53 protein-coding genes, 1 tRNA gene and 1 pseudogene are annotated in these 54,991 nt (G+C 67.5%); 27 read left to right on the forward strand and 28 right to left on the reverse strand.

Annotated features, from left to right (window positions below):
* Positions 1-180 precede the first annotated feature (180 nt).
* Together AC1Q6E_RS27140 and AC1Q6E_RS27145 are read left to right on the forward strand one after the other, a co-directional pair.
* Complete coding sequence (locus tag AC1Q6E_RS27140; RefSeq protein WP_152794847.1) at positions 181-1,083, forward strand: helix-turn-helix transcriptional regulator; 903 nt, start codon at positions 181-183, stop codon at positions 1,081-1,083.
* Between the two features lie 102 nt (positions 1,084-1,185).
* On the forward strand, positions 1,186-2,841 hold the full coding sequence (locus tag AC1Q6E_RS27145) for a tannase/feruloyl esterase family alpha/beta hydrolase (RefSeq protein ID WP_492573902.1): 1,656 nt from the start codon (positions 1,186-1,188) through the stop codon (positions 2,839-2,841).
* Between the two features lie 57 nt (positions 2,842-2,898).
* Here AC1Q6E_RS27145 and AC1Q6E_RS27150 read toward each other — a convergent pair whose 3' ends face one another.
* Positions 2,899-3,534 (reverse strand): LysE family translocator, encoded by a 636-nt coding sequence (locus tag AC1Q6E_RS27150; protein WP_296558154.1) that lies wholly within the window; start codon positions 3,532-3,534, stop codon positions 2,899-2,901.
* 19 nt (positions 3,535-3,553) lie between these two features.
* On the reverse strand, positions 3,554-4,105 hold the full coding sequence (locus tag AC1Q6E_RS27155; protein WP_152794853.1) for a LuxR C-terminal-related transcriptional regulator: 552 nt from the start codon (positions 4,103-4,105) through the stop codon (positions 3,554-3,556).
* 117 nt (positions 4,106-4,222) lie between these two features.
* Here AC1Q6E_RS27155 and AC1Q6E_RS27160 point away from each other — a divergent pair, with 117 nt between their 5' ends.
* The gene (locus AC1Q6E_RS27160; protein WP_296558156.1) at positions 4,223-4,927 is read left to right on the forward strand and encodes a CoA transferase subunit A; all 705 of its coding nucleotides are present in this window, start codon (positions 4,223-4,225) and stop codon (positions 4,925-4,927) included.
* Positions 4,928-4,929: 2 nt separating this feature from the next.
* Positions 4,930-5,574, forward strand: coding sequence for a 3-oxoacid CoA-transferase subunit B (locus tag AC1Q6E_RS27165; protein WP_152794856.1), 645 nt, complete (start codon positions 4,930-4,932; stop codon positions 5,572-5,574).
* Positions 5,575-5,622: 48 nt separating this feature from the next.
* On the opposite strand, the gene AC1Q6E_RS27170 is transcribed toward AC1Q6E_RS27165, so the two are convergent.
* From AC1Q6E_RS27170 to AC1Q6E_RS27180, 3 genes are read right to left on the reverse strand one after another with little or no spacing between them, the layout of a single operon-like run.
* Entirely contained in the window at positions 5,623-6,315 is a 693-nt protein-coding gene (locus tag AC1Q6E_RS27170) for a Crp/Fnr family transcriptional regulator (protein WP_492573903.1), read from the reverse strand.
* 56 nt (positions 6,316-6,371) lie between these two features.
* A complete protein-coding gene (locus AC1Q6E_RS27175; protein ID WP_492573904.1) occupies positions 6,372-7,361 on the reverse strand; it encodes a Bug family tripartite tricarboxylate transporter substrate binding protein in 990 nt (329 codons plus the stop codon).
* 45 nt (positions 7,362-7,406) lie between these two features.
* Positions 7,407-8,600 carry a Rieske 2Fe-2S domain-containing protein gene (locus tag AC1Q6E_RS27180; RefSeq protein WP_296558163.1) on the reverse strand — a complete coding sequence of 398 codons (1,194 nt, stop codon included), beginning with the start codon at positions 8,598-8,600 and terminating at the stop codon, positions 7,407-7,409.
* Between the two features lie 290 nt (positions 8,601-8,890).
* On the opposite strand from AC1Q6E_RS27180, the gene AC1Q6E_RS27185 reads away from it, so the two are divergent.
* The 5 genes from AC1Q6E_RS27185 to AC1Q6E_RS27205 all read left to right on the forward strand — a co-directional run bounded on the left by AC1Q6E_RS27185 (position 8,891) and on the right by AC1Q6E_RS27205 (position 14,786).
* Positions 8,891-10,231, forward strand: a complete 1,341-nt coding sequence (locus AC1Q6E_RS27185; protein ID WP_152794862.1) for a Rieske 2Fe-2S domain-containing protein — start codon at positions 8,891-8,893, stop codon at positions 10,229-10,231.
* Positions 10,224-11,576, forward strand: a complete 1,353-nt coding sequence (fahA, locus tag AC1Q6E_RS27190) for a fumarylacetoacetase (RefSeq protein WP_492573905.1) — start codon at positions 10,224-10,226, stop codon at positions 11,574-11,576. The genes AC1Q6E_RS27185 and fahA overlap by 8 nt, the downstream gene beginning before the upstream one ends.
* Positions 11,577-11,600: 24 nt before the next feature.
* On the forward strand, positions 11,601-12,578 hold the full coding sequence (locus AC1Q6E_RS27195; RefSeq protein WP_152794864.1) for a quinone oxidoreductase family protein: 978 nt from the start codon (positions 11,601-11,603) through the stop codon (positions 12,576-12,578).
* Positions 12,579-12,624: 46 nt separating this feature from the next.
* On the forward strand, positions 12,625-13,629 hold the full coding sequence (locus tag AC1Q6E_RS27200) for a Bug family tripartite tricarboxylate transporter substrate binding protein (protein ID WP_152794866.1): 1,005 nt from the start codon (positions 12,625-12,627) through the stop codon (positions 13,627-13,629).
* Positions 13,630-13,748: 119 nt separating this feature from the next.
* Positions 13,749-14,786, forward strand: a complete 1,038-nt coding sequence (locus tag AC1Q6E_RS27205) for a porin (RefSeq protein ID WP_152794868.1) — start codon at positions 13,749-13,751, stop codon at positions 14,784-14,786.
* On the opposite strand, the gene AC1Q6E_RS27210 is transcribed toward AC1Q6E_RS27205, so the two are convergent.
* From AC1Q6E_RS27210 to AC1Q6E_RS27220, 3 genes are read right to left on the reverse strand one after another with little or no spacing between them, the layout of a single operon-like run.
* Positions 14,783-15,481: a Crp/Fnr family transcriptional regulator gene (locus AC1Q6E_RS27210; RefSeq protein ID WP_152794870.1), complete on the reverse strand. Its 699-nt coding sequence runs from the start codon at positions 15,479-15,481 to the stop codon at positions 14,783-14,785. The genes AC1Q6E_RS27205 and AC1Q6E_RS27210 overlap by 4 nt on opposite strands.
* 42 nt (positions 15,482-15,523) lie before the next feature.
* Positions 15,524-16,873 carry a pyridoxamine 5'-phosphate oxidase family protein gene (locus AC1Q6E_RS27215; protein ID WP_492573906.1) on the reverse strand — a complete coding sequence of 450 codons (1,350 nt, stop codon included), beginning with the start codon at positions 16,871-16,873 and terminating at the stop codon, positions 15,524-15,526.
* Positions 16,870-17,325: a hypothetical protein gene (locus tag AC1Q6E_RS27220; RefSeq protein WP_152794874.1), complete on the reverse strand. Its 456-nt coding sequence runs from the start codon at positions 17,323-17,325 to the stop codon at positions 16,870-16,872. The genes AC1Q6E_RS27215 and AC1Q6E_RS27220 overlap by 4 nt, the downstream gene beginning before the upstream one ends.
* Before the next feature lie 128 nt (positions 17,326-17,453).
* Between AC1Q6E_RS27220 and AC1Q6E_RS27225 the strand changes: the two genes are divergently transcribed.
* From AC1Q6E_RS27225 to AC1Q6E_RS27240, 4 genes are all read left to right on the forward strand, one after another.
* Complete coding sequence (locus AC1Q6E_RS27225; protein WP_492573907.1) at positions 17,454-18,974, forward strand: flavin-containing monooxygenase; 1,521 nt, start codon at positions 17,454-17,456, stop codon at positions 18,972-18,974.
* Positions 18,975-19,008: 34 nt separating this feature from the next.
* Entirely contained in the window at positions 19,009-19,428 is a 420-nt protein-coding gene (locus tag AC1Q6E_RS27230) for a VOC family protein (protein ID WP_152794878.1), read from the forward strand.
* Between the two features lie 219 nt (positions 19,429-19,647).
* Entirely contained in the window at positions 19,648-20,811 is a 1,164-nt protein-coding gene (locus AC1Q6E_RS27235) for a GGDEF domain-containing protein (RefSeq protein ID WP_492573908.1), read from the forward strand.
* A 132-nt stretch (positions 20,812-20,943) separates the two neighbouring features.
* A complete protein-coding gene (locus AC1Q6E_RS27240; RefSeq protein WP_366059404.1) occupies positions 20,944-23,022 on the forward strand; it encodes a putative bifunctional diguanylate cyclase/phosphodiesterase in 2,079 nt (692 codons plus the stop codon).
* Here AC1Q6E_RS27240 and AC1Q6E_RS27245 read toward each other — a convergent pair.
* On the reverse strand, positions 22,978-23,805 hold the full coding sequence (locus AC1Q6E_RS27245) for an IclR family transcriptional regulator domain-containing protein (protein WP_296558178.1): 828 nt from the start codon (positions 23,803-23,805) through the stop codon (positions 22,978-22,980). The two genes, AC1Q6E_RS27240 and AC1Q6E_RS27245, sit on opposite strands and share 45 nt — an antisense overlap.
* Before the next feature lie 115 nt (positions 23,806-23,920).
* Here AC1Q6E_RS27245 and AC1Q6E_RS27250 point away from each other — a divergent pair, with 115 nt between their 5' ends.
* From AC1Q6E_RS27250 to AC1Q6E_RS27265, 4 genes are read left to right on the forward strand one after another with little or no spacing between them, the layout of a single operon-like run.
* Entirely contained in the window at positions 23,921-24,907 is a 987-nt protein-coding gene (locus AC1Q6E_RS27250) for a Bug family tripartite tricarboxylate transporter substrate binding protein (protein WP_492573909.1), read from the forward strand.
* Between the two features lie 18 nt (positions 24,908-24,925).
* Positions 24,926-26,683: an FAD-dependent monooxygenase gene (locus AC1Q6E_RS27255; RefSeq protein ID WP_492573910.1), complete on the forward strand. Its 1,758-nt coding sequence runs from the start codon at positions 24,926-24,928 to the stop codon at positions 26,681-26,683.
* 5 nt (positions 26,684-26,688) lie between these two features.
* A complete protein-coding gene (locus tag AC1Q6E_RS27260) occupies positions 26,689-27,657 on the forward strand; it encodes a 3-carboxyethylcatechol 2,3-dioxygenase (protein WP_296558184.1) in 969 nt (322 codons plus the stop codon).
* A gap of 41 nt (positions 27,658-27,698) precedes the next feature.
* Positions 27,699-28,568, forward strand: coding sequence for an alpha/beta fold hydrolase (locus tag AC1Q6E_RS27265; protein WP_492573911.1), 870 nt, complete (start codon positions 27,699-27,701; stop codon positions 28,566-28,568).
* 18 nt (positions 28,569-28,586) lie between these two features.
* On the opposite strand, the gene AC1Q6E_RS27270 is transcribed toward AC1Q6E_RS27265, so the two are convergent.
* The 5 genes from AC1Q6E_RS27270 to AC1Q6E_RS27290 form a co-directional block, all read right to left on the reverse strand.
* The gene (locus tag AC1Q6E_RS27270) at positions 28,587-29,267 is read right to left on the reverse strand and encodes an isochorismatase family protein (protein ID WP_152794890.1); all 681 of its coding nucleotides are present in this window, start codon (positions 29,265-29,267) and stop codon (positions 28,587-28,589) included.
* A gap of 136 nt (positions 29,268-29,403) precedes the next feature.
* The gene (locus AC1Q6E_RS27275) at positions 29,404-31,119 is read right to left on the reverse strand and encodes an alpha/beta fold hydrolase (RefSeq protein ID WP_492573912.1); all 1,716 of its coding nucleotides are present in this window, start codon (positions 31,117-31,119) and stop codon (positions 29,404-29,406) included.
* Between the two features lie 176 nt (positions 31,120-31,295).
* Positions 31,296-31,550 (reverse strand): GlsB/YeaQ/YmgE family stress response membrane protein, encoded by a 255-nt coding sequence (locus AC1Q6E_RS27280; RefSeq protein WP_152794894.1) that lies wholly within the window; start codon positions 31,548-31,550, stop codon positions 31,296-31,298.
* Positions 31,551-31,646: 96 nt separating this feature from the next.
* A complete protein-coding gene (locus tag AC1Q6E_RS27285) occupies positions 31,647-31,931 on the reverse strand; it encodes a hypothetical protein (RefSeq protein ID WP_152794896.1) in 285 nt (94 codons plus the stop codon).
* 104 nt (positions 31,932-32,035) lie between these two features.
* Positions 32,036-32,236, reverse strand: coding sequence for a hypothetical protein (locus AC1Q6E_RS27290; RefSeq protein WP_152794898.1), 201 nt, complete (start codon positions 32,234-32,236; stop codon positions 32,036-32,038).
* Between the two features lie 165 nt (positions 32,237-32,401).
* Here AC1Q6E_RS27290 and AC1Q6E_RS27295 point away from each other — a divergent pair, with 165 nt between their 5' ends.
* Positions 32,402-32,761, forward strand: coding sequence for a hypothetical protein (locus AC1Q6E_RS27295; RefSeq protein WP_492573913.1), 360 nt, complete (start codon positions 32,402-32,404; stop codon positions 32,759-32,761).
* Between the two features lie 44 nt (positions 32,762-32,805).
* Positions 32,806-33,186: a response regulator gene (locus tag AC1Q6E_RS27300; RefSeq protein WP_492573914.1), complete on the forward strand. Its 381-nt coding sequence runs from the start codon at positions 32,806-32,808 to the stop codon at positions 33,184-33,186.
* A gap of 22 nt (positions 33,187-33,208) precedes the next feature.
* Here AC1Q6E_RS27300 and AC1Q6E_RS27305 read toward each other — a convergent pair whose 3' ends face one another.
* The 5 genes from AC1Q6E_RS27305 to AC1Q6E_RS27325 all read right to left on the reverse strand — a co-directional run bounded on the left by AC1Q6E_RS27305 (position 33,209) and on the right by AC1Q6E_RS27325 (position 37,612).
* On the reverse strand, positions 33,209-34,411 hold the full coding sequence (locus tag AC1Q6E_RS27305) for an MFS transporter (protein ID WP_152794902.1): 1,203 nt from the start codon (positions 34,409-34,411) through the stop codon (positions 33,209-33,211).
* Entirely contained in the window at positions 34,408-34,854 is a 447-nt protein-coding gene (locus AC1Q6E_RS27310; protein WP_152794904.1) for a GNAT family N-acetyltransferase, read from the reverse strand. Before AC1Q6E_RS27310 ends, AC1Q6E_RS27305 begins: the two co-directional genes overlap by 4 nt.
* A gap of 290 nt (positions 34,855-35,144) precedes the next feature.
* Positions 35,145-36,125, reverse strand: a complete 981-nt coding sequence (locus AC1Q6E_RS27315; RefSeq protein WP_152794906.1) for a tripartite tricarboxylate transporter substrate binding protein — start codon at positions 36,123-36,125, stop codon at positions 35,145-35,147.
* A 28-nt stretch (positions 36,126-36,153) separates the two neighbouring features.
* Positions 36,154-37,161 (reverse strand): amidohydrolase family protein, encoded by a 1,008-nt coding sequence (locus AC1Q6E_RS27320; RefSeq protein ID WP_152794908.1) that lies wholly within the window; start codon positions 37,159-37,161, stop codon positions 36,154-36,156.
* 34 nt (positions 37,162-37,195) lie between these two features.
* Complete coding sequence (locus tag AC1Q6E_RS27325; RefSeq protein WP_087839401.1) at positions 37,196-37,612, reverse strand: RidA family protein; 417 nt, start codon at positions 37,610-37,612, stop codon at positions 37,196-37,198.
* Between the two features lie 237 nt (positions 37,613-37,849).
* On the opposite strand from AC1Q6E_RS27325, the gene AC1Q6E_RS27330 reads away from it, so the two are divergent.
* The 7 genes and pseudogenes from AC1Q6E_RS27330 to AC1Q6E_RS27360 all read left to right on the forward strand — a co-directional run.
* Positions 37,850-38,827: an NAD(P)H-quinone oxidoreductase gene (locus tag AC1Q6E_RS27330; RefSeq protein ID WP_152794910.1), complete on the forward strand. Its 978-nt coding sequence runs from the start codon at positions 37,850-37,852 to the stop codon at positions 38,825-38,827.
* A gap of 273 nt (positions 38,828-39,100) precedes the next feature.
* Entirely contained in the window at positions 39,101-39,880 is a 780-nt protein-coding gene (tpiA, locus tag AC1Q6E_RS27335; protein ID WP_152794912.1) for a triose-phosphate isomerase, read from the forward strand.
* On the forward strand, positions 39,881-40,297 hold the full coding sequence (gene secG / locus AC1Q6E_RS27340) for a preprotein translocase subunit SecG (RefSeq protein ID WP_152794914.1): 417 nt from the start codon (positions 39,881-39,883) through the stop codon (positions 40,295-40,297). It abuts the gene before it with no gap.
* A 53-nt stretch (positions 40,298-40,350) separates the two neighbouring features.
* Positions 40,351-40,435, forward strand: a tRNA-Leu gene (locus tag AC1Q6E_RS27345).
* Between the two features lie 222 nt (positions 40,436-40,657).
* A complete protein-coding gene (locus AC1Q6E_RS27350; RefSeq protein WP_492573915.1) occupies positions 40,658-41,545 on the forward strand; it encodes an NAD(P)-dependent oxidoreductase in 888 nt (295 codons plus the stop codon).
* A 64-nt stretch (positions 41,546-41,609) separates the two neighbouring features.
* Entirely contained in the window at positions 41,610-42,545 is a 936-nt protein-coding gene (locus AC1Q6E_RS27355) for a LysR substrate-binding domain-containing protein (RefSeq protein ID WP_492573916.1), read from the forward strand.
* Positions 42,538-43,521: pseudogene (locus AC1Q6E_RS27360) on the forward strand (AMP-binding protein); the annotation flags it as partial. The gene AC1Q6E_RS27355 and the pseudogene AC1Q6E_RS27360, both read left to right, overlap by 8 nt.
* A 406-nt stretch (positions 43,522-43,927) precedes the next feature.
* On the opposite strand, the gene AC1Q6E_RS27365 reads toward AC1Q6E_RS27360, so the two are convergent.
* From AC1Q6E_RS27365 to AC1Q6E_RS27405, 9 genes are read right to left on the reverse strand one after another with little or no spacing between them, the layout of a single operon-like run.
* Positions 43,928-44,305: a RidA family protein gene (locus AC1Q6E_RS27365; protein WP_152794931.1), complete on the reverse strand. Its 378-nt coding sequence runs from the start codon at positions 44,303-44,305 to the stop codon at positions 43,928-43,930.
* Positions 44,302-44,916: an SRPBCC family protein gene (locus AC1Q6E_RS27370; protein WP_296560268.1), complete on the reverse strand. Its 615-nt coding sequence runs from the start codon at positions 44,914-44,916 to the stop codon at positions 44,302-44,304. The genes AC1Q6E_RS27365 and AC1Q6E_RS27370 overlap by 4 nt, the downstream gene beginning before the upstream one ends.
* Positions 44,917-44,928: 12 nt before the next feature.
* Positions 44,929-45,405, reverse strand: coding sequence for a (2Fe-2S)-binding protein (locus AC1Q6E_RS27375; RefSeq protein ID WP_152794934.1), 477 nt, complete (start codon positions 45,403-45,405; stop codon positions 44,929-44,931).
* On the reverse strand, positions 45,402-47,687 hold the full coding sequence (locus AC1Q6E_RS27380; protein WP_296560272.1) for a xanthine dehydrogenase family protein molybdopterin-binding subunit: 2,286 nt from the start codon (positions 47,685-47,687) through the stop codon (positions 45,402-45,404). The genes AC1Q6E_RS27375 and AC1Q6E_RS27380 overlap by 4 nt, the downstream gene beginning before the upstream one ends.
* The gene (locus AC1Q6E_RS27385; RefSeq protein WP_492573917.1) at positions 47,684-48,562 is read right to left on the reverse strand and encodes an FAD binding domain-containing protein; all 879 of its coding nucleotides are present in this window, start codon (positions 48,560-48,562) and stop codon (positions 47,684-47,686) included. The genes AC1Q6E_RS27380 and AC1Q6E_RS27385 overlap by 4 nt, the downstream gene beginning before the upstream one ends.
* Positions 48,563-48,578: 16 nt before the next feature.
* On the reverse strand, positions 48,579-49,379 hold the full coding sequence (locus AC1Q6E_RS27390; protein WP_296560275.1) for an alpha/beta fold hydrolase: 801 nt from the start codon (positions 49,377-49,379) through the stop codon (positions 48,579-48,581).
* Positions 49,380-49,405: 26 nt separating this feature from the next.
* Positions 49,406-50,368 carry a tripartite tricarboxylate transporter substrate binding protein gene (locus AC1Q6E_RS27395; RefSeq protein ID WP_152794942.1) on the reverse strand — a complete coding sequence of 321 codons (963 nt, stop codon included), beginning with the start codon at positions 50,366-50,368 and terminating at the stop codon, positions 49,406-49,408.
* Positions 50,369-50,389: 21 nt separating this feature from the next.
* Positions 50,390-51,850 (reverse strand): UbiD family decarboxylase, encoded by a 1,461-nt coding sequence (locus AC1Q6E_RS27400; RefSeq protein ID WP_296560279.1) that lies wholly within the window; start codon positions 51,848-51,850, stop codon positions 50,390-50,392.
* Between the two features lie 43 nt (positions 51,851-51,893).
* Complete coding sequence (locus AC1Q6E_RS27405) at positions 51,894-52,856, reverse strand: Bug family tripartite tricarboxylate transporter substrate binding protein (RefSeq protein WP_296560280.1); 963 nt, start codon at positions 52,854-52,856, stop codon at positions 51,894-51,896.
* 277 nt (positions 52,857-53,133) lie between these two features.
* Here AC1Q6E_RS27405 and AC1Q6E_RS27410 point away from each other — a divergent pair, with 277 nt between their 5' ends.
* Positions 53,134-54,798 carry a methyl-accepting chemotaxis protein gene (locus AC1Q6E_RS27410; protein WP_152794947.1) on the forward strand — a complete coding sequence of 555 codons (1,665 nt, stop codon included), beginning with the start codon at positions 53,134-53,136 and terminating at the stop codon, positions 54,796-54,798.
* Positions 54,799-54,991: the final 193 nt, after the last annotated feature.

Raw genomic sequence — 54,991 nt, forward strand, 5'->3', positions numbered from 1 at the left:
GCAAGGTCGAACGCCGCGGCAACCACCTGTACAACATCGAGTTCTCCCATCTCGACGCCGTCAAGGATCCCGGCAAGGCGAAGTGAAACGGTAGTTGCGCGGCGGCAGCCGCGCACCCCGTACCGGGGACGGGTTCATGGTGTCGATCGCGCATCCCCAGGGTGCACACGAGGAGGCGACATGGGCAGGCACACTTATCCGTACGACGTCGACGCCGAGCCGACGCTTTACAACGAACGCAGCTTCCTCACGCGGGAGGCGCTCGACAGGTGGGCGGGATTTCCCCTGGGATACAACTTCGCCGACGGGACTTTGCACAATCCGGCCCGTTATCGCCGGCATCCCAGCGTGGCCTGCATCGCCTCCGGATGGGCCGAGGCCACCATGCTGTGCAACGGCAAGCCGTTCCAGTTGAAGACGGACCCCGGATCGATCGGGCTCTTTGCCCCCCATACGGAAATCGAGCGGTGCTGGTGGCGCTCTTCGAAGGCGGAGCGGGTCGTCATCGAGCTGGACATGTCCGAGCTGAATCCGGCCATGTCCCTGGACGACGAGGTGCTCGATGCGCCGCTGGACCTCGATCTGCAGTTCTACGACACGCCGTTGTTGCAGACCATGGTCGCCATTGCCAGGGAGGTGGGCGAGGGGTGTCCGAACGGTGCCCTGTATGCCCAGTCGCTGTGCCTGGGCCTGGCCTTGTATCTGCGCAGGCGCTTTGCTTCCCGGCCGCTGACCCGATCATTCGACAAAGGACGCCTCTCGTCGCGGCAACTGCGGGCGGTCGATGACTACATCCGGGAATCCATCGGCGCCGACATCACCGTCGACGCGCTGGCGGGGTTGGTCGGCCTGAGCAAGCCGCACTTCATGAAGCTCTTCCGGATGACCACCGACACGTCGCCGTACCAGTACGTGCTGCGAGCCCGCGTCGAGGCCGCGATTGTCCTGATGAAGCATGGAGAACCCCTGGCGAGCGTGGCCCGCAAGGCCGGTTTCTCCAGCCAGAGCCATTTCTCGGCGGCCTTTGCCAGGTACATGGGCATACCTCCCAAACGCTATCTGTCCGGGGTCTTGGAGAAATAGACCGGTCAGCTTTCAGAAGGCTTCACCGAGTGAGGAGAAATCGCCCACGGAAACGTTGTCGGTGAAGAACGCCAAGCAGCAACGGGTAACGAGGAGACCATGATGGGACTGCGTAGAAAGGCCGGCGCCATGCGCTGGGGAATGACCACGGTGGCGCTGGCCGCGCTCGCGGCGTGCGGCGGCGGAGATGGGGGCGCGGACAACCCCCCGCCTCCGCCTTCCGGGGGCAATCCAGGCATCGGCGATCTGGCGATTGCACCGGTGATGGATTGCTCGGCCGCGGGCATCGGCAAGGTCGCGCTGACGACCGACGATGCGCCGGCCAAGGGCTTGAAGGCGGCGATTCTGGATGTCAGTTCCGATACCGTGGATGGAGATCCGACCAGGCAGTACTGCCTGGTGAAGGTCAAGGTGGACCCGGAAATCAACATCTGGGTGGCGATGCCTTCCGACGGCACCTGGAATGGGCGGTTCCGTTCCGAAGGGGGCGGCGGCTATGCGGGATCGGTGAACGTTGCGGCCGATTCGGTCAAGCAGGGATTCGTCGGCGTGCAGACGGACACCGGCCACAAATCGGCGGTCGGGGGTTCGTTCGGCATGTTGTCGCCGGGCGTTCCGAATACCCAGCTACAGGAAGATTTCGCGTTCCGCAGCGAACACCTGATGTCCGTCATAGGCAAGCAACTCACCAAGAGCTACTACGGCCAGGATCCCGTGCGTTCCTATTGGTACGGGTGTTCCACCGGCGGGCGCCAGGGCCTGATGATGGCGCAGCGCTATCCGGGCGACTACGATGCGATCCTGGCGGGCGCGCCCGCGATCCATTGGGATCGCTTCCAGGCGTACCAGATATGGCCCCAGGTGGTGATGAACAACGATCTGGGAGCCGCGATCGGCCGCGACAAGCTCACGCTTGCCACGTCCAGCGCGGTGGCGGCCTGCGATGCGTCCGATGGCGTCGCCGACGGCGTGATCGACGATCCACGTTCATGCCGTTACGATCCTTCCACGGACAACCGGATCACGCGCGCCGATTGCGTGGATGGGTCGTGCCTGACGCCGGCCGAGGCCATCGCCATCAAGAAGATATGGGATGGCGCGCGCGACCTGTCCGGCAGCCTGCTGTGGCCGGGGCTGGAGCGCGGCGCCAATCTTGCGTCCCTGGCTGGGGCGGCGCCCTTCAGCATCGCGGTCGAGCAGCCCAGGTACTGGGTCTACCTCGACCCAGGCTGGGATTGGAAGACCTTGACCTATGCCAACTATGGGCAGTTCTTCGCCGATACCGTGCGCATGGTCAATCCGGTGATCGGGACGGACAATCCGGATCTGTCCGCGTTCAAGGCGCGGGGCGGAAAGCTGATCATGCACCATGGCTGGAGCGACAACCTCATCATGCCGCAGGGCACCATCCGGTACTACGACGCCGTCAAGGCAAAAATGGGAGCGGCTGCCGTCGACGAGTTCGCCACGCTGTACATGGTGCCGGGCATGGGCCACTGCGGCGGAGGAGACGGCCCCAACCTGTTCGGACAGGGCAGCAGCGGCACGGTGGCCAGGGACGCGCGGCATGACGTCTTCCGCGCGCTGATGGATTGGTCCGAGAAGGACACCAGGCCCGGGGCGATCGTTGCGACCAGGCTGGTCGACAACAAGGTGGCGCGCACCCGGCCGCTCTGCCAGTATCCGCAGGTCGCGCGATACCAGGGAACCGGAAGCACGGACGACGCGGCGAATTTCAGCTGCGTGGCCGCCGACTGAGGGCCTGGATGTGTGGCGGCTCCCCTGACGGCATCAAGGGGGCCGCCGGCCGGTCGTTCACGAACCGGCCCGCCGATAGCATGCCAGAGAGCCGGCAAGGACCAGCAGCGCGCCACCGCAGGCGCGGTCGAGCCAGAGCGCGCCGGACCTTCGCAGCATGCCGACTGCCCGTGCTCCCAGCAGGGCATAGCCGAACATGATCATGAAATCCATGCCCGCGAAAACAAGCGCGAGCACGGCGTATTGCTGCGCCTGGGGCGCCGCGGGATCGATGAACTGCGGCAGGAAAGCCGAAAAGAACAGATAGCCCTTGGGATTCGTGGCCGCCACGAGGAAGCTCTTCAGGAAGAGGGCCCGGGCCGATCCGGACTCGCGGCGGCCCGCCGGCCGAGGCGTCTCGTCGAGTGTTCCCCTGGAGCGCAGCAGCATGACGCCGAGGAAGGCGAGATAGCCGGCGCCGATCCACTTGACCACGCCGAACCAGAACTCGGAGGCCGCGAGCACGGCGCCCAGTCCAAGGGCCACGGCCCCGATCAGGACGAAATCGGACACGACGGCGCCCATCATGCCGGCGCTGGCGCGGCGAACCCCGAACCGCGAGCCGTTCGTCATGGCGAGCAGCACGGTCGGGCCAGGGGTCGCGATGCCTATGGCGGCGACCAGGGCGAACGCAAGAACTGTCATGGCTGTCATATCCGTACCCTCATGGCGCTCACGCCGACAACATCCGATGAATCAGATCCGCCGTATTCATCGCTGAAAACTTCCGCATCAGGCTCGCTCGGAATACCTCGACGGTGCGCGGGCTGATACCGAGTTCCCTGGCAATCACCTTCGACGTCTTGCCGTCCAGGAGCCGCGACGCGACTTCCCGTTCGCGCGGCGTCAAGGCCTCGGAGGTCTGGGGACGTTCGGCGCTGACATCCTCGAACGTCCAGATCCCGGCCTCGTGCGGTCGCTCCCGGTTGAACGCCCGGCCGGTCACGCGGCACCAGAAATGCTGTCCCGTGGCACGTTTCATGATACGCGTATCGGCGTACCGCCCATGTTTGTTCAGGATGGGCGCGATGCGTTTTCCCAGGCGTTCGAATTCTTCGGTCGTCGGGTACAGCTCGCGGAACGACGCGCCCAGCAGGATCTCCCGGGACGCATGGAAAACGTCGCACACGTAGCTGTTGCAATCGACGATGATCCGGTCCTTCGAGAGGACGAGGCCGATGGGCGCCATCTCGAAGGCCAGGCGATAGTCCGAGTCGGTCGACATCGGCGGTTCCTAAGCAAAACTACGTAGACAGGTACGTAGTATCTTTCAAAAACGCGCCGTCCGCCAGGTCCTGGCAGCGGGGGCGATGCGGTTGATCCAGTCCTTGGAGGAGGTGTCGTGAACAAGATTTATCCATCCGCTCTCGATGCGATGGCGGGCGTCGTGAAAGACGACCAGATGATCGCGGTGGGGGGCTTTGGCCTGTGTGGCATTCCGGAGGCGCTGATCGACGCGCTGCGCGCATCGGACGTCAAGCGCCTTACCGTGATCTCGAACAATGCCGGCGTGGACGGCTTCGGGCTCGGCAAGCTGCTGGAAAGCCGGCAGATCAGGAAGATGATTTCGTCCTACGTGGGCGAGAACAAGGAGTTCGAGCGGCAGTACCTGAGCGGAGAACTCGAACTGGAATTCACGCCGCAGGGCACGCTGGCCGAGAAGCTGCGCGCGGGCGGGGCCGGCATTCCGGCCTTTTTCACCAAGACCGGTGTCGGGACCCTGGTCGCCGAAGGCAAGGAACTCCGGGAGTTCGACGGGCAGACCTACGTGATGGAGCGGGCCCTGCTGCCGGACGTGGCCCTGATCAAGGCGCATGTCGCCGATCGCGCCGGCAACCTGAGGTTCCGCTATACGGCCCGCAATTTCAATCCGGCGGCGGCGACGGCGGGCCGGATCACGATTGCCGAAGTCGAGGAGATCGTGGAAGTCGGCGACCTGGCGCCCGATGATATCCATCTGCCGGGCATCTACATTCATCGCATCGTTCAGAACCGCAGTCCGGAAAAGCGGATCGAGCAGCGCACGACGACCAAGGCGGAGAGCTGATCATGGCATGGAACAAGGACCAGATGGCGGCGCGGGCCGCCCGGGAACTGCGCGACGGTTTCTACGTGAACCTCGGGATCGGCATCCCGACCCTGGTGGCCAACCATGTGCCGGGCGATATCGAGGTCTGGCTGCAGTCCGAGAACGGCATGCTGGGCATCGGCCCGTTCCCGACCGAGGACCAGGTGGATGCGGACCTCATCAACGCGGGCAAGCAGACCGTGACCACGTTGCCGGGGTCGTCGATCTTCGGCAGCGACCAGAGCTTCGCGATGATCCGCGGCGGCAAGATCAATCTGTCCATCCTCGGCGCCATGCAGGTCAGCGGGAAGGGCGACCTGGCCAACTGGATGATTCCCGGCAAGATGGTCAAGGGCATGGGGGGCGCGATGGACCTCGTGGCTGGCGTCGAGCGGGTGGTGATCCTGATGGAGCACGTGGCCAGGAAGAAAGATGGCGGCCATGAGCTGAAGATACTTCCCGAGTGCACGCTGCCCTTGACGGGCGTGGGTGTCGTGGACCGCATCATTACCGATCTGGGGGTGATCGATGTGACGGCGGACGGCCTGGTGCTGGTGGAACTGGCCGAGGGCGTCAGTGCCGGCGAGATCCAGTCCAAGACCGGTGTGCCCTTGAAGGGGCTGTAGGCCGAGGCCGGCGGGAGCCGGGGATTGCCGATGGTCCGGACGACCGGATCAGGGGGCGCCGCCCTGCGCGATCTGCTCCAGCTTCTGGAGGTCGTCGACCACGATGCGTCCGTAGCGGACGTGGATGGCGCCTTCGTCGGCCATTTCCCGCAGCGCGCGATTGATGACCTGCCGGCGGGTGCCGAGCATGGTGGCGATCTCGTCCTGCGAGAGGTGGACCTCCGGGCTTTCCTTGCCGCGCGGCTTGCTGGAGCCGAACGTTTTCAGCAGTTCTGCGACGCGAGAGCGGGTCGAGTTGACCGAGGCCGTCAGGTACAGGTTCGTGGCACGCAGGTGGCGGCGCTCCAGCGCGGCGAATAGCGGAAACGAGAGGCGGCCGTTGGCGGCCACCTGTTTGCGCAGGACTTCGGCGGGGATAAGGACCAGGGTGGTCCGATCCTTGCAGATGGACGTGTTGATGTGCGGAGTCTGCGCCAGGATGGGCCCCAGGCCGTGGAAGTCTCCGGGGAGGTGGATGCCGTAGATGAAGGACCGGTCGCTTGCCGCGGCGCGTGTCAGGTGCATGGAGCCGGATACGAGCAGGTAAAGGAAACGGGCTTCGTCCCCCGACCGATGCACGCATTGCCCCGGCTCGATCGTGGCCAGGTCCGCCGCGTCGATGAGCTGGGCGACGGGATCGTCCGGCCAGCCGGCGAACAGTTCGGAATGGGTGATCGCCAGGCGAACGAGGGTGCTTTGCATGGCATGCCTTGGGTGAATGGCCCGCTTCCCATCATAGCGGCCGCGGGCCGGGGCGCCTATTTCAAGGAGATGCCGGCCGCGCCGATGACTTCCTTCCAGCGGGCGACTTCGCTTGCCATCATCTGCCTGGCCTCCTGGGGCGATTCGCCCAGCACGCGCGCGCCGCTTTCCTGGATTTGCCGGATGAACTGGGGATCCTGCAGCACCTTCTGGATCTCGGTGTTCAAGCGCGCGACGATGGATTCCGGCGTGCCGGCGGGAGCGACGACCATGCCCCACGATGCCACGGCATAGTCTGGCACGCCTTGTTCGGTGGCGGTCGGCACCTGGGGGAGAATCGGCGAGCGCTTGGCCGCGCCTATCGCCAGCGCGCGCAACTGGCCGTTGTTCATCATCGACAGGGTCGGCGCGACGAACTCGAAGGCAAGGTCGACATCCCCGGCCATGAGCGCCGTGGTCAGCATGGCGGCTGTCCGGAACGGGACGATGGTGAAATCGGTGCCGGTCCGCAGCTTGAACAGTTCGGCAGCCATGTGCTGGGTCGTTCCGAGCTGGGAGATGCCTACCATCAGCCCTTTCTTCTTCTCGCGCGCGGCCTGGATGAAGTCGTTGAGTTTCGTATAAGCGGACGTCGACTTGACCAGTAGGACGACGTCGTTGCCGCTGATGCTCGATACCGGCACGAAACTCTTGAGCATGTCATACGGCGGCGGCGTGAACAGTGCCTGGCTGATGGGCATGCCCGCGCCGGCCAGCAACAGGGTATAGCCGTCGGGGGGCGCCGCGGCCACCAGCTTGACAGCGCCCACGCCTCCCGCGCCAGGACGGTTCTCGATCACGATTTGCTGCCCGAGCGCCTGGCTGAGCGGCACCGCCAGGCGCCGGGTGTAAATGTCCGCGCCGTTGCCGGCGCTGAAGGGGAGAACCAGCGAGATGGTCCGGGACGGATAAGCGTCGGCGGCGTGCGCCGGCATGGCCATCCAGCCGGCCAGGAACGGCAGGATGCCGAAGCTTGATGCGGCGGCGATTTTCTTCAGTCCATTCATATGACACCTTTATGTGGGTGCTGCGGAATGATAGGGTCCGGTCGTTCAGGTGGTGGATTCGGCGTACTGGAACAGGGTCGGCACCTGTTCCTGCCGGGCCCAGGTCTTGGCCGCCGCTCCGGTGCGCAGGGCTTCCATCTCTCGCCACAGGATGCGGCGCAGCATGGATATGCCTCGGTCCGACGAGCCCAGGCATTCGGCGGCGCGATCGGCGACGGCTCCTTGTCCCACGAGAACGACGTAATCCTGGGCGCTGGTCAGCCGGACCAGCGGGTCGTCGGGGTAGCGGCCGGCGAAGAGCGCGTCGTGGTGGTCCGACGAATCGTAGGTCTCGCAATCCTCGAAATAGCGCTGCAGCTTCTCATCGGCCTCGGGCGTGGTGGACGGCACCGCGCGCAGCGACACCCGCAGGGTGTGGGTGGCATCCAGGGGCACCATCCAGTTCGCGCTTTCTATCCAGGGATCGTTGGCGGATACGCCGGGAAGCACGACGTGGTTGCCGTAGGGGAAGGTCCAGTCGCTGACCCGCACCTGGCTCTTGCCGTCGACCTGCCGCGTCGCGGTCTGGCGGATGCCTGAGGAGGTTTCCTCGTAGGCCAGTTCGGGAATGTCCGAGGTGATCGCATGTCCGAACGCCCCGATCTTGCCCATCTGGTGGGCGAAGCTGACGTGGACCGCGTCGAGCGAGTTTTCCGCATGCTGCAGCCAGTGACAGGGCCAGATCTCCTGGCGCTGGAAGAGCAGGACGCCGGCCTGTTCGAAGCGCGGTTTGCGCGGAAGATCGAAGGGCGGCGGCTCGCCGGGGCCGACGTAGGCGAAGATCAGCCCGCAGTATTCATGCACGGGATGCGCGGCAATGCGGATCTGGGCGTGCGTGCCGGGCCGTTCGGCGGGCCGCTCGACGCATTGTCCCGAGCCGTCGAATTTCCAGCCGTGGTACATGCAGCGCAACTGGTCGCCTTCCACCCAGCCGGTGTGCAGGTGCGTTCGGCGGTGGGCGCAACGGTTGGTCACCAGATGGGCCTGGCCGGACTGCCCGCGGTAGAGCGCGTATTGCTCGCCCATCAAGGTGACGGCGCGGGCGGTGCCGGGCGCCACGTTGCGAGAGATGGCGATGGGATGCCAGAACTGCCTCAGCAACTGGCCCATGGGCGTGTCCGGCGCCATGTCGGTCAATTGCCTGAAGCGGGCGGCCTGTTGTTCCCGGCGCGACGCCGGTATCGATTCCGTATCTTCCATGGGGTAACTCTGGCTGAGTGGATCTGGGGGCCATTCTGGATATCGGCGCAGGCGCGGGCGAGCGCAAAAGCGGCGCAATTGTCGCGTTTGTTCCGGTGTGCGCGATAAAGCGGACCATCCGTCGCCACCGCTCCGGAGGCGGCTTCCGGTCCGGATTTGAAACAAAGCGGACATTCTCGGGGGGGAGGCGGTCAACAAATCCCGGCGGGCGCACCAGAATCCGCATCACACCGTTTCCGGCTTCCGCGGTTCCCGGAGCGCGGGCACGGAGCGATTCTGGAGAATGACTCATGCTTTCCGCAGCAGACAATGCCCGTTATAACGACGTCGAGCCGGGTTCCATCCTGCACGACATGGCCCGCCGCTACTGGCTGCCCTACCTGAGATCCGAGGCGCTCGAGCCCAACGGTCCGCCGAAGAAGATCGAGTTGCTGGGGGAAAAGTTCGTGTCCTTCCGGGATGGACGCGGGAAGGTCGGTTTTCTCGAAGAACAATGTCCGCACCGGGGCGCTTCGCTGTCGCTGGGCCGCACCGGCGACAACGCGCTGACCTGCATTTTCCACGGCTGGAAGTTCGATACGTCGGGCGCCTGCATCGCTTCCCCGTCGGAATCCAATCCGCGCTTCTGTTCGACCGTCAAGGTCCCGGCCTTTCCGGTCAAGGAAGCGGGCGGCGCGCTGTGGGTCTACCTCGGGCCGGGCGAGCCGCCGGCGTTCCCGGAGTGGGAGTTCTGCCTCATGCCGCCGGAGCACCGGCGGGCGCGGGTCGGATACACGGATTCGAACTGGACGCAGAACCTCGAGACCCTGCTGGATTCCGCCCACATCGGGCTCCTGCATGCCCAGCCGGTCAAGAACGCCATCAACGATAGCGTCGTCGCCATCAAGGGCGTGCATGCGCCCAAGCTGTCGGTGGTCGATACGCCCTACGGCTTCCAGGCCTATTCCCGGCGCGAACGCGAGGATGGCCAGGTCTATCTGCGCGTGACGGAGTACCTGGCGCCCTTCACGGTCTCGAACGGCAGCATGCGCACCGATGAAGGGCGGGTGCTCTTCATGATCCCGATCAACAATCGGCGCACCGCGTTCTGGCGGTTCGAGTGGGACATGGCCCACACCCAGGAATGGTGGAAGCAGCAGTCGATCGAACGGGGCGCGCTGGACTTGAAATTCGTCGACCACGACGATTTCCTGCTCAATTCGCTGGATCGCACCAGGGAGGATTTCGGCCAGAACCGGGAGGCGATGAAACTCGGGCACTGGTCCGGTTTCAAGAACCTGCGGGCGGAAGACGCGGCGGTGGCCGAAAGCGTGCCCATCGTGGACCGCACGAAAGAGCACCTGGGCGCCAGCGACCTGGTGATCGCCAAGATGCGACAGCGTTTCTTCCAGGGATTGAACGAGTTCGAACGGGACGGCCGCGTCCTCGGGCTCGGGCCGCACGGCGATGGCAGCGGCATCGCCTACGCCGACCTGCGCGGCACGTCGGAGGTGATCGCGGCGGCGGCCGATCAGATCGCCTACCACAACGTTGAATTGCGCGAAGAGCGCAGGGCCAGGCGAGAAGCCTTCCTGGCATCGCACAAGCCGGATGCGTTGGCGCAGCCGGCCAAGGAGAAGAAACATGCATAGCGCCTCCTCGGCATCCGGCTCGGCGGATCCACGCCTGAACGAAACGCACGATCCGGCCCTGCGGTCGTTCGTGGCGTCGGCCAATCGGCCCGATGCCGATTTTCCGATCCAGAACCTGCCGCTGGCCGTTTTCAGGCCGGGAAGGGAGGGGGGCGATTTTCGCGTCGGCGCTGGTATCGGTGACTGCGTCCTGGACATCGCGGCGGCGGGTGCATGCCTCGACCCCGAGGCCCAGGCGGCGGTCCAGGCTTGCCGCGAAGCGTCGATGAAGGCGCTGATGGCGCTCGGCCCGCCGCATTGGGCGCGGCTGCGGCGGGGGCTGTCGCGGTTGCTGCGGGAAGGATCGCCGTTCCAGCGGCAGGCCGGGGCGCACCTCTATCCGATCGCCGACGCCGAATTCCTGCTGCCCCTGAAGATCGGCAACTTCTCGGACTACCTGGCCTCGATGCACCACATTTCCAAGGTGATACGGGTCAAGCGTCCCGATCATCCCGAATTGCCCCAGAGTTTCGCATGGAGCCCGATCGCCTATCACAGCCGGGCGTCGACGGTCAGGACCAGCGGATACGGGTTCACGCGGCCGCAGGGGCAGGCCGGGCGGTTCGAGAACGACCGGCCGCTGACGGATCCGACGCGCATGCTCGACTATGAGGTCGAGCTCGGCATCTATGTGGGCACCTCCAACGCGCAGGGCGAGCCGTTGGGCGTGGATGCCGCCGATGCGGCGATCTTCGGCTACTCGGCGCTGAATGATTGGACGGCGCGCGACATGCAGGGCTGGGAGTCCCAGCCGCTGGGGCCGTTCCAGTCCAAGAGCTTCACGACGACGGTGTCGCCGTGGGTGGTGACGGCGGAGGCATTGGAACCCTACCGCGTCGGGGTATCCCGGCAGGACGGCCAACCCATGCCGCCCGCCTGCCTGGACTCGGACCGGAATCGGGAGCGGGGCATGCCGGACGTGCGCATGGAGGTGCTGCTCTTGACCGGGCAATTGCATGCGGCGGGAGCGCGCCCGGTGCTGCTGGGGGCGAGCAGGCTGACGGACGCCTATTGGACGCCGGGCCAGATGGTCGCCCATCACACGCTCAATGGCTGCGTGCTGGAGACCGGAGACCTGATCGGAACGGGCACGATATCCGGGCCGGGCGACGAGGCCTGCGGCTGCATGTTCGAACTGACGCGCGGGGGGCGCGAACCTTTCGCGCTGCCTAACGGTGAAGAACGGGCATTCGTCCAGGACGGGGATACGGTGATCGTGCGGGCGTATTGCCAGAAGCCGGGGTTTGCGAGGCTGGGATTCGGCGAGGCGGCCGCCACGGTCCTGCCGGCCCGGTCCGATGGCTGAGCCGGGACCGGACGAGGAGCGGCCATGGCAAGCGTGATCCGGTTTCACCGAACGGGCGGCCCCGAGGTCCTGAGATGCGAGGAGTACGACGTCGCGCCGCCGGGCTATGGCGAGGTCAGGATCCGGCACGCCGCGATAGGCGTCAACTTCAACGACATCTATTTCCGCTCGGGCCTGTATCCCGTCGCCTTGCCTTCGCCGCTGGGGCGGTCCGCCGCCGGCATCGTCGAAGAGCTGGGGGCGGGCGTGACGGATGTCCGGGTGGGCGACCGCGTGGCCTACGCCAGCAGTCCGCTGGGCGCCTACAGCAGCGAGCGCATCGTCGATACCGGGTATCTCGTTCCCGTTCCCGAGGGGGTGGGGCTGGACGTGGCCGCCGCCAGCACCATGCGCGGCATGACCGCGGCCTACCTGATGCGCCGCATCCACCCATGGCGGCCGGGCGATTCGCTGGTGCTGCACGCGGCGGCGGGGGGGATCGGCCTGATCGTCGGCCAATGGGCCCGGCACCTCGGGCTGCGAGTGATCGGGACCGTGTCGGATCCGGACAAGGCCGGGATCGCGCTGGCCCACGGCTGCGAACACGTGATCGTGCGCGGCAGCACCGGGGAAGTGGTGGAAAAGGTGATGGCATTGACGGGAGGCCGCGGCGTGCCCGTGGTGCTGGACGGCGTGGGCAGGAGCACCTTCGACGTTTCGTTGAGGGTCCTGTCCCGGCGGGGGCTGTTCGTCAGTTTCGGCGCGGCTTCCGGTCCGGTGCCTCCCATCGATGCCATCGAGCTGGGGCGCCGTGGATCGCCGTTCTTCACCCGGCCCGCACTGGCCGACTATGCCTCCACGAGGAGGGAAAGGGGGGAACTGGCGGGCGAGTTCTTCCAACTCGTCGAATCGGGGGCGATACGCGTCCACGTCAACCAGAGGCTGGCGCTGGCCGACTGCGCGCAAGCCCATCGGGCGCTGGAGTCGGGCCGCTCGGTGGGGGTGTCGGTGCTCGTGCCATAGCGGTCGGGCGGGAAGTCGGACGTTGGGTACAACAACAGGAGACACCATGAAGAAAAAATCGAGAAACTTCCGGACGGCGCTGCCACGGGCAGCCTGTCTGGCATTGATGGCGTATGCGGCCGCGGCTCCGGCCGCGGATGGCTATCCGTCCCGGCCGATATCACTGGTCGTCCAGGCGGCGCCGGGAGGCTCATCCGACATCACCGCTCGTGTCCTGGCCCAGAAGCTTTCCCTGGCCATGAACACTCAGGTGATCGTGATCAATGAACCATCGGCCGGCGGCATCGTCGCGATGCAGCGAGTCAAGCGTGCCGAACCGGACGGCTACACGTTGATGATCCTGGGCACGAAGGCGGCGATCGGCGATGCGATCTTCGCCGCCAAGAACATCGACGTGCTGCGCGATTTCGAGCCCGTCGCCCAGATCAGTACTGGCCAGGTCGCGGTGGTCGTCAAGCGCGATTCGCCGCTCAAGACCATGGAGGACTTGATCCGGGACATCAAGGCGAAGCCGGGTCGGGTCACCGTGGCGACGGGGGACGTGGCCGGGGGCATCCAGTATCTGGGCGCCGCGCTCGTGCGCGAGGAACTCAAGGGGGATTTCGTCATCGTTCCCTACGGCACGGCCGCCAAGCTGACGACGGCCGTGCGGGCCGGCGAGGTCGATGCGGCCTTCGAGCTGGTGCCGGGAATCGTCGGTTCGCTGCGCGACGGCGAGGCCCGCGCCCTGGCCGTCAGCGGGACGAATCAGTTGCAGGATCTGCCCGGAATGAAAGGCGTGCCCACGATGAAGGAGGTGGGCCTGCCAGCGAGCGACGTGACAACTTCCACGTTCGTGGTCGTGCCGGCGGGAACCCCCGCGGGGATCGTGAAGACCTTGAATGCCGAGATCCTGCGCGCGCTGGCCCAACCCGATCTGCAACAGGCCTCGCGCTCGCGCGGGTCGGGCATCCCCGATCCGTATTCCGCGGAGGAGACCCGGACGCAACTGGCCAGGGAAATCGCACGCTGGCAGGGCATCGTCAAGCAGGCGAACGTGAAGTCGCAGTAACGCAGCCGCCCGCCGGGCCGCATCGCGGCCCGTGCGCGTCATATCGCCAGGGAAGTGCCTGCAGCGGGCCGCGGGCGAGGTCCCTGGCACCTCATCGAATCAAAACCAAAGGAGGGGGAATGAAGACGACCACCATCGTCGGGGGCATGATTTGCCTGGGAGCATTGAACTGCGCTGGCGCACAGACGCAGGTGACCATCTACGGGATCGTGGATTCAGGTTTCGTCCACCAGTCCGATCCGATCGCGCCCGCCCAGGGAAGCGTGTCGTCGCTGACGGGGGGAGGACAGTCCGGGTCGCGCTTCGGGCTGCGAGGCGTGGAGGATCTGGGCAATGGATGGAAAGCCACGTTCGACCTGGAGGCCGGGATCAACACGGACACCGGGACGTCGACATTGGGCGCGCTATTCGGGCGCAAGGCCCATGTCGGACTGGATACGCCCCTGGGGAACATCAAGCTGGGCAGGCAGTACTCCCTGTTCTACCTCGATACGATATTGCCCGCGGATCCGTTCGGCATGGGACTGATGGGGAGGATGAACAATGTCTTCAGCACGCACTCCCGTGTCAATAACTCGGTCTCCTACGCGACGCCGAGGTGGCGGGGGTGGGCCGCGGGTTTCCTGTATGGCTTTGGCGAAGTCGCCGGAAACAGCTCGGCCGCGCGTTCCTACAGCGGGGCGCTGAGCTACGAGGAGGGTCCGGCCCGCGTGGCGCTCGGCTACTACAATCAGCGCAACGCGGCGGACACGGCAACCAGTCATGCCATCGCGCTGACGGGACGTTACCGGGCCGGCCCGGTAACGGTGTATTCCGCGTTCCAGGCCATCCGTTCCACCTTGAACGGCACGCCGGGGGCGACGATCGCGGATACGAACGTCAACGTCTACATGGTGGGCCTGCAATGGTCCGGGGGGCCGCATACGGTGCTGGGGGGCGTCACCCACGTCCGCGATCAGCGCCGGATCGCCGTGGCCGACGCCAGGTCCACCTTGTACGCCGTGGGCTATACCTATGCCTTGTCCAAGAGGACGAACCTGTACACCTCGTTCGGCATCTTCGACAATCGCGGCGGCGCCGCCTACGCGATAGGCGACGCCACGACGCCCGTGTACGGCCAGAAGGGATTCGACATCGGCATCCGGCACCGTTTCTAGGGTAGCGGCGCGGGCGTTGGCAGTATCGCCAGCTCCTGCAAGGCGGTCTTGTCGGCGATGACGATACGGCCGTATTCCAGGGCGAGTACGCCGAGCTTCTCCAGCGCCCGCAGTTCACGGTTGACCGCCTGTCTGCGGGTGGCCAGCAGTTCGGCCAGCTCGTCCTGGAGGATTTCAATTTCGTTGGCGGCGTGTCCCGAGGCGGCGGCGATGAGGCCCAGCAGCGAGGCGAGCCGCGCGCGCAGGGATCCCGTCGACGCGTCGGCATACAGAGCGATCATGTTCCGATGCCGCCGGTTGAACCCCGCGAACATGGCAACGGCCAGGCGGCCGTTGCGCACCAGCATGTTCTTCAGAAAAGGGCCGGGAATCCTGACCAGATGGGTCTGGCCCCGGCACACGGTGGTGTAGACGAATGCTTCGCCGGACAGCAGCGGGCCCAGTCCCAGGAAGTCGCCGGCAAAGCGCAGGCGGAAGGCGAATTCCCGGTTGGACGCCGTGCGCAGCGACATGCGCAGCGAGCCGGACGCGATCAGGTACAGGAAGGGAACGATTTCGCCCGGGCCATGGAGCAGGGCGCCGGATTCGAGCCGCAGGACATCCGAGACCTCGACCAGCCGGGCGATGTCCGCTTCGGACCACTCACGGAAAAGTTCCGACTGCGATATGGCGACTCGGGCCAGCGTGGAGTTCATCGTTGCGCTCGGGCGGCCGATCAGGGATGAAGTCCGGCCATCCTAGCATGGGAGGCCACGAGCCGGGCCGCTTTGGGCCAGCGTGGGCTGGCCATCGATCTCAAGCCGGACGCAGCCGCGCCGGCTGTGGACCAGCCGGACGGGCGAGGCCCGTTCGTCCAGCCGGCGCCTGAGCAGCAGGAGGCGCGTTTCCAGGTTGTCCTTCAGTTCCGGTAGCCGCAGGGTCGTGGCCAGGCGGATCTCCCGGTTGGTGAATTCGCTGCGGCCTTCCGCCAGATATCGCTCCAGCATGTACACCAGCAGGCGGCCGGCCACGCCCTTGATGACGTAGGCGTCGTCGATGAAGATGCTGTCGTCGTACTCGTGGTGCACGATGCGGACGCGTCGTCCGCCATCCTGTCCGGCCCGCCGCGCCTCGGGCCGGGGCTGGCTCCTGGCCGCCAGTGTCTCGCACAGCGCCAGGGCCAGCCCGCTCTGGCTGGCGGCGATCTCGATCGCCTTTTCCTGTGCCTTGCCGAAGGCAAGCCGCACCGGGCTTTCGACGAACAATACGCCGCGCAGCGTCGCGTGCACGAGGATGGGAACGGCCATCTGGCTCATGGCCTGCGGCGCGCTGGGCAGGGCGATGGTGCGCGTGCGGTTTTCATCCACGGTGCCGATGGCCTCGATCGCCGCGCCCATGCGTCGGACGCGGCTCATGTCGTTGACCTTGAGGGGCAGGCGGCTGGCGGCGGCCATGCCGATCAGGCCTTCGCCGACGGGCGTTTCCGAGCCGATGCCGGAGGTTTCGTAGCCCCGGCTGGCGACCGTGGTCAGCATCGTGCCGTCGCCTTCATCGAGCAGCACGAGGGCCTGAGCGGCGCCGAACCCGATACAGGCGTCCAGGGTCGCGTTGAGCACGCCTTCGGCATCCTGCGCCAGGGCGATGGCCTGCATCGAGAGGTTGACCCGTGCCAGATCGGGGGCCGGCGGCGCGGCGTCCGCCTCCATTTGCCTGGGGGCGTTCACCGGCACGATGGCTTCGACGCGGAAAACGTCGATGGCCTTCAGCCGCATGACCCCGGCCATGCCCACCTGCGCGCTGCTGGCCCGCAGTTCGTTCGCCATGCGGTCGAACAGCGTGCCCTGGTCGTGCGATGCGGTCCACGTCAGCGCGAGCTGGAACTGCGCGCCGGTGCGCCCGCTGACCAGCATCAACGAGGCGCGTGGATTGGCGCGGATGTTCGCCGTGGTCTTGGCGAAGAACTGGTTGGAGATCGCGACATGCCGTTCGTCCACGCGCACGACGTGCGAGAGGTAGGAGATGTTGGGCGTGCCGTCGATCGCCGTGGTGGCGATGACCGAGGGAATCACGCCCTCGAAGCAGTCCTCGAGCGCGTCGAGCCGGATCATAGGGCGGTTCCCGCCTTGGGGCCGGGCGTCTGGATGTAGCGCTCCTGGACGCGCAGCCGGACCACATGCAGATCTTCTTCGCAGCACCACGGCCGGACCAGGTTTTCCGGCACGCCCAGCGCGGCGAACATGGCAATCATCCGGTCTGTGTACGAGCGTGCGAGTCCGGCGTCGGCCTGGTCGGCGGTCCGCGATCGCGCGCTGCCTTTCAGTTGGTAGGAGACGTAATCGCGCGGCCGCGAGAACGTGATGGCGGCGCAGGGGCTGGCCTGGATGTTGGCGATCGTTTCCGCCCATTGCCAGCCGGACACGAGGACTTCCACTGTGTCGCCGCCGCTGGCGCGGACGCCGACGCCGCGCGCGATCGAGGCCCGGTTCGTTGCGTCCCGGGTGCCGATGATGATCATGACATCGCCCAGGATGAATTGCCGGATGTCGTCGGAAAGACGCATGCACGCCCCCCATTTGCCCGCTTAGGAAACTCTTAGGAATGGTGGCATTGTACTTAGGAACCATTTAGCAACACGCGCCGCGGCCGGTCTCTATAAAGGGCGGACCAATCCATGAAAGGAGGTTCACCATGCAGAGCAGCGACAAGACGATCGCCATCATCGGCGCCGGTCCGGCGGGGCTGGTATGCGCGCGCTGGCTCCGGCAGCACGGCTATGCGCCGGTGCTGCTGGAGGCCTGCGCCGGCCTGGGCGGGCAGTGGAACGCCGCCAATCCGGCCAGCGCCACCTGGCCGGGCATGCGCACCAACACCAGCCGGATCATGTCCGCGTTTTCCGATCTCGACCACGGGGCGGAGGTTCCTACCTACCCGTCCCGGGAGCAGATGCTTGCCTATCTCGAACGCTATGCCGCGCGGTTCGACCTGGTCCGCGGCATACGGTTCGGTACGCGCGTCGAACGCCTGGAGGAGGCCGGCGGCGGCGCCTGGCGCGTGCATACGCGTGGCGGGGGCACGGCGAGGGCAGAGACGTTCCGCCATGTGATCGTTGCCACCGGGGCGCAAGCCGCGCCCGCCGTGCCGCGGGTTGCCGGGCTGCATGGTTTCGCCGGGCAGCTCGGCGTGGCGCATACCTCACAGTACGACGGTGCCGCGCGCTACCGCGGACGCTCGGTCCTGGTCGCGGGCTGCTCGATCAGCGCGCTGGAGATCGCGGCCGACCTGGCGTCGGGCGGCGCCGAGGTCATCGCGGCCTACCGGCGCCAGCGCTACATCCTGCCCAAGTTGATCGCCGGCGTGCCGGCCGAGCATGCGATGTTCAACCGGGCGGCGGCGCTGGCCGGCGAGGTCCTGCCCGTGGACGCGCTGGCGGCGGGTCTGAAGGCGGCCGTGGTCCGGGCGGGCGGCCGTCCCGACCAGTTCGGGGCCCTGGCGCCCGATGCCGATATCTTCGCCGCGGGCGTCTCGCAGTCGCAGGGCTTCCTGCCGGCGGTGGCCGAAGGCCGGATCGTGGTGAAACCATGGATCGATCGTATCGAGGGCCGGGAAGTCATCTTCCAAGACGGCACCCGCGCCGCGCCGGACGCCATTCTGTTCGGAACCGGTTATGGTCTTTCCCTGCCTTGGCTGGACAAGAAGCATGCGGAGATTCTCCAGTTCGACGGCAGCGGCATCGATCTTTATGCCCGGACGTTCCATCCGGATCTGCCCGGGCTGGCCTTCATGGGCCTGTACAACCTGGTCGGCCCCTATCTGCCGGTGCTGGAGTTGCAGGCGCGCCTGATCGCCTACACCCTGACGGGGCAGGCCACCCTGCCGGAACGCGAGCGGATGGAGGCGGCGATCGCCGCCAGCCGGACGATGCGCGCCCGTGGGCAGCAGCCGGTGCTGCACGACCTGGCCATCATGCTGGCCAGGGCAGCGGGGGTGGAGCCCACGCTATCGCGCTGGCCGCGGATGGAGCGCGCGCTGTTGTTCGGCCCGCTGTCGCCGGTCTCGTTCCGCCTGGAAGGCCCCGACAGACTGGAGGACGCGGCGGCGCGCACCCTGGGTGCCGCGCGTGCCTTCGGCGCCATCGGCTGCGACGAATTCACGCAGGAGGAGCGGCAATTGCGCGCGCTCGTCACCACGTCGGCATCCATTGCGGCATGATGGGGGGATCGGGTAGGAAAAAAGGAGAGCAGGCATGAAGCCGCGCATCAGCGTGATCACGATCGGCGTGGACGATCTGGAGGCCTCGGTGGCCTTCTACCGCGATGGCCTGGGGCTGCCGACGGAAGGCATCATCGGCAAGGAGTTCGAACATGGCGCGGTGGCCTTCTTCGAACTCCAGGCGGGCCTCAGGCTGGCGCTGTTCGCCCGTGCGGACATCGCGCACGATGCCGGGGTCGAACAGAGCGGGCGCAGTCCGACCGAGTTCACGCTCGGCCACAATGTGGCGTCCCGGGAAGAGGTCGACGCGGTGATGGCCCGTGCGGCCGCCGCGGGCGCGCGTCTGGTCAAGCCGGCGCAGCCGACTTTCTGGGGTGGGTACGCCGGCTATTTCCAGGACCTCGACGGCCATCTATGGGAAGCCGTCCACAACCCGGCCTGGCTTCCCGGGTAAGCTGGAGGCAGTGAACGGGAGGCCGCCGTTCGTCCCTCGCGGGGTTCCAGTCGTGGTTTCCCCGGTGTTGCGCGCGGGGTACTGTCGAGACGTGGCCCCCCGGTATCGCTATGATGTCTCCCGAGGAGGCCGGTTGTCGGCAATGGGCGCCGATCCGGCCATGCTTGCGGGAGGCCGGCGCGGGCCGTCCGGCGGCCGTCCCATACCGAGTGCGGCACCATGAACGACAACGAAACCCTGCTTGCGCTCGCCCATCCCCTGATCGCGCTACTGCTGGCCGCCATGTTCTACGGCGCGTGGCGCCACGCGCACCGTCAGGCGCAATTCCTGTTTTTCTCCGTGGCCTTCTCCTGCTACGCGAGCGGCATCTTCATGCAGGTCCTGCTGTGGCCGCCCTGGCGCCTGGCCAATATCGGGCTGACGGGGGTGGCCTACGCATGCGCCATCTTCTGCTTCGCGCGGGGCCTGGCGGCGCTGGAGGGCAGGCGGCTGCCCTGGGTGCCGGCCGTGCTGGTCCTGGCGGCCATGCTGGCCGTCCGCATGGCCAGCGCGCATGACGAGACGCTGTTCCGGCTGCGGGTGGCGACGACGCACGTCGCCGCCGCCCTGGTATTCCTGCTGGCGCTGTGGCAAGTCCGCCATCTGGCGCGAGGAACCGCCCTGGAGCGCCTCCTGTTCTGGTGTGTCGCCGCCTGCACGCTGAGCCTGTTCCCTCGGGCCATGCTGGCCACGCGGCCGCCCGACCAGTACGGCTACGAACACTTGCTCTACTGGGAGGTCATGCAGACGAGTTTTTATTTCTTCGGGATAGGCGTGGCATTCCTGATGCTCATCCTGACGTCGCTGCGGACCATCGCCAGCCTGGGCCAGGCCAGCCGCCGCGATCCGCTGACGGGGATGAACAACCGGTCCGGGCTGGACGAATTCCTGGCGGCATGCCTGCCGCGATGCGCGCGTTATGGCCTGATCATGGTGGATGTCGACCATTTCAAGCAGATCAACGACCGGTACGGCCATCCCGTGGGAGACATGGTGCTGAAGCGGTTGGCGACGGTCATGGAGCAGGGCATACGGACGGACGACGCGGTGGGCAGGTTCGGCGGGGAGGAATTCATGGTCATCCTCCCCGACGCGTCGGACGACGAAGCGAAGCAGGTGGCCGAGCGGCTGCGCGCCGCGGCGGCGGCCCAGGATTTCTCGGACGTCGCGCCGGAACTGCGATGCACCGTGAGCCTGGGCGTGGGAAGCTTCGAGCAGGCCATCCCGTTCGAGCGGGCCTACTCAACCGTGGACGAGCGGCTGGCCAGGGCGAAACGCCTGGGCAGGAACCGCGTGGTGGGGAAAGAGCCCGGCTGGGCGGTCCGGCGCAGCTCGGGGGCCTGATTTCCCCGACCGGGCGTGGCTGGCGGGGGGATGTTTTGCTATAAGGAGAGCGGATTCTCCTGTTCCTCCTGACAACGAGACAGATGCGCATCCGGGAAGACTGCCGTGCATGGTGTCTATAACCCTTTGTTGGTGTTTCTCTCCCTGGTGGTCGCCTCGCTGGCCGCCTATACGGCACTGGAGCTGACGAGCCGCATTGCATCGCTGCCCGGATGGAAGCGGCGGCTGCCGTGGGTCATGGGCGGCGCGGTCGCGATGGGCGTGGGCATCTGGTCGATGCATTTCATCGGGATGATGGCGTTTTCCCTGCCCATCCCCCTGGGATACGAGTTCGGACCCACGGCGCTGTCCCTGTTGATCGCGATCCTGGTGTCGGGTTTCGCCCTGGCGGTGTCGGCCAGCGGACGTTTCCGCGCCCGCCGCTGCCTGGCGGGCGGAGTGGCGATGGGGCTGGGGATCGCCGGCATGCACTATATGGGAATGGCCGCGCTGGATATGTCGCCAGCGCCGAGCTATGTGCCATGGATCGTGCTGGCCTCCGTCGGCGTGGCCATCGCGGCCTCGGTCGTGGCGCTGTGGCTGGGATTTGCGCTGCGAGGTTCGGACGAACCCTATATCGCCTTCAAGCGCCTGGGCGCGTCGCTGGTGTTGGGCATCGCCATCACCGGCATGCACTATACCGGCATGAGTGCGGTGCAACTGGCTCCTGGCAGCGTCTGCCTGTCGGCCAGCGAGCTGGATCCCAACTGGCTGGCGATGATGGTGTCGGGTACGTCGCTGGCCGTGTTGCTGGGCACGCTGCTGGTACTGGGCTGGCGGGCGAACAGCCTGGCCGATTCGCTGAGGCGGGCCAACCGGCAGTTGCAGCACCTCAGCATGCACGATGCGTTGACCGGACTGCCGAACCGATTGATGCTGGTCGAGCAGGTGAGCGAAGCGATCCTGGCCGCCGGGCACGACAAGACGGCATTCGCGGTCTTTTTCCTGGACCTGGATGGTTTCAAGACGGTCAACGATTCGCTCGGCCATGCGGCGGGGGACGATCTGCTCAAGGGGTGCGCCCGGCTCCTGTTGTCGCACGTGCGCAAGGACGACCTGGTCGCGCGCATAGGCGGCGACGAGTTCGTCATGCTGTTGCGGGGCATATCCGCGCCTGGCGACGCGGCTTCCGTGGCCAAGAAGCTGTTGCGGGTGCTGCGCGAAGAGATGGTGGGCTGCCAGGCCCGCCTGCGGATCAGCGCAAGCATGGGTATCGCCATGTATCCGGGAGACGCGGGGGATAGCGAGGCGCTGCTGGACTGCGCCGATGCCGCCATGTACAGCGCCAAGCAGGCGGGGCGCAACACCTATTGTTTTTTCGAGCCGGGCATGCATGCCAATGCAGCCCGGACGCTGATGCTGCAGCAGGATCTGCGGACGGCGCTCGAAGGCGGGCAGTTCAGCCTGGTGTTCCAGCCCAAGTTCAGCGTGGCCACGCGCGCCATCTGTGGAGCGGAAGCGCTGATACGGTGGCATCACCCGATTTTCGGCAGCGTGGCGCCCATGGAGTTCATCACCATCGCCGAACGTTCGGGGCAGATCGTCCAGATCGGCGAGTGGGTGATCCGCGAGGTCTGCCGCTGCATGGACGGCTGGCGCCGGCGCGGGCTGGCGCCGGTCCAGGTCTCGATCAACCTGTCGCCCATCCAGTTCAATGTGCCGGATCTGATCGGCCGCGTCGAGGATATCCTGGACGAAATGGAAGTGCCGCGCCGTCTCGTGATGTTCGAGATCACCGAAACCGTGGCCATGCTGAACGCGGGGCGCACGGCCGAGATCGTGAACCGTTTCCGGGCCCGTGGCTTCGACATCGCGATCGACGATTTCGGCGCGGGCTATTCGAGCCTGGCCTATCTGCACCGGTTCAAGGTCAAGCAGATCAAGGTCGACCGGCTGTTCACCTCGGAACTGGACCGGAACGAGGCGGAGGCCCGGGCGCTGCTGTCGGCCATCGTGACGCTGTCCCACGCGCTGCACATGGAGGTGGTGGCCGAGGGCGTGGAGAGCGAAACGCAGATGCGCTTCCTGACCGAACTGGGATGCGACGAGGCGCAGGGCTTCCTGCTGTCGCATCCGCTGTCCGAAGAGGCCTTCCGCAAGCTGTTGCAGCCGATGGCCTCGTGCGCGCTAAGGCGGATCGCCGCGCTGGGACAGCCGCGTCGCGCCGACTGATATCTCCTCGGCCAGGACGCGCAACAGCGGCACGTAGCGAGCCGATATTTCCCGGTCCGGCACGACATTGCGCTGAAGCACGAGATTGATGGCGCCGATGGCGTGGCCGCTCAGGCGTATGGGAAACGCGATCGCGGCGACGCTTTCCTCGTTCGCCAATTCTCCCTTGTTGACCGCATGGCCGCGCCGCCGGGTCTCGCGCAGCACACGGCCGACATACGCCTTGTCGCGGGCGATGGCGCCGATGGCATCGTCGCGCTCTCGCAGCAGCGACAGGGTTGCTTCCCTTTCCTCGTCCGAGCAATAGGCCAGCCAGGCCCGCCCGATGGCCGACGTCAGCATCGCGATGCGGGTGCCGATGGTGGCCCGGTGCTGGGACAAGAGGCTGGCGCGGTGCGTCGACTCCCGCACGATCATGAAACCGCCGTCGGGCGTGGCGAGGTCGCTGGGCCAGGACAGGGCGCTCAGGTGCGCGCCCATGGCGGGCGAGGCGACCCGGTCGATCCAGTCCGCGCCCACGTAGCCCTCGGCCAGCCGCCGCACCTCGAAGCTGAGCACGTACAGCGCGCCGTCGTCCTTGTGGTGGACCAGGCCTTCCTGCCTGAGCGTTTCCAGCAGGCGCTTGACGGTCGTGCGGTGCAGGCCGGTCAGCCGGCCCAGCTCGACCACACCGCCCATGCCTCCCGGCATGCCGTTCAGCGCCCGCAATACCGCGAGCCCCCGGCTCAGTCCGCGGACTTCCTTGTAGACCGGGTCCTCGGGTTTTCCCGCAAGCAGATACATGGATTTCCGCATGATGGTGCACTCAGTGCACCTACTATACAGGGGTATGGGGTGGCATCAGACTTCCTCCCGCATTCGACGCGGCGGTATCGCCGGCTAGAACCAAGGAGACGACATGAATGCCATTCGACGTGCGTTCTGCACGATGGCGGCGCTGGCCGCCGCGACCCTCACGCCCGCGTCCGCGCAGGAATGGCCGGCCAGGCCGATCCGCATCGTGGTGCCGTATCCGGCGGGAGGCAATGCGGACTCGGCGGCCCGCGCGCTGGCCGAGGTGGTATCCGCCAGCCTCAGGCAGACGGTCATCGTCGACAACCGCCCCGGCGCCTCGACGATCATCGGGACGGATGCCGTCGCCCGCGCGCCGGCCGATGGCTACACGATCGGCCTGGTCACTGACTCGCATGCCATCAACGAGGCCATGGCCCACCTGCCGCATGCCAACGAAGTGCTGGGCGCCAAGGTGCCCTATGACGCGGTGAAGGACTTCATGCCGGTGTCGGGCGTGGCGCTGGTGCCCCTGGTGCTGGTGGTCAATCCCAGGGTGCCGGCGCGGTCGGTGAAGGAACTGGTGAGGCTGTCGACCGCGGGCAAGGGCGTCGATTTCGGCACCATGGGCCCGGGCAGCCCCTGGTTCGTGCACCTGCACCAGTTGCGCAAGCTGACCGGCGCTGATTTCGTGGACGTGCCCTACAAGGGACTCGCGCCGGCGAACACGGACCTGCTGGCCGGACAGATCCAGACGATGCTGATGCCCGTGCATTTCGCCCAGCCCTACATCAAGACGGGCAAGCTGGTGCCGCTCGCCACGCTGGGTGGCAAGCGCCATCCGCTGTTGCCGGACGTGCCCACGCTGGCGGAAAGCGGTTATCCCGGCCTGGAGATCACCAACTACTTCATGTTCGTCGTGCCGGCGGGTACGCCGCAGCCCGTGGTCGAGCGGCTGACCCACGAGTTCAACGCGGCGCTGCGCCAGCCGGCGATGAAAGAGAAGTTCGCGCTGACCGGCGACCCCTATCCGGCGGAACCGGCCGAACTCGCGGCCCGGCTGCGCCACGACATCAAGGCCTACGGCGACGTGCTGCAGGCCACTCTCAAATAGCCAGGAAGGGAAACGACAGTGAAGCAGGAAGCATTTCAGACCGACGTGCTCGTGGTCGGCTCCGGCCCCATGGGTGCCACCACGGCGCTGGCGCTGGCCACCTACGGCGTGCGTGTCCAGGTGGTGAACCGATACAACTGGACCGCCAACACGCCGCGCGCGCACATCACCAACCAGCGCGCGATGGAAGTGCTGCGCGACCTGGGCCTGGAGGGCGACGCGCGCCGCCAGGCCACGCCCTGGGAGTGGATGGGCGACACCTTGTTCACCACCAGCCTGGCCGGCCCCGAGATCGCGCGGCTGCGCACCTGGGGGACCGGCGACGAATGCATTGGCGACTATCTGCGGGCCAGTCCCTGCCCGATGCTGGACCTGCCGCAGAACAAGATGGAGCCCATGTTGGTCAGGCATGCCGCCGAGCGCGGCGCCGTCTTCTCGTTCAACACGGAGTACCTGGGGCATGAGCAGGACGCCGACGGCGTCACGGTCCACCTGCGGGACCTGCTCTCGGGCAGGGAATATGCCGTTCGCGCGCGCTATCTCGTGGGGGCTGACGGCGCCCGCTCCAGGGTCATGGACGATGCCGGGCTCGAACTGCGAGGGCAACTGGCGCGGGCGGCCACGGCCTACGTGCTGTTCCGGGCGGACCTGGCCCGCTACGCGGCCCACCGGCCCAGTATCCTGTACTGGATCGCCACGTCCGACGCGGCGTTCGGCGAAATCGGCCTGGGCCTGCTGCGCGCGATCGAACCGTGGAACCAGTGGATAGCCGGCTGGGGCTTCGACATGGAGAAGGGGGAGCCCGATTTCTCGCCCGAGGAAATCCGCAGGAAGGTCCGCATCCTGGTGGGCGATCCGGACCTGGAGATCGAGATCGACAACGCCTCGGTCTGGTACGTGAATCAGGCGCACGCGCCGGTCTATTCGAGGGGACGGGTTTTCTGCGGCGGGGATGCGGTGCATCGCCATCCACCCTCCAGCGGCCTGGGATCGAACACCTGCATGCAGGACGCTTTCAACCTGGCCTGGAAACTCGCATTCGTGGTGCGTGGCCATGCCGGGGTGGGCCTGCTGGATTCCTACTCGCCGGAACGCGCGCCGGTGGGAGCGCAGATCGTCGCCAGGGCGAACCAGTCCAGGCTGGACTACGGTCCGCTGAACCAGTGCTTCCGGGAGCCGGGCGCCGCCGATCCGGTCGCGGCCGGCCTGGCGCGGCTGGCGTCGCCCGATGCCGACGGCGTGGCGCGGCGCGCCGCCCTGGCCGAGGCGCTCAGGCTCAAGAACTACGAGTTCAACGCGCAAGGCGTGGAACTGAACCAGCGCTATGCATCGGCGGCGGTCATCGCCGATCCGGAGGTGGGCGAGGAAGCCTGGGCGCGCGATCCGCAACTGCATGCGCAGGCGAGCACGCGCCCGGGCGCCAAGCTGCCCCATGCCTGGCTGGTGGGGAGCGACGGGCGCAGGGTGTCGACGCTGGATGTCGTGGGCCGGGGCAAGTTCACCCTGGTCACCGGCCTGGCGGGCCAGGCGTGGAAAGCGGCGGCAGCCGCGATGGGCCTGCCTTTCCTGAGAACGGTCGTGATCGGCGAGCCGGGCGCGCTCGATTCCTACTGCGCGTGGCGGGCGCTGCGCGAGATCGAGGAGTCCGGGGCGCTGCTGGTGCGCCCGGATGGCATCGTCGCGTGGCGCCGGCACAGTGGGGACGAGCTGGACGCCGCGCGGGCGGGCGCCGTTCTCGACGCGGCCCTGGCGCGTCTCCTGGACCGCGCGCGGTGACGAGGATGAATGCCAAGGGCGACAGGGCCTTCCTGGGCATGTCGCATTCCCCGTTGATGGGGCTGAACCCGGTGCCGGAGCAGGCCGAAGCCGAGTTGCTGGCGGCGATCGCGCAGGTGCGCGACCGGGTGCTGGCCTATGCGCCGGACCTGGTCGTGCTGATCGCGCCCGACCACTACAACGGCTTTTTCAACCGGTTGATGCCGCCGTTCTGCATAGGCACGCAGGCCCGGGCCGTAGGCGACTACCTGTCTCCGGCGGGCCAGCTGCGGGTGGATGCGCCGTTGGCGCTGGAGATGGCCGATGCCCTGATGGACCGGGGGTTCGATGCGGCCGTCTCGCGGCGCATGGAGGTGGACCACGGTTTTGCCCAGCCGCTGCAATTGCTGTGGGGAGGGCTGGAGACGCCGCCCGTCGTGCCGGTGTTCGTCAATGCCGTCGCGCCGCCCGGCATTCCGCGCCTGTTCCGGTGCCGGGACCTGGGCCGGGCCATCGGCGATTTCCTGGACGGCGTGCCGCGGCGCGTGCTGCTGATCGGTTCGGGCGGACTGTCGCACGAGCCGCCGGTGCCGACGCTGGATCATCCCGATCCCGAGGTGCGCGAGCGGATCACCGTGCCGGGCGCGGCCGCGCCCGGCGAGCGCGAGGCCAAGCTCCGGCGCGTGATGGCGGCGGGGCAGGCATTGGCCGCGGGCGCGGGGACGGTCAAGCCCCTGGCGCCCGACTGGGACCGCCGCTGGATGGATGCGCTGGCCGGGCCGCCCGGCAGCCTGGACGAATTGTGCTCGTGGCCGGAGGACACCATCGCCCGCGAGGCGGGCGCGTCGGCGCATGAGTCCAAGACCTGGCTGGTCGCGCGCGCGGCGCTGACCGGGCGCGTCCAGGCGCCGGTTTTCCGGTACTACCGGGCCATTCCCGAATACATCGCCGGTTTCGGCCTGATGCTGATGACACAGCAGGGCCGGACGGGATGACAGGACCTTTCATTGCATTGCCCACGAACGAGAGACAAACCATGACGCAAACGATTTCCCCGCTGACCGAAGCCGCCACCAGCCGCTACGTGCGGATCACCGAGAACGGCCAGCCGCTGCGCCTGCACTACAACGACACGGGCGCGGGCGGCGAGGCCGTGATCATGCTGCACGGCTCGGGCCCCGGCGCCAGCGGCTGGGCCAATTTCCACCGCAACGTCCAGCCGTTCGCCGATGCCGGCCATCGGGTCATCCTGTTGGACTTCCCCGGCTGGAGCAAGAGCGACGCCATCGTCTGCGCCGGTTCGCGTTCGGACCTGAACGCCCGCGCGCTGGCCGGCCTGATGGATGCGATCGGGCTGGAGCGGGCGCATCTGGTCGGCAACTCCATGGGAGCCCACAGCGCCGTTGCCTTCGCCCTGGCGCATCCCGCGCGCGTGGGCCGGCTGGTCCTGATGGGAGGCGGGACGGGCGGGGTCAGCCCGGTCGTTCCCATGCCTACCGAAGGCATCAAGCTGATCGGCGCGTTGTACCGCGATCCGACCATCGAGAACCTGAAGCGGATGATGAACGTGTTCGTCCACGACGCCGCCAGCCTGACCGAGGAATTGTTCCAGGCCCGGCTGGACAACATGCTGTCGCGCCGCGACCATCTGGAGAATTTCGTCAAGAGCAGCCAGGCCCATCCCCGGCAGTTCCCCGACGTGGGCGCGAGCTTGGGCGAGGTCGCGGCCCGGACCCTGGTCATCTGGGGCCGCGACGACCGCTTCGTGCCGCTCGATACCGGGCTGCGCCTGCTGGCCGGCCTGCAGGACGCCGAACTGCACGTGTTCAGCCGTTGCGGCCATTGGGCGCAGTGGGAGCACGCACAGAAGTTCAACCGGATGGTGCTGGATTTCCTGGCGGCCTGAGACGGCCGCCAGGGGAGGCTACGCCCGTTGCGAGTCCAGCGCCTCGTTGTTCTTCACCACGTCCTGCGCTTTCGCGTAGCTTTCGATCAGCAATTGGTAGGCGGGGAAGATCCTGGTGTAGATCCCGGCCCACTGCTGGGCGTCGTCGCGATGCCAGGTCTTCTGGAGTTCCGAGGCCACCGCCGCCGTATCCATGGGCACCACGCCCGCCTGCACCACGCGCGCCAGCGTGATCTCCTGCGCCATCTTGCTGTAGGTGCCGGAGGCGTCGACCACCGCGAACACCTTGTAGCCGTCGGCGACCGCGCTGATGGCGGGGAAGGCCATGCACACGCTGGTGATGGTGCCGGCGATGATGAGGGTCTTGCGTCCGGTGGCCTTGACCGCGGCCACGAAGTCGGGATTGTCCCAGGCGTTGATCTCGCCCTTGCGCGCGACGTACCGGGCGTGCGGCGCGTTGGCGTGGATTTCCGGGATGAGCGGGCCGTTGGGCCCTTGCGGGACCGAGGCGGTGGTGATGACGGGCAGCTTGCTCAGGGTGGCCATGCTGGCCAGGGCCGCGGCGCGGGCGCGCAGCTCGGGCATGGGCATGTCGCCCACGGTCTGGAACAGGCCGCTCTGGTGATCGATCAGCAGCATGACGGCATCTGCGGGATCGATGACGGGACGTTGGCCCTGGAAATTGGCGGGGGTGCTCATGGTGCTCTCTCCTTGGTGGTCGGCGGGCAGCGGATGCTTATGCCGTGGGAAAGAGCATATCCATGATGCTAAAGAGTTTTTAGTAGGCGGGAATGGCATGCATCGTTCCTCTTATGGAACGATGCATGCTTCCGGGTCAGTGCCCCTTCTTGCCCGCGCCGCCCAGGATGTCCTGGATCCGGTCCAGCAGGGCGTCGGTGCGCGCCTGGTCGGGCGCCGCCATCCGCTTCAGGCTGCCCGGGGCCACCACGTCGCCGTAGAACGGCACCTGGTCGCAGTCGGTGCGGCGGGCGGGCAGCGCGTCGTCAAGGAAGAACGCCGTCACCCGATGGTCCACGCAGGTGCTCATGTAGGGGAACACGCCATGCGAGTACTCCCCCTTCACGTAGAGCAGCCGGGCCGTGGGCAGGGCATCGACGAAACGCAGCGCGTTCTCGGTCAGGGTCAGCGCGTCGAACTGGCTTTGCACGACCATCAGCGGTCCCGCCTTGGCGGTGTCCTGCACCGTGGGCTTGGCCGTGGTCGGGCCGCCCCAGTACAGGCAGGGTGCCTCGGTCATCGAGCCGCCGGTAACCGGATGGGTGACCGCCATTTCATTGCCGAGGTCGATCCAGTACCGGGGATCGGTCCGGGTCCCCACGTCATTGCAGACGACGGCGACGTAGGTGGCCTCTTCGGGCGGCATCAAAAGGGACCGCGGCTCGGGAAAGCGGATCGCGGCGAACTGGTCGAGCAGGCGTGTCGCCGCGCGCAGGGCCGCTTCGATGTCGAACGGGGCCTGGTCGCGGATCGCGGTGTCCACCGCGGTGCGCAGGTCGGCGTCGCTCATGCCGGGATCGGCGGCCAACTGGTCCCTGACGATGCCCGCCGCCAGCAGGACCAAGCCCGACGGCACGAGGCCGCGGCTCTTGTTGAACGCCAGCGTCGCGCCCACGGCCGCCTTCAGGGGCGAGGGCAGGGTGCCGAACAGCGCGCGGATCCGGCTTGCGTCGGCGCCGAGCCGGAACAGGTCCGGGTGGCGGGCGAAATAGGGGCTCATGACCTCGTCCAGCACGCGCTGCTTGCCGACGGACTGGCCGATCATGGCCTCGTCGAAGCCGGCGGTGAAGTCGACGGCGCTGTCCAGCATCAGGTGGCCGGCCTGCCCGGGAAAGCGGGCGGCATACCAGGCGCCCAGCCAGGTGCCGTACGAATAGCCGATGTAGTTGAGCTTGGCGTCGCCGATCAGGTGGCGGATCAGATCCAGGTCCCAGGCCGTCTGTTCGGTGTTGATATAAGGCGTGAGGGGGTTGTTCTGGCAAGCCTTGGTCGCCAGCCGCAGGTTGTACAGCATGGCCTCGATGTTGGCCGGGCTGCGGTCATCGGACGGGAAATTCACCTCGCGCGAGGGTTCGTTGGCCGTGCAGGTGAGCGTGGTGCCGGCACCGGTGCCGCGCGGCGAGAAGCCCACCATGTCATAGTGCCGCGCCAGGTCCTGCAGTGCCGCGCGCGTGGGCGAATCGCTGGGGGGCTGGGCGAACAGCGCGCCGAAGTTGGCCGCGAGCTCGAGCCCGTCGCCGCCCGGGCCGCCCGGATTGAAGACGATGGCGCCTTTGCGGACCTTGGGGTCGGCCGTGGCGACCTTCAGCAGCGCGACGCGGATGTCGCCGCGGTCCGTCCTCGCGTAGTCCAGCGGCGCGCGGATGGTCGCGCACGACACCTTGTCGCCCAGTTGCTGGATGAGGTCGCTGTTCGGCCCCAGGACGTGCGGGTCGCAGGGCGCCCATGCCACCGCCTGGGACTTGTAGGCGGCCAGCGGGTCGTCAGGGGCGGGAGCGTCGCCCCCGCCGCCGCAGGAAGCGAGAGCGGTCAATAGGACGGTGGCGCCGTATCGCCATGCCGATCGGCCGTGGATATGCATGTAAGCCCCCATTCTTGAGAATGTCTTTTATGGAGGCGCAAGCATAGCCGCATCCGTCACATGCGGACACGTCTTGTTACGGGAAACGGGGGCAGGGAGAGGGGGCGCCGGCGATGCCGGCGCGGAACTCAGGCGGACTTTTTCCTGATCATGCCGTAGATCAGCAGCAGCACGACGGCGCCGACCACCGAGGCGATCCATCCGGCCGGTTCGCCTGGCTGGTACCAGCCCATGGCACGGCCGGCATACCCCGCGATGAGCGAGCCGGCGATGCCGAGCACGATGGTCATGAGCCATCCCATGCTGTCGTCGCCGGGCTTGATGGCGCGCGCAAGCAGGCCGACGACGAGGCCCACCAGAAGAGTTCCGAGAAGAGACAGCATGGCGTACCTCCGGACATGGATTCCAGTACCCCCGGCGGGGCGTGCGCGCATCATGCCATATTTTCGAGGCAGCCGGACACGCCTTCCGGCAGGCTGTCAGCGCAGCGTGTAACCCTTGCCGCGCATGCAGTCGTTGGCCAGGCCCGACTGGCGCTCGGCGTTGGCCAAGCCATCGCCCACGCCGGAACCCCCGCCCGCGTTGATGCCGCGATACGAAGGCGTGCTGGTGCCCGGCGAATTGATGCGCGCCTGGCGCTCGCACTGGATGCGGTCGCGCTCGGCCTGGTCGGCAGACGAGGTCTCCCTGTACCAGGAGGTGGGGCCGGAGGCGCACGCGGTCAGCGCCAGCACGCAGAGCAGGGCGGCGGGATTCTTGTTCATGATGTTCTGTTCCGTTGGAGGCCCCTGGGGCGTGGTCCGTGTCGCGGGGAATACGTCGATTGTATGCAAACGCGCAGGCGCGCGGCACGGCGTGCCGTCGCTTTCTAGAGCTCGTCGTCGTACTCGAGTTCCGACAGCCGGCGCCGCAGCGCGCGGGCATCCACCTCGGTGGCGTGGTAGTTCAACGGCAACTGGCGCAGTTCGCCGTCGTAGGGATCGCTGTCCGCCGCGTCGCTCAGGGGCAGCTCGAACACGGCCAGGCGGCGCTGCCTGAGCTGGCGCATGTATTGAAGAATGTTTTTCATGATTGGATAGGTTGCGGTTCCGCGGACCGCCTGGACACGATGCGCTATGCTCCTTGCGTTATAGACGCTTTCGGCGGGACTGGCTAGCGTCGGGCCCGCGGCCATGGCGCGGCTTGCGCCGGGTATGCGACTTGCTGAGCCACCCACCCGGACAGGAGATGCCACATGTCTGCCATTCCTCACGACGGATCGGCCCCGCATCATGCCTATCGGCTGTATGTAGCGGGAAGCGGGCTGTATGCGCGGGACCGCGCCGGCAAGGCGGTGTGTCTGGGCGCGGTGTCCGAGGGGGACGGTGTTCTCGGCTACCGGCTGAAGATGGAAGATCTGCAGGGCGAGGGGTTCCTGACCTCGGAAAAGCTCCTGCAAGACGTGGCGGCCAAACTGGCCTATGCGTCGCTGCACCGATTCTTTGGGACGGCCCCGGCCGCGCCGGTCCAGGAGGGCGCGGCCGATTTGCCGTGCCTGCTGCTGGACAACGAGGAGCCCGGCGAGTATCCACCGGCTGGCAGCGCTGCCTGGTAGAAAGCCTGCGGCGCGCCCGTCCGCACGTACGTCAGGAGGACGGAGTGGGACAGATTACGTCTTGCCGGGTGCTGGTCGTGGACAACTACGTCAGCGCCGCCGAAGCGCTGGCCGAAGCCTGCGGCCGGTTTCACGAGGTCAGGTACGTCGACGGCGGTTCGGCGGCGATGGAAGTGGCGCTGGCGTGGCGGCCGGACGTCATGGTCCTGGACATCGATATGCCGCCGCCGAACGGATTGGAGGTCGCCACCATGATCCGCGATATCTCGCACCTGAAGCCCGTCACGCTGATCGCGGTGACCGGCCGCAGCGCGGCCTTTGGCCAGGAAGAGGCCATCGCGCATGGCTTCGACGACTACATGACCAAGCCGGTGGACATCGACAGGCTGTTGTCGCTGATCGCCGCGGCCCGCCGGCTGCATTAGGAATAGGATCCGCGCGCGGATCTTAATGCTCTCCCACGGTGCGCGAGCGGCCCGCGCCGTAGGCGACCCATGCCTGCGCGCCAGCCATCGCCACCATGAGGCCCAGCGCCGGCAGCCAACTGTCGGTCCAGTCGCGCAGGACGCCGCAGACCACCGGACCGGCCGCGCCGATCAGGTAGCCCAGGCTCTGCGCCATGCCCGACAGCGACGCGGCCTGCTGCGTGGTGGCGGCGCGCAGGCTGATATAGGCCAGCGACAGCATCAGGCTGCTGCCCAGTCCCGCGCCGGCCACGCAGATCCAGACGATGGTCCAGGCCGGAACCAGCGCCATGCCGGCGAAGCCCGCCACGCACAGCATCGAGATAGCCAGCCCGAGGAGCTTCTGGTCGCGCACGCGGCCCGACACCCAGGATGTCGCGATGTTGCCGAGCAGCGCCGCCAATTGCATCAGCGACACCATCCAGCCGGCCTCGCTCGGACTCATGCCGGTCTCGTGCAGCATGGAGGGCAGCCAGGCCACGAGTATGTAGAAATTGAAAGCCTGGATGCCGGTGAAGAGCGTGACCTGCCAGGCCAGCCACGAGCGCCAGACATTCGCGGTTTTCGTGGCGTGGGCGCGGGTGGATACGGGCGCCTCGGCCTGGTTGCGCGAACGTGCCAGCCAGACCAGGGCCGCGGGGACCGTGATGACCAGCACGCAGGCAAGCGAGCTGCGCCAGCCGCCGGGCAGGTTGTCGGCCAGTGGCACCGCCACGCCCGCCGCCGTGCCCGACACGAGCGTCATCACGACTGAATACAGTCCGGTGAGCGGGCCGATGCGCTGCGGGAATTCCCGCTTGACCAGTGCCGGCAGCATCACATTGCCGACGGCGATGGCGACGCCGCCGATCGCCGTGCCGATGAACAAAGGGGCGATGCCGGGCATCGACCGAACCGCGATGCCGACGCAAAGCGCGACCATGGCGGCGAACAACGCGCGTTCCAGCCCCAGTTGCCGGCCCAGGGCGGGTGCCAGCACCGAGAACAGGCCGAACGCGAGCAGCGGGAGCGTGTTGAGCAGCCCGGCGCTGCCCGCGTCCAGCCCCGTGGAGGCGCGGATATGGCCGAGCAGGGGGCCGACGCCGGTCAACGGCGCGCGCAGCGTCGCCGCCACCAGCAGGATGCCCAGCAGGGCCATGGCGGGCGTGACGGCGCGGGCAAGGCCCGGGCGGGTTTCGGGGGTCATGAAGCGGCGTTCTTCAGGCGGCGGCTCATCAGCACATGCGGGATGCCGGCCTCCATGAATTCGTCTCCTTCGGCCTCGAAGCCCCGCGTTTCGTAGAACGCCCGAGCGCGCGTCTGCGCGTGCAGCAGCAGCCGGTCGTGCCCGCGCCGGCGGGCTTCGTCGATCAAGGCGTCCAGGATGGCGCCGCCCACGCCCCGCCCGCGCCCATGGCGGTGGACCGCCATGCGGCCGATGTGCCCGTCCGGCAGGAGCCGGCCGGTACCCAGGGGCGTGCCGTCGGTGTCGTAGGCGACCGCGTGCAGCGAGACCGCGTCGGCATCGTCGTATTCGAGTTCCAGCGGGACCGACTGTTCGTGGACGAAGACGGCCTGGCGTATGGACGACGCGTCGTGCCTGAGGGTGTCCCATGAACCGACGGCGAGGTGGATGCCAAGCCTGGTCATGAGGGGCGGCGCGGGGCGCATGCCCGCGAGAATTGGGAGGGAGAAAGGAACGGGTGCGTTGCTTGTGGTGTCATGCCGGCAGAAGGCCGCAGCCAGTGCGGGTGCAAAGGCTCTAGCTTAGTCCATCTGTATCCTCATGTACGCCGGAAACCGGCCGGCGCCGCCCGCCTTGTAGTCGACCCATGCCTGCGCCAGCACTGCCATCAACGACAAGGCCGGCGCGACTCGCGGTCACATGAGGGGGAGGGGGCAGATCGCGCACCGGTTCTGACCGGTGCGCGGGACTCGCCTTAGTCGATGCGGACGTCGGCTTGCTTGATGATGGCGCTGTACTTTGCCGCTTCGGTCTTGACGAAGTCGGCGAAGGCCGTGCCATTCAGGTTCTTGGGCACCGCGCCCATGTTCCTGATGTTGGTCAACACTGCTTCGTTCTTGAGCGCCGTGGCCGCGGCGGCCTGGAGCCTGGCGATGACCGGGGCGGGCGTCTGCGCGGGAACGAACAGGCCGAACCAGGCCTCGGTGTTGTAGCCCTTCAGGCCCGACTCGTTCAGCGTCGGTACGTCGGGCAGCACGGGCGAGCGTTCCAGGCTGCTGACGGCCAGCGCACGGAGCTTGCCGGCCTGGATCTGCTGAGCCACCGTGGGGATGTTGATCATCAGCGCCGAGATCTCGCCACCCATGACGGCGGTCACGGCCGGCGCGGCACCCTTGTAGGGTACGTGCGGGATGTCGGTGCCCGCCATCGAGTTGAACAGGATGGCCGACAGGTGCGACAGGCTGCCGTTGCCGCCCGAGCCGACGTTCAGCTTGCCGGGATTGGCGCGCGCGTACGCGATGAATTCAGCGATGTTCTTGGCCGGCAGAGAGGGGTTGATGACCAGCACGTTGGGGGCGCTGGCCAGCAGCGTCACGGCGGCGAAGTCCTTGGCCGAGTTGTAGGGCAGCTTGCTGTAGAGGCCGGGGGTGACGGCGTGCGAGCTGGCGTTGCCCAGCAGCACGGTGTAGCCGTCCGGCGAGGCCTTGGCGACGATGTCCGAGGCGATGCTGCCGCCGGCGCCGGGCTTGTTCTCGACGACCAGGCTTTGGCCCAGGGCGTCGCCCATGGCCTTGCCCACGTTGCGGGCCAGTTGGTCGGAACCGTCGCCCGGGGGCGCGGGCACGACGAGGCGGATGGGGCGGTCGGGGTACTCGGCGTGCGCGGCCGGGCCGGCCAGGGTCAGGCCGAGCGCCATGGCGGCCGGCAGGTGCCGCAACTTGGGTGCGAAGGTCATGGGCATTTCCTTGTGGGGTGGGAGGAGGTCAGCGTACCAGGGCTTGCAGGCCGAAGAATTCGACCGCGTTGCCGGCGTAGATGGCTTGTTTGTCGGCGTCGCTGAAGCCGGGTTGCTCGGCCACCAGCTTGCCGATGGACTGCTCGCCCAGCGGGAAGGGGTAGTCCGAACCCAGCATGATGCGGTCGGTGCCCATCACGTCGGCCAGCAGGCGCAGCGCGCCCGGATCGAACACGGCCGAATCGACGTAGAAGCGCTTGACGTATTCCGAGGGCAGGCGCGGGCAGTCCTTGCGGATGATGTCGCGATGCTTCCAGGCGTTGTCCACGCGGCCCAGCATGAAGGCGAACGAGCCGCCGCCATGGGCGAAGCAGATCTTCAGCGATTCGGGGATGCGCTCGAAGGCGCCCGACAGGATCAGCGACAGGATGCCGAGCTGCGTTTCGGCGGGCATGGCCACCAGCCAGGGCAGCATCCATTGCTTCATGCGGTTGCCGCCCATCATGTCCCACGGGTGGACCAGCAGCGGGATGCCTTCAGTGGCGCAGTGCTGCAGGAAGGTGACCAGGCCCTCGTCGTCGAGGTCGCGGTCGCCCAGGTGGTTGCCGATCTGCACGCCGTGGTGGCCCGTGGCCTTGGCACGAGAGGCTTCGCGGCAGGCGGCGTCGATGTCCTGCAACGGCACCTGCGCCAGCGCCACCAGGCGCTTGGGCGCGGCGGCACAGAACTCCAGCGCCAGGTCGTTCATGCGCTGGGCCCAGGGCAGGACCTTCTCGGACGAGAATTCGTAGCCGAACATGATGGGCGTGGCGCAGGTGATCTGGATGTCCACGCCTTGGGCATCCATCTCGGCCAGGCGCGCCTGCGGATCCCATAGCGCGTCGTAGACGGGGCGGAAAGGCTTGTCGGCGCGCATGATGTCGCCGGTCTTGCCGTCCGGCGCGACCTGGAGCCAGGGCGCGCGCTCGACGCTCAGGGCGGCGGCTTCTTCCCGCGTGATGCGCGGGAAGTGGTGGGCGTGCATGTCGATTTTCATGATGGGCTTGATGTCTGGTGTTGTCGTCGCGGGATCAGAGGGGCTTGTAGGCGACCGCCTTGATCTCGATGCGCAGGTGCGGGTGGGGCAACTGGTGCACGGCTACCGTGGTGCGGGCCGGGCCGTCGTAGTCGAAGAATTCTCCGTAGACCTCGTTGTAGCCACCGAAATCGCTCATGTCGACCAGGAAGGTGCCGATCTCGACCACGTCGGACAACGAGGCGCCGGCGGTGCCCAGGATGTCGCGGATGTTCTCGAGCACCGCGCGGGTCTGGGCGCGGATGTCGAACTTGGTGGTGCCCATGGCGTCCACTTCCACGCCGGCCAGGGAGTTGTCGGAACGGCGCGAGCTGGTGCCCGAGACGAACAGGAAGTCGCCGGCGCGCTTGATGTGGGGGTACTTGCCGCGGGGGGTGGCCTTGCCTTCGACGACTTTGGCTTGTGTGCTCATGTCTACTCTCTAGTGGGGGTGCGCCCGGACGGGATGCGGGCGGAATGCTGACCGATGCAAGTCTAGGCAATCCGCCCTCGAAAAGAGAATGAATTTACGCGTCACTGGTATTCGATTTGGCTATGGCTGCGACAGGCAGGGCGCATGCCCCCTTCCTGTCATCAAGGCTCGGGTGGGAGGGGGGCGGAGCCGTATATGATGACCGCCTCCACGACCAGAAAAACGGGAAGCCGCGTCATGATCGCCATCGAAATCTCCCGCCCCGGCGGGCCCGAAGTCCTGCAGGCCGCCGAGCGTCCGACGCCGGTGCCCGGCGTGGGCGAAGTCCTGATCCAGGTCGCCGCCGCTGGCGTCAACCGGCCGGACGTGGCCCAGCGCCGCGGCACCTACCCGCCGCCCCCGGGCGCCTCCGACCTGCCCGGGCTGGAAGTGGCCGGCACCGTGGCCGCGCTGGGCGAGGGCGCCACCGGCCTCGCCGTGGGCGATGCGGTGTGCGCGCTGGTCAACGGCGGCGGCTATGCCGAATACTGCACCGTGCCGGCCACCCAGTGCCTGCCGGTGCCGAAGGGGCTGAGCATGGTCGAGGCCGCCGGCCTGCCCGAGACCTACTTCACCGTATGGAGCAACGTTTTCATGCGCGGCAAGTTGTCGGGCCAGGAAGCGCTGCTCGTGCACGGCGGCGCCAGCGGCATCGGCACCACGGCCGTCCAGCTGGCCAAGGCGCTGGGACACCGGGTGTACGCCACGGTGGGCAGCGACGAGCGCGTCGCCGCCGTCGAGAAACTCGGCGCCACCGCCGGCATCAACTACCGTACCCAGGATTTCGTGCAGGAGATCAAGCGCCTGACCGATGGCCGGGGCGTGGACGTGATCCTGGACATGGTGGCCGGCGACTACGTCGCCCGCGATGTCCATTGCCTGGCCGAAGACGGCCGCATCGTGCTGATCGCGCTGCTGGGCGGCGCGAAGGGCGAAATCGACTTTGCCCGGGTGCTCAGCCGGCGCCTGACCATCACCGGTTCCACCCTGCGCCCGCGCTCGGCCCAGTTCAAGGGCGAAGTCGCTGCCGCGCTGCGCCAGAACGTCTGGCCGTTGTTCGAGTCCGGACGGCTCAAGCCGGTGGTGTACGCCACCTTTCCGTTGCGCGAGGCGGCGCAGGCCCACGCCATGATGGAGTCGGGCGAGCACGTGGGGAAGATCGTCCTGACGGTTTAGGCCCCCTACGCGCTTCGCGCGCCCTGTATGGTGAGCCCCCAGCCGCTGGGCGGCAGCCCCCAAGGGGCCGGGACCCGCCTTGGGGCGGCCCGGCGCCGGGTGCCCGGGGCAGATGAGGGTGGACCGGCGGAGTCCGATCCACCGCATCCTGGGCCTGGGGGGCCACACGGCGGCCTTTTTTGCGACATTGGCTGCAGCGGTGCGCCGGAGTCGATACAATCGAGGTTTTGCCCGCATATTTTTGTCCACGCGGGCATTTTTCGATTCTTGTCGATGGCAACTAAACAGAATATCCGCCGCCTGGTGCTTGGCAACTGGAAGATGCACGGCGCGCTGGCCACCAACGGCCAGCTGCTCTCGGCCATACGCAGCGCCTGGAACCAATCCTCTGGCGCCGCCGCCTGCGACGTCGGCGTCTGCGTGCCGTTTCCGTACCTGGCCCAGGCCGAGTCCGCGCTGACGGATTCCGACGTTGCCTGGGGCGCCCAGGACATCAGCGTCCACCCGCAGGGCGCCTATACTGGCGAGGTGTCCGGCGCCATGCTGGCTGACTTCGGCTGCCGCTATGTGCTGGCTGGCCATTCCGAGCGCCGCAGCCTGCACGGTGAAACCAGCCAGCTCGTGGCCGACAAGGCCAGGGCGGCGCTGGCCGCCGGCCTGACCCCCGTCGTCTGCGTGGGCGAGACCCTGGCCGAGCGCGAAGCCGGCCGCACCCTGGCCGTCATCGACGAGCAGCTCGCGCCCGTGCTGGCCCTGGGCCGGGAAGCCGTGACCGCCATGGTCGTTGCCTACGAACCCGTCTGGGCGATCGGCACCGGCAAGACCGCCAGCCCCGAACAGGCCCAGGAAGTGCACGCCGCCATCCGGGCCGCGCTTCAGGGCATCGACTGCGCCGGCGTGCGCGTGTTGTACGGCGGCAGCGTCAAGGCGGCCAATGCCGCCGAACTGTTCGCCATGCCCGATATCGACGGCGGCCTGATAGGCGGCGCCTCGCTGGTGGCCGAAGACTTCCTGCGCATCGCCGAGGCGGGCGCCATAACCCGGAGTGCTTGAATGTCCGTAATGCTTACTGTCCTGCTGATCGTGCAGGTTGTCTCCGCCCTGACGATCATCGTCCTGGTCCTGCTTCAGCAGGGCAAGGGCGCCGACATGGGCTCCGCTTTCGGTGGCGGCTCCGCCGGCAGCCTGTTCGGCGCCGCTGGCGCGGCCAACTTCCTGTCGCGCACCACCAAGTGGGCGGCGGTCGTCTTCTTCATTTCCACCGCCGCGCTGGCCTACCTGGGCCGTCCGGCTCCCGCCGCTTCGCAAGGCGGGGTCATGGAAAGCCATCCCGCCGACCTGTCGGTACCCGCGGTCCCCGGCAGCACACCCGCGCCGGCCCCGGCGGCTCCCGACGCATCGGTCCCGTCGGTGCCCGCCACGCCGCCTGCGGCCCCTGCCCAGCCCGAGGCGCCCGCTCAGAAAAACTGAAGGGAATTCCGCTGACGGGCCGGCAAATGTTATATACTAGCGGGCTCACGCAAGCCGTCGTGGTGAAATTGGTAGACACGCTATCTTGAGGGGGTAGTGGCGAAAGCTGTGCGAGTTCGAGTCTCGCCGACGGCACCAGGATTTCCTCCAGAACACCTCTGGATCATCAAAAACCCGCGTATCTCATACGAGATCGCGGGTTTTTGTTTTGCGGAGCTCCGCACGGAACCGCCGCTCGATGCAGCGGCGTTCAGTAAGGTCTTGCGGCGTGACGGGCTGCTGTCTGCCCGCCGCGCCTGGCGGGGCGGGCTATCATGCCCGGCATGCGGCGCGGGCCGCCCCGGACTGGAGCATCGTTTCATGGACACCCCCCGGCACTTCGGCTTTCTCGGACTCGGCAACATGGGCCTGCCCATGGCGCGTCGCCTGCTCGCGGCGGGCCACGCGCTCACGGTGTGGAACCGGAGTGCCGACAGGGCGGCCGAACTGGCCCGGGCCGGCGCGCGGGTGGCCGGTACGCCGGCCCAGGTGCTGGCGGCGGCCGACGTGCTGGGAATCTGCGTCAAGGACGGGGCGGCGGTCGACGCCGTGGTATTCGGTCCTGATGGCTTGGCCGGCGCCGGTCCGCAAGGTGGGCGCAAGATCGTGGTCGATTTTTCCACCATCGAGCCGGAGCACGCGCGCGATGTCGGCCGGCGTCTGCATGAGCGGACGGGGGCCGCGTGGCTGGACGCGCCCGTATCGGGCGGCGTGCCGGGCGCCGAGGGCGGCACGCTGATCTGCTTCGTCGGGGGGGAGGCCGCTGACCTGGAGGCGGCCCGGCCCTTCCTGGCGGCGCTGACTTCGCGTGTGACTCATATGGGGCCGGCCGGCGCGGGCCAGACCACCAAGATCTGCAACCAGATGATCGTTGCGGTGAATGTGCTCGCGATCGCCGAAACCTACGGCCTCGCGCGGCGCGCCGGCGTGGATGTCGAGCGCCTGGCGCCCGCGCTGGCGGGCGGGTTCGCGGACTCCCAGCCGTTGCAGATCTTCGGGCCCGGGATGGCTGCCGGCCGCTTCGCGCCCACGCGCACGGCGGTCGAACTGATGGCCAAGGACATCGGTATTTCGCAGCGCATGGCGGCTGAGCTGGAGGCGGACACGCCGGTGTCCGCTTTTTGTTCAAGACTGTACGAGTCCGTGCGCGAGCAGGCGCCCGAGATTTTCACCGGCGACGTGGCGGGATTGGTGCGGCGCTACGCCTGAGTTGCCGTGGGTGGGGCGGCTATAATTGGCGTTCGTCAGCCTTCTCCAACGACGGAAGCCGTGAATGCCCCCTTTTATTCCGCCGCTGAATGCATTGCTTGCTTTCGAGGCGACCGCCCGTCACCTGAGTTTCACGAAAGCCGCCAATGAGCTGCATCTGACCCAGGCGGCAATCAGTCATCAGATCCGTTCACTGGAGGATCGCCTGGGCACGGCGCTGTTCGTGCGGGCCAAGGGCCGGATCTCGCTGACCTCGCCGGGTTCGGAATATCTGGAAGCGGTCAGCGGCCTGCTGGTGGAACTCTCCACCGCGACCGATCGTGTCAGCCAGGGGGGCAACGAACACACGCTCTCGATCAGTTGCCTGCCCACGTTCGCGACGGAATGCCTGTTGCCGCTGCTGCCTGAGTTCCGGGCGGCCTTTCCGCAATTGCGGCTTCAGCTTTCCACCTCCTCGGTCTTCGATGCTTTCCAGATCAACGCCTATGACGTGGCGATCCGCTACGGTTCGGGCAAGTGGGACGGCGTGAAGTGCGATTGGCTGTGCGACGAGTATTTCTTTCCCGCGATGTCGCCGCGCCTGCTGGAGGGCCGGCCTGTCGGCGATGCGCCGGCGATCCTGGCCGGGACGACGTGGCTGCGCACGTACTTTACGTCGCTGTACGAGGATGACTGGCCGGAATGGCTGGCCGCCGCCGGCCTGGGCGAGATGCAGCCGCAGATGGAGCTGGGCATGCACATGCAATTGACCTCGCTGGCGGGGGCGGTGGAAGGGCTGGGCGTGGTGATCGCGCGCACGCCGCTGGCCAACCGCGCCTTGCGCAAGGGGACGCTGGTGTCCCCGTTCGGTCCGCGCCTCAAGTCGAAGTCGGCCTACTATCTGGCGACACCCGAGAGCCGCTACGAACATCAGAAGGTGGCCTGTTTCCGATCGTGGCTGCTGGAGCGCGCGGCCGAGCATTTTCGCCTGGAGCCCGAGGCGCTGATCGGTCATGGCTAGCGAGTTCGCGCAATTCGTCGAGTCCTGTCTGGCGCGGCGGGCGAGCCGCCATCCGGATCGGCTGGCGCTGGCGGACACCGATGGCGCGAAGCTGGACGGCCGTGGCCTGTACGAGCGGGCGCGCGCGGTGGCGCGATCGCTGCCGGTGCCGGACGGCGCTTCGCCGCCGCTCTATCTGCTGCCCACCGCCAATGGCGTCGAAAAGGTGGTGCTCTGGCTGGGCGCCTGGATGGCGGGCGCGGCGGTGCTCAATATCGACATGGACTACCTGCCGGCCGAAACGGTGCGCGCGCTGCTGGCGACCGCGCGGCCGTCGGGCATGCTGGCCCTCGCGCCCGCGGGCGCGGACTGCCTGCCTCTGGCGCAGGCACCCGGCGCGGCGGCGATGCCGGCGGGAACGGTGCTGGTCAATTGCACATCGGGCACGACGGGGATGCCCAAGCTGGTCTATCAGTCAGCGGCGGCGCTGCGGCACAACGGCGAGGTGTCCGCGCGGCTGATGCGGCTGGAAGAAGGGGAGCCCTGCCTGGAGGTGCGCGGACTGAACTGGTATTCGGCGCAGATACTGAGCCTGATGCCGTTTCTGTCGGTGGGGACGCAGTTGCATGTGGCGCCCGGATTTTCGGCGTCCAGACTGGCCGGCTGGCTGGACGAGCGGGCGATCCGCTTCATGCCCATGGTGCCGAGCATGGTGCGCATCATGCTCGGCGTGGTGGAAGCGTTGCCGGAGGCCCTGACACGGTATTCGTGCAGTTCGTCGGAGCTGGCGGGGGAGTTGTGGCAGCGAGCGGAAGCAACCTGGCGCGTGCCGCTGATCAATCTGTATGGCAGTTCCGAGCTGGGCTGGATCTGCGGTTCGGACGAGGCGGACCGGCGGATCGGCCGGGTCGGGTTTCCGATCGACGGCGTGCGGGTGACGGTTGAGCCGGGAGCCGGAAACACGGCGGGGCAGCCTGGCCGCGTTCTGGTCCGGACCCCGCACGTCGCGCTGGCGACGCGTTCCGTGGGCGGCGATTTCCTGTACCCGGGCGACGAGGCGATCGATACCCAGGATCTGGGCGTGTTCGACCCGACGGGCCGGCTCGCGCTGGCGGGCCGGGCCGACGACATGATCCTGCGGGGCGGCGTGAACATCCACCCGGGCGATGTCGAACGGCATATCGAACGGGTGCCCGGGGTGCGGCAGGCGGTGGCCTTTGGCGTGGATGACGTCACGTATGGCGCGGTGGTGGGCTGTGCCTTCACCGGCGCGCCCGGCGTACAGGCCGACGATCTGGCCATACGCCTGGCGATGGAACTGCCGGCCGCATGGCAGCCGGTCTATTGGTGGAAGCTGGACAGCATTCCGCTCGGTGCCAACGGCAAGGTTTCGCGCCGCCAGCTCAGGCAGCGGCTGACCGAGTCGCTTCCGCCACCACTTGCACCTCGATCTGCGCGCCGAAGTGCAGCGGCCCGACCGGCACCACCGTGCGCGCACAGCGATGCTGGCCCAGACGCCGACGATAGAGCTGGTTGAATTCGTCCCACAATCCGATGTCCGACAGGTAGATCGTGCATTGCACGATGCTGGCCAGTCCCTGGCCGCCTTCGGCCAGGATGGTCTCGATGCGGTCGAAGCAGGTGTCGAACTGGGTGGCGAAGTCTTCGCCGCGCGCCAGGTCGGGCAGCACGCCCGACAGGTAGACGAGCTGGCCCGTCTGCATGGCGGCCACGTAGTGGCCGACAGGTGCGGGCAGGCGGGGCGTGGGCCAGGGTGTCATGCGCCACCTCCGCCGAAGGCGTAGGCCACCGCCACCGCGATCACAACGGCCGCCGCGGCATAGATCCAGGTGCGCGAGGACGAGGCGGCCGGTGCCGCGCCGGCGGCCCGCGGGGCGGTCGTCCCGGCACTCGCCGTGGCGTCCGGCGCGGCGTCGGTGCCCCGCGCGCCAGGGCCGGTGATGGCCTTGTCTAGCCTCTGGAAAAACTCATCCGCCATTTTCTTGGCGACGCCGTCGATGACGCGCGCCCCCACCTGGGCCAGCTTGCCGCCGACCTGCGCCTTGACCTGGTAGGAGAGGGTCGTGCCGTCCGGGGCGTCGCTGAGCGAGACGCTGGCCGCGCCCTTGCCGAATCCCGCCGCGCCGCCGGTGCCGTTGAAGCTCAGGTCGTACGAGGTGTTGTCGATCTTGTTCTGCAGTGTGAGGTCTCCCACGAACCTGGCCTTGATGAACCCGACGGCCGCGACCATGGCGACCTTGTAGCCGTCGGGGCCGGTGGCGTCGATGGACTCGCAGCCAGGAATGCAGGCCTTGAGGACCTCGGGGTCGTTCAGGCAGCGCCAGACTTCATGGCGGGGGGCTTTGATGAGACGCTCGGCAACCATTTCCATACGGTGTGCTCCTTAGTTGCGGGTGCCGGCGCGCTCGGCGGCCAGCCGCACCGCGGCGATGATTTCGGGGTAGGTGCCGCAGCGGCACAGGTTGCCCGACAGGTAGTGTTCGATCTGGGCATCCGTGGGGTCGGGGTAGGCCTCGAGCAGTTTGCGCGTCATCATCACGAAGCCGGGCGTGCAGAAGCCGCACTGAAAGGCGCCGCAGTCGATGAAGGCCTGCTGGATGGGGTCGAGTTCGCCATCCGCGGTGTTGAGTGCTTCGAGGGTCTCGACCTGCTTGCCCTGCAGTTTCCAGGCGGGATAGAGGCAGCCCGAGGCGGGCGCGCCGTCCACGTAGATGGTGCAGCAGCCGCACAGGCCCTGGCCGCAGCTTTCGCGCGCGCCTTTCAGGCCGCAGCGCCCCAGCATGTCGATGGCGTTGTCGCGCACGTCCACGTGGCGGCGTTCGGCGCGTCCGTTGAGTTCGAACTCGATGTCGATGTTCATGCGTGTTGTTCCTGTCTGGTCCGCATCCCTTCCCAGATCTTCTCGGGACGGATGGGCAGTTGAGTGATGCGGACGCCGACGGCGTCTTCGATGGCGGCCGCCAGGGCCGAGGCGACGCCGAAGGTCGCGCTCTCGCCCACGCCCTTGCCGCCGAAGGGGCCGTTGGACTGGTAGGCGTCCACCGTCTCGCGGCCGATGTAGCGGGGGATGTCCTGGATGCCGGGGATCTTGTATTCCGACAGGCCGGCGTTGCGCAGCTGGCCTTGTTCGTCGAACTCCATTTCTTCCAGCGTGACCGTGCCGAGCTGCATGATGGCCGCGCCGCTGATCTGGGTCTGCACGATCAGCGGGTTGAGCGCGGTGCCGCAATCGACGACGTTCTCCATGCGCAGGATGGTGTACATGCCGGTTTCCGTGTCGACTTCGACCTCTATCGCCGTGCCGCCTATCATCCAATTGGGCGTGATGTCTTCCGACTGGCCGGTGGCCTTGTCGGGAGATTGGTAGGTGGGCTTGTAGACCCCGGTGCCGATGACCGTGCCGGCCTGCATGCCGAATTTGCGGACGAACAGCATCCCGAGGTTCTCCGGGTCGATCTCCTCCACGCCGACTTCCTTGGCCATGGCCCGCAACTTGGCCAGCGCGTCTTCGGCGGCCAGGCGCACGGCGTGGCCCATGTGGAAGGTCGAGCGCGAGCCCAGCGTGGCCATGTCATAGGGCGATGCATCGGTATCGGGGTTGACCACCGAGACCGACTCGGCGGGTACGCCCAGGACTTCGGACACGATCATGGCCATCAGGGTGTCCGAGCCCTGGCCCATGTCCACGGTATTGCATTGCACGCTGCAACTGCCGTCGGCGGCCACCGACACGGCCGCCACCGAGGTGGTGGGCGAGACGCAGGCCTTGATGCCCACCCCTATGCCGCGGCCGCGCCGGTAGCGTCCGCTGCCGTGCTCGAAGGGCTTGCTCCAGCCGAAACGTTCGGCCACGCGGTTGAGCACGAGCGGAATCGCGGCGTCTTTCATGACGGTGCCGGTGGCGTGGCGCTTGCCGTCCGCCAGCACGTTGCGCAAGCGGAATTCGACCGGATCCAGGCCCAGGTCGCGGGCGATGATGTCGGCCTGGCTCTCGTAGGCCCAGACCAGTTGCGGAATGCCGAAGCCGCGGAACGCGCCGGCCGGCGGACGGTTGGTATAGACCGCGACCGAGGTGACGTCGACATGTTCGATGTCGTAGGGTCCGGGAGCGGTGAAGCCCGATTTCTGCGTCACGCGCGGTCCGATGTCGGCGTAGGCGCCGCCGTTCCAGATGACCTCGCAGCGGCGCGCCAGGATGCGGCCGTTCTCGTCCACCGCCGATTCGATGGTGAAGGTGGTCGGATGGCGGGTGATGGTGTAGAACTGCTCGGCCATGGTCAGCGCGACCCGCACCGGCCGTTGGCACAGCATGCTCAGCGCCACGGCCAGCGGTTCGAGCTTGACGTAGAGCTTGCAGCCGAAGCCGCCGCCCAGGAAGGCCGTCTTGACCGTGATCTGGTTCTCGCGCCAGCCGAGCAGCCGCGCGATCTCGGTGCGGGCGAACGACGGGGTCTGGCTGGCCGTGTAGATGTGCGCGTGGGAATTGCGCACGTCGGCCACCGAGACCATGGGTTCCAGCGGGACATGCATGACCTGCTGGGTCTTGAAGGTGTTCTTGAACACGCGGTGCGCGCTCTTGAACGCCGCGTCCACGTCGCCTTTCTTGACGCCGAAGGTCAGCGCCACGTTGGTGTCGCGGATGCCGTTCAGGTGCTTGAGGTCGGCGAAGGTGCCGGCCGGCCGCAACGAGTCGTGCACGTAGATGTCGGAGTGCATGGCTTCGATTTCGTCGAACACCGCCGGCAGCTCTTCGATCTCGGCCTGGACCAGGCCCGCGGCATCCTCGGCCACATGGGGCGATTCGGCCACCACCACGGCCACCGGCTCGCCCACGTAGCGCACCTTGTCGATGGCGAGAATGGGCTGGTCGTGGAACGCGGGGCCATAGTAGGGCTCCGGAATGACCTTGAGGATGTCGGCGCCGGTGAATACGCCATGGACGCCCGGCACCGCTTTCGCCTGGGCGGTGTCGATGCCGAGGAGGCGGCCATGGGCCACGTGGCTGCGCACGATCTTCGCATGCAGCATCCCGGGCAGCGTGACGTGGTGGGTATAGTCGACGCGGCCGGTGACCTTGTCGACGGCTTCGAGGCGGCGCAGGCCTTTGCCAAGCCGGTTCAGGGGAGGGCGTTCTGTCGTCATGCGTGTCTCGCTGCCGGTTTGGGAGCTTGCAGGGCCTGTTCGAAGACTTCGGGCAGGTAGGCGCGCAGCAGGGCCTGCTTGTATTCCATGCTGCCGTGGCTGTCGGGTACCAGGGTGGCTTCGTCCACCGCCGCCTGCGCGGCGCGCCGGCCCAGTTCGGCCGACCAGGCCTGGCCGTCGAGCACGGCCTCGGCCTGCCGCAGGCGCGTGGGACGGTCGGTGGCGGCGCCGATGAACAGCCGTGTCCGGGCGATGCGGCCGTTGTCCAGGTCGAACGCGGCGGCGATGCCCAGCGTGGGCCAGTCGTGGCGCGCGCGGGTGGTGACTTTCTTGTAGTAGGCGCAGGCGGGCTGGCGAGGGATGGCCAGGCCGGTGACCAGTTCGTCGGCCTCCAGCGCGGTCTCGTAATAGCCTTGGTAGAGCTGCTCGACGGCTATCTCGCGCGCGCCGCGCACGCTTTGCGCGACCACCCGGGCATTCAGCGCGCTGAGCACGGGCGGCAGGTCCATGTGCGGATCACCATGCGAGAGGTAGCCCCCTATCATGGCGACGTTGCGCACCCGTGGGTTGGCCAGCGTGGTGAATACCTGGGGCAGCAGCGGATGCGAGGCGCACAGGCCGGGGTGGCGTTCCATCTCGCCCAGCGTGACCAGGCCGTCGATACGGGCCTGGCCGTCGTCGGCGACGCGGATCTTGCGCAGGCTGTCGCGCAGGCCTTCCAGGCTGAGCAGGCTGTCCACGTTCAGGATGCCCGCGCGGCGCATCAGCGAGATCGCCGTCGCGCCGCTGACCGGGCGGCCGGCGAAGCCTGGCGCGGCAAGGATCGCCAGTGCCTCGTCCAGGGTGGCCGGCTGCAGCAATTCAAAAGGGGACATGTCGTGTTCCTCGCGTCTAGGCCCGGGCCAGGGCCAGCAGGCTGTCGGCCACTTCGCGCGGATATTCCAGCGGCGACAGGTGCCGGGCCCGGGGCAGGACCCGCAGCACCGAGCCGGCGATGGCGTCGGCCAGGGCCTGGGCCATCGCCACGGGCGTGGCGTAGTCCTCTTCGCCGACCAGGATCCGGGTGGGCGCCTGGATACCGTCCATGCCCGCGCGCAGGTCCATGTTGCCCAGCATGCGGCAGGTTTCCAGATAGGCCGGCACGTCGTTGGCGAGGAAGATCCGTTTGCTGTGTTCCACGACCTCGGGATGGTCGAGGCGGAAAGCGTCGGTGAACCAGCGCGTTTCCTGGAAGGCGATCAGGCTCGCCAGGCCTTCCTGCACGGCCTTCTGGCCTCGGCCCTCCCAGTCCGCCGGGGCGGTCGCGCCATACCAGGCGGTGGTGTCGAACAGTCCCAGGCCGGCCGTGCGGCCGGGGTGGCGGATGCCGAACGCCAGGGCGACGCAGCCGCCCATCGATGCGCCGCCCACCACCGCGCGTTCCCAGCCCAGAGCGTCGAGCACACCGGCCACGTCGTCGGCGAAGGTCTCGATGCGGTAGGGGCCGGCGGGCTTGTCCGACCGGCCGTGGCCGCGCGCGTCCACGGCCGCCACGGCGGCGTCCGGCCCCAGTTCGGCCACGACCGTGTCCCAGAAACTGTGGTCCATGGCCAGGGAGTGGATCAGGGCGAACCGGTGCTTCGCATCGGCCTTGCCGTGCAGGGCGTAGGCAATGCGGGCGCCGTCGGCGGAGGAGGAGTAGTGCAGTTGCATGTCGGGCATCTCGTTTACCGCTCGGGTTAGTCGACCTTGCCGATGCGCTGCACGGCCTGGATCTGTCCTTCGGCGTCTTCCTTCCAGAACCTGGTGAAATCCGCGGTGTTCAAATACTTGATGGGCAGGCCGGCCCCTTCTTCGATGACTTTCTGCACGCGGGCGTCGTCCACGGCGAACTTGACGGCTTCCCCGAGTTTTTCGAGCGCCGCGGGCGGGGTGCCGGCCGGGGCGAACAGTCCGCTCCATTGATAGAACTCGACGTTGTAGCCGAGCGATTTCAGGCTGGGCAGCTTGGGGAAGGCTTCGACGGGCTCGCTGCCCCAGTGGGCCAGCAGGCGCACCGCGCCGCTGTCCACGTGCTGCTTGACCGAGCCGGGCGAGACGGCCAGGGCCTGGATCTGCTTGCCCAGCAGCGCCATCATGGCCGGGCCGGCGCCGCCGTAGGGCACGTGCAGGGTCTTCATGCCGGCGGTATTCGCCAGCGAGGCCATGTACATGTGCAGCGTGCCGTAGACGCCCGACGAGCCGTAGGTGATCTGCTCCTTGCCGGCATAGGCGATGAATTCCTGCGCCGTTTTCCACGGACTGTCGCTGCGGACGGCGAGTACGGCGGGGTCGGCCGTGATGCGGGCGATGGGGGTGAGCTGGCTGACCTGATACATGGGCTGGCGGCCGATCAGCTTGTCGGCCGCGGGCATGCTGGAGATCGCCGGCAGCGACATCAGGATGGTGTAGCCGTCCGCCTTGGCGCGCGCGGCATGGGCAATGCCGACCGCGCCGCCGGAACCGACCTTGTTTTCCACGATCACGGGTTGGCCCAGCTTGCGCGCCATGGCTTCGGCCACGGGACGGGCGACCGCGTCGGTCACGCCGCCCGGCGCGAACGGCACGATCATGGTGATGGGGCGGGCCGGCCATTGCTGGGCCTGGGCGCCGCCCGCCGCAACGGTGGCGGCGACTGCCGCGGCGATGACGTATGGGTTCATGTTTGCTCCTTGTGTTCTTGCTTATTCGTCGAGAATGTGACCCCATTTCTGGCGGGTCGCGGCCTGCAGGGATTTGCTCGCCTCGGCCACCTCGGGGAAACGGGTCAGGTAGTCGTAGGGCCGGCATGCATCGATGACGGCCTTGGAGTTGAAGGGCGTGTCGGTGTCGAAGGTGACGAATAGCGGGTCGTTCCTGGATCCCATGCCGCGCCGCACGATGTCTATGTCGCGCTCCGGATCCGAGCGCGTGGCCACCGCCCACATCACTTCCTGCAGATTGGCCGGATCGATATCCTCGTCCACCACGACCGCCCAGCGCGACATATAGGCGCCCACGCCGCAATTGAGCAGCAGGTGGCCAGCCTGGCGCGCATGGCCCGGATAACGCTGCTTGATCGAGACCACGTTGAACATGCGCGCGCCACCGATCTCGTGCGCCCACACCGCCTGCACGTCGGGCACGCCCCCGGCCTGCAGGGCGTCCATCAGCAGCGCCGAACGCATCACCGCCTTGGAGTAGGAGTAGTCGTTGGGCGGCTTGGCCGGAGGGCTGCCCAGCAGGATGGGCTGGGAGCGGTAATAGATGCGTTCGATGGTGACCACGGGCGACACCCCCTGCTTGCCGGGGTAGTAGCCGTGGAATTCGCCGAACGGGCCTTCTTCCTTGAGATCTCCCGGGTGCGCCCAGCCTTCGATCACGATCTCGGCGGCGGACGGAAACGGCAGGCCGGTGACCTGGCCGCGCACGACCTCCACCGGTTGGCCCAGGATGGCGCCGATGTAGTTGTACTCGCACATGCCATAGGGCACTTCGATGCCGGAGATGGTGTAGCCCAGCGGGTCGCAGCCCAGCACGATGGCGACGGGAAAGGGCTTGCCGGCCGCCATGTGCTTGTCGTATTGGATGGCACCGTGCTTGCCGGGGATCATGTCCAGCCCGACGTGGTTGCGGTCGTGGATCATGACGCGATAGGTGCCGACGTTGACCCAGTCCGAGTCCAGGTCCCGGGTGACCACCATGCAGCCGGTGCCGATGTAGCGGCCGCCGTCTTTCTCGTGCCAGAGCGGGGCGGGGAAAGCGGCTACGTCCACGTCCTCGCCCGCGACCACGTGTTCGAGCACCGGACCGGAGTCGACTTCGACCGGATCGTAGTCGGCGGCCCGGCTCTTCCAGGTGCTGGGCCGTCCGCGCAGCTTGGCCACCAGATCCTGGTGGCCGTCGATCTCGCCGAGCCGCAGGATGTTGGCCAGCCGCACCGCGTTCGAGGTGGTGCAGGCCAGCACGCGGTGGCCGGCGGGATAGCCGGGAATGTCGTCGAACAGCAGTGCCTTGGGGTCGGCCTTCTTGACGTTGAGTTCGGCGATGGCGCCAAGCTCCAGGTTCCAGTCCGCGCCCGAGACCTGCTTGAGCTGCTTTCGGGCGTCGATGTCGGCAAGCCATTGCCGCAGGTCCAATCCGTTTGCCTTGGTGTACGTCGTCATTCAGTTTCCGTAGGTAAGTCGCCGCGCGAGGCGCGCGGGGTATTCAGGGTTCGATCCTGGCGCGCTCGATCACGCCGCGGACGTTCTTCAGGTCGAATTCGATACGTTGCTTGAATTCGGCGGGAGGCATGCCGCCCACGGTGGCGCCGTTGTCGGCGAAGCGCTGGATGACGTCGGCGGCGGCGAGGGTCTTGGCGACTTCACGGTGCAGGGTTTCGACGATGGCGTCGGGCGTGCCCTTGGGGGCGAACATGCCAACCCAGTTCGACGCATCCACGCGCGGTATGCCGGCGCCCTGGGCGGTCTTCCATTCGGGGTGGTCGGCCATGGTCTTGCGCGTCAGCAGGCCGATCACGTGGACGCGGCCGGTCTTGACGTGCGGCAGCACAGCGGGTACGGCCACCACGCCCAGCGGCACCTCGCCGCCGGCCACGGCCGCCATCGCCGGCGCGCCGCCCTTGTAGGGGACGTGCATGAGCTTGACACCGGCTTCCAGCGCGAGCCATTCGCCGCCCAGGTGGTTGTAGCTGCCGGCGCCCGGCGACGAGAACGCGAGCGCATCGGGCCTGGCCTTGGCGGCCTTGATCACGTCGTCGAAGGTCCTGTAGGGCGTGGCGGCGTTGGCCACGAGCAGCAGCGGCGTATCGCTGACCAGGGTGATGGGCTTGAAGTCGCGTTCAAGCTCATAGGGAACATGTTTGAACAGCGCCGGGTTGACCGAAAACTCGCCGGTGTGCGCCATCAGCAGCGTGTAGCCGTCGGCGGGGGCCTGCGCCACGTTGGTGACGGCGATGAAGCCATTGCCGCCAGGCTTGTTCTCCACGATGACGTTCCAGCCCAGGCGCTCGGTCATCTTCTGTGCCAGCAGGCGGGCCGTCACGTCGACCACGCCGCCGGCGGCAAAGGGCACCACCATGCGTATCGGACGATTCGGATAATCCTGTGCGTAGGTTGCGCCCGAGAGGGCGATGAGCAAGGTGCCCGCCAGCGTTTTCGCTGTTTTCATTGTGTCTCCCTGTGCCGGATCATTTGGGTCCGGTTTGTCCAAGTCCGGCGCATTGTGCCGACGGGGGGAGGGCTCGCCAAATGAAATGTTCTTATGGCGCACATGAGGATTTTTATTGGCCGTGAGGCGGGAGTCCCGCATGTCATCGGGGCGTCATTGATGTAACGGTGCTAAAGAGCCGTCCGGTCCGGGCCGATAAACCGGATGACGCGCAACGGCGGGGTTCTTCGGAACCCCGCCGTTGCCGTTTGTGGCCTAGGGTTTTCATAAGGACGTCATGAAAATACGCAGCAAATTGTTCGCCTTGGGGACCGCCGGCATCGTGGCGCTGGCGGTGGTGGCCGGTTGTGCGGTGGCCGGGCTGTTGCGCCTGAGCGCGGCGGTCGACGATTACGCGCAGCGGCGGGTGCCGGCGCTGGTGGCGTTGGGCGCGCTCAGGGAAGGGCAGGTGCAGATCGCGCGCCACAGCCTCGAGCCACTCCAGTGGGCCGATGAATACTCTATCGAGGCCCGTAACGAGTGGGAGCGCATGTTGCAGTCGAAGGGGCGCACGTGGGCCGCGATGGAGGCAGCCCGGGCGGCCCTGTCCGATGTCCCGGCCACCGAGGGCGAGGCCGAGGCGCTGGGGACCTTCGACGAGGCCTTCCATGCTTGGGCAGAAAAGGAGAAACCGCTTACCGATCTGCTCAAGCAGTTGGTGGAGGCCGACAGCGAAGAACGCCAGCGCTTCCTGTTCCTGAAATACCTGGCGGCCTATTCGGCCCAGGAGTCCTATTACGTCAAGGCGCAGCAGGCCATGCAGGCGCTGGCCGAGGCCGGCGCGCAGGCCGCGGCCGAGCGGGCGGCGGAACTGCGCCAGGCCAGTCGCGGCCTGGCGGGCCTGATCGCGGGCGTGGGCGTGGCCGCCATCCTGCTGATGCTGGCCGGGGCCTGGCGCGCGGGACGGACCATCGTGGGCGCGATCGACGGAATGCGGTCGCGATTGGCGTCCATCGCCGACGACCTGGATTTCCGCCCCCGCGCCGACGTACGCGGCAATGACGAGGTGGCGGAAATGGCGCGCGCGCTGGACCGGCTGGTGGCGCGCATGCGCACGTCGCTGGCGACGGTGCAGGGATTGTCGGCGACCATGAACGCCGCCGGCGACGAAGTGTCCGCGGGCGCGGCCGACGTGGCGGGCGGCGCCGCCCGCCAGAATGACGCCGCGGGGCGCATGGCCGTGTCCATGCAGGCGGTGGCCGCCAGCATGACGCAGGTCGCGGAGTCGGTGGAAGAGGCGATCGGCCTGTCCCGCGATGCCTGCGGCCTGGCTCAGCGCGGCGGCGAACTGATCGGGACGGCGGGCGGCCAGATGGACGCGATCGCGGGCCGGATGGCCGCGGCGGCGCGGGCCCTGGATGCGCTGGGCCGCCACGGTGAATCGATTCGCCACGTGGCCCGGCTGATCTCCGACATCGCCGGACAGACCAAGCTTCTGTCCCTGAACGCGGCGATCGAGGCGGCGCGCGCGGGGGAGGACGGCAGGGGCTTCGCGGTCGTGGCCGAACAGGTCAGGACGCTGGCCGAGAAAAGCGCGGCTTCCAGCCTGCAGATCGGCCAGACCGTGGAGCGGATCGCCGACGAAACGACTGCCGCCGCCGAATTGATGCGGGAAGTGGTGGGCGCGGTCACGGTGGGACAGGCCAGCGCTGGCGAGGCGGGTCGTTTCATGGGTGAACTGCACGTCGGGTCGGAGCGGGCGGCGCGGGTGGTGGCCGCCATTGGACAGGCGCTGCGCGAGCAGTCCTCGCTGAACGACGGGGTCGCGCGCCACGTGGGAGATGTGGCGGGCATGGCCGGACACTACCGGGAAGCGGCGGGCGCCATGGCGGCCCAGGCTGCGAGCCTGCGGGAAACCGTGCGGACGGTCGACGAAACCGTCAATTCGTTCAGGGTCTCGTAAGCCTTGCCGGACGCGCTTTTTCCTGGGAAGGAAGGGTGGGGCGGCGTTTCAGTGGACTCAGGGTTTGCGCTATACTTTCGGCCGGACGGGCATGGGTATGAAACATGCATGTCCGACAGTTACCGCAGTTGCCGGTAAGACAGTTTTGGTTTTGCGCCGACACGCAGTGGCTTCACGACACAGCGGTAATGCA

The organism is Pigmentiphaga sp. MLSB6-MA01 (genome assembly GCF_058793475.1).

What these genes read in the sequence shown, in the direction of transcription:
- AC1Q6E_RS27400 (WP_296560279.1), bottom strand. Translation starts at nt 51,850, where the DNA reads ATGACGACGTACACCAAGGCAAACGGATTGGACCTGCGGCAATGGCTT.
- AC1Q6E_RS27310 (WP_152794904.1), bottom strand. Translation starts at nt 34,854, where the DNA reads ATGACCAGGCTTGGCATCCACCTCGCCGTCGGTTCATGGGACACCCTC.
- AC1Q6E_RS27250 (WP_492573909.1), top strand. Translation starts at nt 23,921, where the DNA reads ATGAATGCCATTCGACGTGCGTTCTGCACGATGGCGGCGCTGGCCGCC.
- AC1Q6E_RS27350 (WP_492573915.1), top strand. Translation starts at nt 40,658, where the DNA reads ATGGACACCCCCCGGCACTTCGGCTTTCTCGGACTCGGCAACATGGGC.
- AC1Q6E_RS27195 (WP_152794864.1), top strand. Translation starts at nt 11,601, where the DNA reads ATGGCAAGCGTGATCCGGTTTCACCGAACGGGCGGCCCCGAGGTCCTG.
- AC1Q6E_RS27200 (WP_152794866.1), top strand. Translation starts at nt 12,625, where the DNA reads ATGAAGAAAAAATCGAGAAACTTCCGGACGGCGCTGCCACGGGCAGCC.
- tpiA (WP_152794912.1), top strand. Translation starts at nt 39,101, where the DNA reads ATGGCAACTAAACAGAATATCCGCCGCCTGGTGCTTGGCAACTGGAAG.
- AC1Q6E_RS27175 (WP_492573904.1), bottom strand. Translation starts at nt 7,361, where the DNA reads ATGAATGGACTGAAGAAAATCGCCGCCGCATCAAGCTTCGGCATCCTG.
- AC1Q6E_RS27355 (WP_492573916.1), top strand. Translation starts at nt 41,610, where the DNA reads ATGCCCCCTTTTATTCCGCCGCTGAATGCATTGCTTGCTTTCGAGGCG.
- AC1Q6E_RS27225 (WP_492573907.1), top strand. Translation starts at nt 17,454, where the DNA reads ATGCAGAGCAGCGACAAGACGATCGCCATCATCGGCGCCGGTCCGGCG.
- AC1Q6E_RS27180 (WP_296558163.1), bottom strand. Translation starts at nt 8,600, where the DNA reads ATGGAAGATACGGAATCGATACCGGCGTCGCGCCGGGAACAACAGGCC.
- AC1Q6E_RS27280 (WP_152794894.1), bottom strand. Translation starts at nt 31,550, where the DNA reads ATGCTGTCTCTTCTCGGAACTCTTCTGGTGGGCCTCGTCGTCGGCCTG.
- AC1Q6E_RS27285 (WP_152794896.1), bottom strand. Translation starts at nt 31,931, where the DNA reads ATGAACAAGAATCCCGCCGCCCTGCTCTGCGTGCTGGCGCTGACCGCG.
- AC1Q6E_RS27260 (WP_296558184.1), top strand. Translation starts at nt 26,689, where the DNA reads ATGAATGCCAAGGGCGACAGGGCCTTCCTGGGCATGTCGCATTCCCCG.
- AC1Q6E_RS27325 (WP_087839401.1), bottom strand. Translation starts at nt 37,612, where the DNA reads ATGAGCACACAAGCCAAAGTCGTCGAAGGCAAGGCCACCCCCCGCGGC.
- AC1Q6E_RS27155 (WP_152794853.1), bottom strand. Translation starts at nt 4,105, where the DNA reads ATGTCGACCGACTCGGACTATCGCCTGGCCTTCGAGATGGCGCCCATC.
- AC1Q6E_RS27230 (WP_152794878.1), top strand. Translation starts at nt 19,009, where the DNA reads ATGAAGCCGCGCATCAGCGTGATCACGATCGGCGTGGACGATCTGGAG.
- AC1Q6E_RS27245 (WP_296558178.1), bottom strand. Translation starts at nt 23,805, where the DNA reads ATGTATCTGCTTGCGGGAAAACCCGAGGACCCGGTCTACAAGGAAGTC.
- AC1Q6E_RS27220 (WP_152794874.1), bottom strand. Translation starts at nt 17,325, where the DNA reads ATGCGTCTTTCCGACGACATCCGGCAATTCATCCTGGGCGATGTCATG.
- AC1Q6E_RS27385 (WP_492573917.1), bottom strand. Translation starts at nt 48,562, where the DNA reads ATGTCCCCTTTTGAATTGCTGCAGCCGGCCACCCTGGACGAGGCACTG.
- AC1Q6E_RS27210 (WP_152794870.1), bottom strand. Translation starts at nt 15,481, where the DNA reads ATGAACTCCACGCTGGCCCGAGTCGCCATATCGCAGTCGGAACTTTTC.
- AC1Q6E_RS27205 (WP_152794868.1), top strand. Translation starts at nt 13,749, where the DNA reads ATGAAGACGACCACCATCGTCGGGGGCATGATTTGCCTGGGAGCATTG.
- secG (WP_152794914.1), top strand. Translation starts at nt 39,881, where the DNA reads ATGTCCGTAATGCTTACTGTCCTGCTGATCGTGCAGGTTGTCTCCGCC.
- AC1Q6E_RS27235 (WP_492573908.1), top strand. Translation starts at nt 19,648, where the DNA reads ATGAACGACAACGAAACCCTGCTTGCGCTCGCCCATCCCCTGATCGCG.
- AC1Q6E_RS27395 (WP_152794942.1), bottom strand. Translation starts at nt 50,368, where the DNA reads ATGAACCCATACGTCATCGCCGCGGCAGTCGCCGCCACCGTTGCGGCG.
- AC1Q6E_RS27215 (WP_492573906.1), bottom strand. Translation starts at nt 16,873, where the DNA reads ATGATCCGGCTCGACGCGCTCGAGGACTGCTTCGAGGGCGTGATTCCC.
- AC1Q6E_RS27330 (WP_152794910.1), top strand. Translation starts at nt 37,850, where the DNA reads ATGATCGCCATCGAAATCTCCCGCCCCGGCGGGCCCGAAGTCCTGCAG.
- AC1Q6E_RS27265 (WP_492573911.1), top strand. Translation starts at nt 27,699, where the DNA reads ATGACGCAAACGATTTCCCCGCTGACCGAAGCCGCCACCAGCCGCTAC.
- AC1Q6E_RS27410 (WP_152794947.1), top strand. Translation starts at nt 53,134, where the DNA reads ATGAAAATACGCAGCAAATTGTTCGCCTTGGGGACCGCCGGCATCGTG.
- AC1Q6E_RS27405 (WP_296560280.1), bottom strand. Translation starts at nt 52,856, where the DNA reads ATGAAAACAGCGAAAACGCTGGCGGGCACCTTGCTCATCGCCCTCTCG.
- AC1Q6E_RS27375 (WP_152794934.1), bottom strand. Translation starts at nt 45,405, where the DNA reads ATGAACATCGACATCGAGTTCGAACTCAACGGACGCGCCGAACGCCGC.
- AC1Q6E_RS27170 (WP_492573903.1), bottom strand. Translation starts at nt 6,315, where the DNA reads ATGCAAAGCACCCTCGTTCGCCTGGCGATCACCCATTCCGAACTGTTC.
- AC1Q6E_RS27290 (WP_152794898.1), bottom strand. Translation starts at nt 32,236, where the DNA reads ATGAAAAACATTCTTCAATACATGCGCCAGCTCAGGCAGCGCCGCCTG.
- AC1Q6E_RS27150 (WP_296558154.1), bottom strand. Translation starts at nt 3,534, where the DNA reads ATGACAGCCATGACAGTTCTTGCGTTCGCCCTGGTCGCCGCCATAGGC.
- AC1Q6E_RS27270 (WP_152794890.1), bottom strand. Translation starts at nt 29,267, where the DNA reads ATGAGCACCCCCGCCAATTTCCAGGGCCAACGTCCCGTCATCGATCCC.
- AC1Q6E_RS27305 (WP_152794902.1), bottom strand. Translation starts at nt 34,411, where the DNA reads ATGACCCCCGAAACCCGCCCGGGCCTTGCCCGCGCCGTCACGCCCGCC.
- AC1Q6E_RS27390 (WP_296560275.1), bottom strand. Translation starts at nt 49,379, where the DNA reads ATGCAACTGCACTACTCCTCCTCCGCCGACGGCGCCCGCATTGCCTAC.
- AC1Q6E_RS27365 (WP_152794931.1), bottom strand. Translation starts at nt 44,305, where the DNA reads ATGACACCCTGGCCCACGCCCCGCCTGCCCGCACCTGTCGGCCACTAC.
- AC1Q6E_RS27315 (WP_152794906.1), bottom strand. Translation starts at nt 36,125, where the DNA reads ATGACCTTCGCACCCAAGTTGCGGCACCTGCCGGCCGCCATGGCGCTC.
- AC1Q6E_RS27145 (WP_492573902.1), top strand. Translation starts at nt 1,186, where the DNA reads ATGGGACTGCGTAGAAAGGCCGGCGCCATGCGCTGGGGAATGACCACG.
- AC1Q6E_RS27380 (WP_296560272.1), bottom strand. Translation starts at nt 47,687, where the DNA reads ATGACGACAGAACGCCCTCCCCTGAACCGGCTTGGCAAAGGCCTGCGC.
- AC1Q6E_RS27165 (WP_152794856.1), top strand. Translation starts at nt 4,930, where the DNA reads ATGGCATGGAACAAGGACCAGATGGCGGCGCGGGCCGCCCGGGAACTG.
- AC1Q6E_RS27185 (WP_152794862.1), top strand. Translation starts at nt 8,891, where the DNA reads ATGCTTTCCGCAGCAGACAATGCCCGTTATAACGACGTCGAGCCGGGT.
- fahA (WP_492573905.1), top strand. Translation starts at nt 10,224, where the DNA reads ATGCATAGCGCCTCCTCGGCATCCGGCTCGGCGGATCCACGCCTGAAC.
- AC1Q6E_RS27295 (WP_492573913.1), top strand. Translation starts at nt 32,402, where the DNA reads ATGTCTGCCATTCCTCACGACGGATCGGCCCCGCATCATGCCTATCGG.
- AC1Q6E_RS27370 (WP_296560268.1), bottom strand. Translation starts at nt 44,916, where the DNA reads ATGGAAATGGTTGCCGAGCGTCTCATCAAAGCCCCCCGCCATGAAGTC.
- AC1Q6E_RS27320 (WP_152794908.1), bottom strand. Translation starts at nt 37,161, where the DNA reads ATGAAAATCGACATGCACGCCCACCACTTCCCGCGCATCACGCGGGAA.
- AC1Q6E_RS27140 (WP_152794847.1), top strand. Translation starts at nt 181, where the DNA reads ATGGGCAGGCACACTTATCCGTACGACGTCGACGCCGAGCCGACGCTT.